Annotated in this window: 56 protein-coding genes (2 of these 56 only partly in view); 20 read left to right on the top strand and 36 right to left on the bottom strand. The window is 64.4% G+C overall.

Going from position 1 to position 55,678, the window contains the following annotated elements; genetic code table 11:
* Positions 1–1,092, bottom strand: the 5' portion of a protein-coding gene (cyoB, locus tag C5F53_RS01035; RefSeq protein WP_105260342.1) for a cytochrome o ubiquinol oxidase subunit I. 912 nt of this gene lie to the left of the window's left edge; only the first 1,092 of its 2,004 coding nucleotides appear in the window; it begins with the start codon at positions 1,090–1,092; the stop codon falls past the left edge of the window.
* Positions 1,093–1,100: 8 nt separating this feature from the next.
* Entirely contained in the window at positions 1,101–2,156 is a 1,056-nt protein-coding gene (gene cyoA, locus C5F53_RS01030; RefSeq protein ID WP_105259487.1) for a ubiquinol oxidase subunit II, read from the bottom strand.
* A 320-nt stretch (positions 2,157–2,476) separates the two neighbouring features.
* On the opposite strand from cyoA, the gene C5F53_RS01025 reads away from it, so the two are divergent.
* Positions 2,477–3,811, top strand: a complete 1,335-nt coding sequence (locus C5F53_RS01025; protein WP_105259486.1) for an MFS transporter — start codon at positions 2,477–2,479, stop codon at positions 3,809–3,811.
* Between the two features lie 25 nt (positions 3,812–3,836).
* On the opposite strand, the gene C5F53_RS01020 is transcribed toward C5F53_RS01025, so the two are convergent.
* The 4 genes from C5F53_RS01020 to C5F53_RS01005 all read right to left on the bottom strand — a co-directional run bounded on the left by C5F53_RS01020 (position 3,837) and on the right by C5F53_RS01005 (position 8,197).
* On the bottom strand, positions 3,837–4,646 hold the full coding sequence (locus tag C5F53_RS01020) for a DUF4198 domain-containing protein (protein WP_161499860.1): 810 nt from the start codon (positions 4,644–4,646) through the stop codon (positions 3,837–3,839).
* A 78-nt stretch (positions 4,647–4,724) separates the two neighbouring features.
* Complete coding sequence (locus C5F53_RS01015) at positions 4,725–5,303, bottom strand: DUF2271 domain-containing protein (RefSeq protein WP_236635165.1); 579 nt, start codon at positions 5,301–5,303, stop codon at positions 4,725–4,727.
* Entirely contained in the window at positions 5,300–5,839 is a 540-nt protein-coding gene (locus C5F53_RS01010; protein ID WP_236635164.1) for an EF-hand domain-containing protein, read from the bottom strand. The genes C5F53_RS01015 and C5F53_RS01010 overlap by 4 nt, the downstream gene beginning before the upstream one ends.
* A 39-nt stretch (positions 5,840–5,878) precedes the next feature.
* The gene (locus C5F53_RS01005) at positions 5,879–8,197 is read right to left on the bottom strand and encodes a TonB-dependent hemoglobin/transferrin/lactoferrin family receptor (RefSeq protein ID WP_236635163.1); all 2,319 of its coding nucleotides are present in this window, start codon (positions 8,195–8,197) and stop codon (positions 5,879–5,881) included.
* 612 nt (positions 8,198–8,809) lie between these two features.
* Between C5F53_RS01005 and C5F53_RS01000 the strand changes: the two genes are divergently transcribed.
* The 7 genes from C5F53_RS01000 (at position 8,810) to C5F53_RS00970 (ending at position 18,038) form a co-directional block, all read left to right on the top strand.
* A complete protein-coding gene (locus C5F53_RS01000; RefSeq protein ID WP_236635162.1) occupies positions 8,810–10,168 on the top strand; it encodes an SWIM zinc finger family protein in 1,359 nt (452 codons plus the stop codon).
* Positions 10,165–11,784, top strand: coding sequence for a DUF5691 domain-containing protein (locus C5F53_RS00995; protein ID WP_105259482.1), 1,620 nt, complete (start codon positions 10,165–10,167; stop codon positions 11,782–11,784). Before C5F53_RS01000 ends, C5F53_RS00995 begins: the two co-directional genes overlap by 4 nt.
* Complete coding sequence (locus C5F53_RS00990) at positions 11,781–12,860, top strand: AAA family ATPase (protein WP_105259481.1); 1,080 nt, start codon at positions 11,781–11,783, stop codon at positions 12,858–12,860. The genes C5F53_RS00995 and C5F53_RS00990 overlap by 4 nt, the downstream gene beginning before the upstream one ends.
* Positions 12,861–12,882: 22 nt before the next feature.
* The gene (locus C5F53_RS00985; RefSeq protein ID WP_105259480.1) at positions 12,883–15,216 is read left to right on the top strand and encodes a DUF5682 family protein; all 2,334 of its coding nucleotides are present in this window, start codon (positions 12,883–12,885) and stop codon (positions 15,214–15,216) included.
* Entirely contained in the window at positions 15,213–16,424 is a 1,212-nt protein-coding gene (locus tag C5F53_RS00980) for a VWA domain-containing protein (protein ID WP_105259479.1), read from the top strand. Before C5F53_RS00985 ends, C5F53_RS00980 begins: the two co-directional genes overlap by 4 nt.
* A gap of 196 nt (positions 16,425–16,620) precedes the next feature.
* Positions 16,621–17,205 (top strand): PadR family transcriptional regulator, encoded by a 585-nt coding sequence (locus C5F53_RS00975; protein WP_236635161.1) that lies wholly within the window; start codon positions 16,621–16,623, stop codon positions 17,203–17,205.
* Positions 17,205–18,038: a siderophore-interacting protein gene (locus tag C5F53_RS00970; protein WP_105259477.1), complete on the top strand. Its 834-nt coding sequence runs from the start codon at positions 17,205–17,207 to the stop codon at positions 18,036–18,038. The genes C5F53_RS00975 and C5F53_RS00970 overlap by 1 nt, the downstream gene beginning before the upstream one ends.
* On the opposite strand, the gene C5F53_RS00965 is transcribed toward C5F53_RS00970, so the two are convergent.
* The 20 genes from C5F53_RS00965 to C5F53_RS00870 all read right to left on the bottom strand — a co-directional run bounded on the left by C5F53_RS00965 (position 18,035) and on the right by C5F53_RS00870 (position 36,415).
* Positions 18,035–18,748, bottom strand: coding sequence for a YceI family protein (locus C5F53_RS00965; protein ID WP_146097261.1), 714 nt, complete (start codon positions 18,746–18,748; stop codon positions 18,035–18,037). The genes C5F53_RS00970 and C5F53_RS00965 overlap by 4 nt on opposite strands.
* Positions 18,749–18,753: 5 nt before the next feature.
* Complete coding sequence (locus tag C5F53_RS00960) at positions 18,754–19,761, bottom strand: zinc-binding alcohol dehydrogenase family protein (RefSeq protein ID WP_105259475.1); 1,008 nt, start codon at positions 19,759–19,761, stop codon at positions 18,754–18,756.
* A 16-nt stretch (positions 19,762–19,777) separates the two neighbouring features.
* Positions 19,778–20,737 (bottom strand): sugar kinase, encoded by a 960-nt coding sequence (locus C5F53_RS00955; RefSeq protein WP_105259474.1) that lies wholly within the window; start codon positions 20,735–20,737, stop codon positions 19,778–19,780.
* Positions 20,734–22,242: a mannitol dehydrogenase family protein gene (locus C5F53_RS00950; RefSeq protein ID WP_236635160.1), complete on the bottom strand. Its 1,509-nt coding sequence runs from the start codon at positions 22,240–22,242 to the stop codon at positions 20,734–20,736. Before C5F53_RS00950 ends, C5F53_RS00955 begins: the two co-directional genes overlap by 4 nt.
* Positions 22,243–22,250: 8 nt before the next feature.
* Entirely contained in the window at positions 22,251–23,462 is a 1,212-nt protein-coding gene (gene manD / locus C5F53_RS00945; RefSeq protein ID WP_010459738.1) for a D-mannonate dehydratase ManD, read from the bottom strand.
* A gap of 18 nt (positions 23,463–23,480) precedes the next feature.
* A complete protein-coding gene (locus C5F53_RS00940; RefSeq protein WP_105259472.1) occupies positions 23,481–25,004 on the bottom strand; it encodes a UxaA family hydrolase in 1,524 nt (507 codons plus the stop codon).
* Entirely contained in the window at positions 25,001–26,407 is a 1,407-nt protein-coding gene (locus C5F53_RS00935) for a TRAP transporter large permease (protein ID WP_105259471.1), read from the bottom strand. The genes C5F53_RS00940 and C5F53_RS00935 overlap by 4 nt, the downstream gene beginning before the upstream one ends.
* A 14-nt stretch (positions 26,408–26,421) precedes the next feature.
* Positions 26,422–27,033 carry a TRAP transporter small permease gene (locus C5F53_RS00930; protein WP_105259470.1) on the bottom strand — a complete coding sequence of 204 codons (612 nt, stop codon included), beginning with the start codon at positions 27,031–27,033 and terminating at the stop codon, positions 26,422–26,424.
* 11 nt (positions 27,034–27,044) lie between these two features.
* Positions 27,045–28,013 carry a sialic acid TRAP transporter substrate-binding protein SiaP gene (locus tag C5F53_RS00925; protein ID WP_105259469.1) on the bottom strand — a complete coding sequence of 323 codons (969 nt, stop codon included), beginning with the start codon at positions 28,011–28,013 and terminating at the stop codon, positions 27,045–27,047.
* Positions 28,014–28,066: 53 nt separating this feature from the next.
* Complete coding sequence (locus C5F53_RS00920) at positions 28,067–29,080, bottom strand: L-idonate 5-dehydrogenase (protein WP_105259468.1); 1,014 nt, start codon at positions 29,078–29,080, stop codon at positions 28,067–28,069.
* 17 nt (positions 29,081–29,097) lie between these two features.
* The gene (locus C5F53_RS00915; protein WP_201740765.1) at positions 29,098–29,796 is read right to left on the bottom strand and encodes a FadR/GntR family transcriptional regulator; all 699 of its coding nucleotides are present in this window, start codon (positions 29,794–29,796) and stop codon (positions 29,098–29,100) included.
* 192 nt (positions 29,797–29,988) lie between these two features.
* The gene (locus C5F53_RS00910; protein ID WP_105259467.1) at positions 29,989–30,954 is read right to left on the bottom strand and encodes a PDR/VanB family oxidoreductase; all 966 of its coding nucleotides are present in this window, start codon (positions 30,952–30,954) and stop codon (positions 29,989–29,991) included.
* Positions 30,951–31,991, bottom strand: a complete 1,041-nt coding sequence (locus C5F53_RS00905) for an aromatic ring-hydroxylating dioxygenase subunit alpha (RefSeq protein WP_105259466.1) — start codon at positions 31,989–31,991, stop codon at positions 30,951–30,953. Before C5F53_RS00905 ends, C5F53_RS00910 begins: the two co-directional genes overlap by 4 nt.
* 145 nt (positions 31,992–32,136) lie before the next feature.
* Positions 32,137–32,625: a MarR family winged helix-turn-helix transcriptional regulator gene (locus tag C5F53_RS00900; RefSeq protein WP_105259465.1), complete on the bottom strand. Its 489-nt coding sequence runs from the start codon at positions 32,623–32,625 to the stop codon at positions 32,137–32,139.
* Positions 32,626–32,640: 15 nt separating this feature from the next.
* Complete coding sequence (locus C5F53_RS00895) at positions 32,641–32,946, bottom strand: plasmid stabilization protein (RefSeq protein ID WP_105259464.1); 306 nt, start codon at positions 32,944–32,946, stop codon at positions 32,641–32,643.
* The gene (locus C5F53_RS00890) at positions 32,946–33,200 is read right to left on the bottom strand and encodes a prevent-host-death protein (protein ID WP_105259463.1); all 255 of its coding nucleotides are present in this window, start codon (positions 33,198–33,200) and stop codon (positions 32,946–32,948) included. Before C5F53_RS00890 ends, C5F53_RS00895 begins: the two co-directional genes overlap by 1 nt.
* Positions 33,201–33,391: 191 nt before the next feature.
* Positions 33,392–33,688 (bottom strand): type II toxin-antitoxin system RelE/ParE family toxin, encoded by a 297-nt coding sequence (locus C5F53_RS00885; protein ID WP_105259462.1) that lies wholly within the window; start codon positions 33,686–33,688, stop codon positions 33,392–33,394.
* On the bottom strand, positions 33,685–34,125 hold the full coding sequence (locus C5F53_RS00880; protein WP_105259461.1) for a hypothetical protein: 441 nt from the start codon (positions 34,123–34,125) through the stop codon (positions 33,685–33,687). The genes C5F53_RS00885 and C5F53_RS00880 overlap by 4 nt, the downstream gene beginning before the upstream one ends.
* A gap of 195 nt (positions 34,126–34,320) precedes the next feature.
* Complete coding sequence (locus tag C5F53_RS00875) at positions 34,321–35,313, bottom strand: IS30 family transposase (RefSeq protein ID WP_105259460.1); 993 nt, start codon at positions 35,311–35,313, stop codon at positions 34,321–34,323.
* 145 nt (positions 35,314–35,458) lie between these two features.
* The gene (locus C5F53_RS00870; RefSeq protein ID WP_105259459.1) at positions 35,459–36,415 is read right to left on the bottom strand and encodes a diguanylate cyclase; all 957 of its coding nucleotides are present in this window, start codon (positions 36,413–36,415) and stop codon (positions 35,459–35,461) included.
* A gap of 162 nt (positions 36,416–36,577) precedes the next feature.
* Here C5F53_RS00870 and pyk point away from each other — a divergent pair, with 162 nt between their 5' ends.
* The 9 genes from pyk (at position 36,578) to C5F53_RS00825 (ending at position 45,832) form a co-directional block, all read left to right on the top strand.
* The gene (gene pyk / locus C5F53_RS00865; protein ID WP_105259458.1) at positions 36,578–38,011 is read left to right on the top strand and encodes a pyruvate kinase; all 1,434 of its coding nucleotides are present in this window, start codon (positions 36,578–36,580) and stop codon (positions 38,009–38,011) included.
* A gap of 174 nt (positions 38,012–38,185) precedes the next feature.
* Positions 38,186–39,265, top strand: a complete 1,080-nt coding sequence (gene fba, locus C5F53_RS00860; RefSeq protein ID WP_105259457.1) for a class II fructose-bisphosphate aldolase — start codon at positions 38,186–38,188, stop codon at positions 39,263–39,265.
* A gap of 92 nt (positions 39,266–39,357) precedes the next feature.
* Positions 39,358–40,263, top strand: a complete 906-nt coding sequence (locus C5F53_RS00855) for a phosphoribosylaminoimidazolesuccinocarboxamide synthase (protein ID WP_105259456.1) — start codon at positions 39,358–39,360, stop codon at positions 40,261–40,263.
* 25 nt (positions 40,264–40,288) lie between these two features.
* Positions 40,289–41,671, top strand: a complete 1,383-nt coding sequence (gene bioA / locus C5F53_RS00850; protein WP_105259455.1) for an adenosylmethionine--8-amino-7-oxononanoate transaminase — start codon at positions 40,289–40,291, stop codon at positions 41,669–41,671.
* Positions 41,637–42,857 carry an 8-amino-7-oxononanoate synthase gene (gene bioF, locus C5F53_RS00845; protein ID WP_105259454.1) on the top strand — a complete coding sequence of 407 codons (1,221 nt, stop codon included), beginning with the start codon at positions 41,637–41,639 and terminating at the stop codon, positions 42,855–42,857. Before bioA ends, bioF begins: the two co-directional genes overlap by 35 nt.
* On the top strand, positions 42,850–43,542 hold the full coding sequence (gene bioD, locus C5F53_RS00840) for a dethiobiotin synthase (protein WP_105259453.1): 693 nt from the start codon (positions 42,850–42,852) through the stop codon (positions 43,540–43,542). The genes bioF and bioD overlap by 8 nt, the downstream gene beginning before the upstream one ends.
* Positions 43,539–44,762, top strand: a complete 1,224-nt coding sequence (locus C5F53_RS00835) for a cytochrome P450 (protein WP_105259452.1) — start codon at positions 43,539–43,541, stop codon at positions 44,760–44,762. Before bioD ends, C5F53_RS00835 begins: the two co-directional genes overlap by 4 nt.
* A gap of 57 nt (positions 44,763–44,819) precedes the next feature.
* Positions 44,820–45,401 (top strand): DJ-1/PfpI family protein, encoded by a 582-nt coding sequence (locus tag C5F53_RS00830; protein WP_105259451.1) that lies wholly within the window; start codon positions 44,820–44,822, stop codon positions 45,399–45,401.
* 53 nt (positions 45,402–45,454) lie between these two features.
* Positions 45,455–45,832 carry a ribbon-helix-helix domain-containing protein gene (locus tag C5F53_RS00825; RefSeq protein ID WP_105259450.1) on the top strand — a complete coding sequence of 126 codons (378 nt, stop codon included), beginning with the start codon at positions 45,455–45,457 and terminating at the stop codon, positions 45,830–45,832.
* Positions 45,833–45,859: 27 nt separating this feature from the next.
* On the opposite strand, the gene C5F53_RS00820 is transcribed toward C5F53_RS00825, so the two are convergent.
* From C5F53_RS00820 to trxA, 8 genes are all read right to left on the bottom strand, one after another.
* Positions 45,860–46,168, bottom strand: a complete 309-nt coding sequence (locus tag C5F53_RS00820; protein ID WP_105259449.1) for a copper-binding protein — start codon at positions 46,166–46,168, stop codon at positions 45,860–45,862.
* Between the two features lie 9 nt (positions 46,169–46,177).
* Complete coding sequence (locus tag C5F53_RS00815; RefSeq protein WP_105259448.1) at positions 46,178–46,642, bottom strand: DUF411 domain-containing protein; 465 nt, start codon at positions 46,640–46,642, stop codon at positions 46,178–46,180.
* On the bottom strand, positions 46,639–47,115 hold the full coding sequence (locus C5F53_RS00810) for a plastocyanin/azurin family copper-binding protein (RefSeq protein WP_105259447.1): 477 nt from the start codon (positions 47,113–47,115) through the stop codon (positions 46,639–46,641). The genes C5F53_RS00815 and C5F53_RS00810 overlap by 4 nt, the downstream gene beginning before the upstream one ends.
* A 17-nt stretch (positions 47,116–47,132) precedes the next feature.
* Positions 47,133–48,530 (bottom strand): multicopper oxidase family protein, encoded by a 1,398-nt coding sequence (locus tag C5F53_RS00805; protein ID WP_105260338.1) that lies wholly within the window; start codon positions 48,528–48,530, stop codon positions 47,133–47,135.
* A 24-nt stretch (positions 48,531–48,554) separates the two neighbouring features.
* Entirely contained in the window at positions 48,555–49,715 is a 1,161-nt protein-coding gene (locus C5F53_RS00800) for a TolC family protein (protein WP_105259446.1), read from the bottom strand.
* A complete protein-coding gene (locus C5F53_RS00795; RefSeq protein WP_146097260.1) occupies positions 49,712–50,056 on the bottom strand; it encodes a hypothetical protein in 345 nt (114 codons plus the stop codon). Before C5F53_RS00795 ends, C5F53_RS00800 begins: the two co-directional genes overlap by 4 nt.
* 115 nt (positions 50,057–50,171) lie before the next feature.
* Positions 50,172–50,540 (bottom strand): hypothetical protein, encoded by a 369-nt coding sequence (locus C5F53_RS00790; RefSeq protein WP_105259444.1) that lies wholly within the window; start codon positions 50,538–50,540, stop codon positions 50,172–50,174.
* A gap of 48 nt (positions 50,541–50,588) precedes the next feature.
* Positions 50,589–51,545 carry a thioredoxin gene (gene trxA / locus C5F53_RS00785; protein WP_105259443.1) on the bottom strand — a complete coding sequence of 319 codons (957 nt, stop codon included), beginning with the start codon at positions 51,543–51,545 and terminating at the stop codon, positions 50,589–50,591.
* A 101-nt stretch (positions 51,546–51,646) separates the two neighbouring features.
* On the opposite strand from trxA, the gene purE reads away from it, so the two are divergent.
* Genes purE through C5F53_RS00770 form a run of 3 tightly spaced genes read left to right on the top strand, consistent with a single transcriptional unit; the run spans position 51,647 to position 54,417 of the window.
* Positions 51,647–52,150, top strand: coding sequence for a 5-(carboxyamino)imidazole ribonucleotide mutase (gene purE, locus C5F53_RS00780; RefSeq protein ID WP_105259442.1), 504 nt, complete (start codon positions 51,647–51,649; stop codon positions 52,148–52,150).
* The gene (locus C5F53_RS00775; protein WP_236635159.1) at positions 52,151–53,344 is read left to right on the top strand and encodes a 5-(carboxyamino)imidazole ribonucleotide synthase; all 1,194 of its coding nucleotides are present in this window, start codon (positions 52,151–52,153) and stop codon (positions 53,342–53,344) included.
* Positions 53,345–53,355: 11 nt separating this feature from the next.
* Positions 53,356–54,417: an L-threonylcarbamoyladenylate synthase gene (locus C5F53_RS00770; RefSeq protein ID WP_105259441.1), complete on the top strand. Its 1,062-nt coding sequence runs from the start codon at positions 53,356–53,358 to the stop codon at positions 54,415–54,417.
* Between the two features lie 44 nt (positions 54,418–54,461).
* Here the strand turns inward: C5F53_RS00770 and C5F53_RS00765 are convergent, their stop codons facing one another.
* Together C5F53_RS00765 and C5F53_RS00760 are read right to left on the bottom strand one after the other, a co-directional pair.
* Positions 54,462–55,496: an ABC transporter substrate-binding protein gene (locus C5F53_RS00765; RefSeq protein ID WP_105259440.1), complete on the bottom strand. Its 1,035-nt coding sequence runs from the start codon at positions 55,494–55,496 to the stop codon at positions 54,462–54,464.
* Positions 55,493–55,678, bottom strand: the 3' portion of a protein-coding gene (locus C5F53_RS00760) for an SLC13 family permease (protein ID WP_146097259.1). It continues 1,698 nt past the right edge of the window; only the last 186 of its 1,884 coding nucleotides appear in the window; its start codon lies off the right edge, out of view — the gene reads right to left on this strand; it ends in the stop codon at positions 55,493–55,495. Before C5F53_RS00760 ends, C5F53_RS00765 begins: the two co-directional genes overlap by 4 nt.

Genomic DNA, 55,678 nt, shown 5'->3' with positions numbered 1-55,678 from the left:
GATCATCGTCGTGATACCGAAGAAGGTGTTCACGCTCGCGCCCGAACCCATCGTGAAGAAGTGGTGCAACCAGACCAGGTACGACAGGATGGTGATGACCACCGTGGCGTAGACCATGGAGGTGTAGCCAAACAAGCGTTTCTTGCAGAAGGTGGCCACCACCTCGGAGAAGATGCCGAAGCAGGGCAGGATCAGGATGTAGACCTCGGGGTGACCCCAGATCCAGATCAGGTTCACATAGAGCATGGGGTTGCCACCCAGCTCGTTGGTGAAGAAATTGGTGCCTACGTAGCGGTCCAGCGACATCAGCACCAGCGCTGCGGTCAGCACGGGGAAGGAGGCCACGATGAGTGCGTTGGTGCACAGCGCGGTCCAGGTGAACACGGGCATCTTCATCAGGCTCATGCCCGGCGCGCGCATCTTGATGATGGTGACGATCAGGTTAATGCCCGAGAGCGTGGTGCCCACCCCCGCAATCTGCAGGGCCCAGATGTAGTAGTCCAGCCCGGTGCTGGGGCTCTGCGCGCCCAGGTTAGACAACGCCAACCAGCCGGAGGTCGAGAACTCACCCAGGAACAGCGAAACCATCACCAGCACTGCGCCGGCGGTGGTCATCCAAAAGCTGAAGTTATTGAGGAAGGGGAAGGACACATCGCGTGCGCCAATCTGCAGTGGCACGAGGTAGTTCATGAGCCCCGTGACCAGCGGCATGGCCACGAAGAAGATCATGATCACGCCGTGGGCGGTGAAGATCTGGTCGTAGTGGTGCGGCGGCAGATAGCCCATGTTGTCGCCAAAGGCCATGGCCTGTTGCAGGCGCATCATCACGGCGTCTGCAAAGCCGCGCAGCAGCATGAGGATGCCCAGAATCATGTACATGATGCCGATCTTTTTGTGGTCGATGCTGCAAATCCAGTCACGCCACAGCGGGCCCCAAAGGCGGAATTTGGTGATGGCAGCTACCACACCAAGGCCGCCCAGCACCACGGCAATAAAGGTCCACAGCACGATGGGCTCGTGCGCCATGGGGACGGCGTCCCAGTTCAGCCGGCCCAGGGCCCAGTGGGAGGGGGAGACAGTTTCAGAAGACATGGAAGTGCTCATTGGCGAATGCTGGCGCGCGGCGTGGCGCGAATGTCGAGCGCGGCCACCACTTGGGTCGCGTTCTGCGGGGTGCAGATGTCCTGCGGCAGGTTCAGGCCGGCGGAGCGCACATAGGCCTCACCCCCTTGGGCGTCGATGGCCATCATGTGGTGCATGCACATCTTGCCGTCTTCCACGCAGCGGTTGAGCACCTTGTCGTACAGGTCTTCTTCCACACTGGCAAAGCGCTGCACCGGATCCCGTTCGCTGGGTTTCGCCAGATTTTGGTAGGTGTTGCGGTCCAGCGGTTTGCCTTCGGTTTTGGCTTTTTTCACCCACTGGGCAAAGTCGTCTTCGCTCAGGCCGTGGAACTTGAAGGTCATGCCCGAAAAGCCTGCGCCGCTGTAGTGTGAGGACATGCCGTGGAACACGCCGGGACGGTTGATGACCGCATTCAGCTCGGTTTGCATGCCCGGCATGGCGTAAATCATGCCGGCCAGGTCGGGCACGTAAAAGGCGTTCATCGTCGACGTGGCCGTCAGCTTGAACAGGATGGGGCGGTCCACCGGGGCAGCCAGCTCGTTCACCGTGGCAATACCTTGCTCGGGGTAGAAAAACAGCCATTTCCAGTCCATGGCCACCACGTACACCTCCAGCGGTTTGCTATCGGCGGGCAGGGCACGCTGGGCGTCAATGCGGTCCAGTGGGCGGTAGGGGTCCAGCTTGTGGGTGCCGATCCAGGTCAACGCGCCCAGCGCAATGATGATGAGCAGCGGCACCGTCCAGATCACCAGTTCCAGCGAGGTGGAGTGGTGCCACTCGGGGTCGTAATCCGCTTCGGTGGCCTCGGGGTTGCCCTGGCGGTACTTCCAGGCAAAAAAGAGGGTGAGGGCGATGACCGGCACGATGATGATCAACATCAGCAAGGTGGCGGTGATCACCATCTGGCCCTGCTGGGCAGCAATATCGCCGGCCGGGTTGAGCACGACGGCCTTGCTGCAGCCGGTCAGACCGGCAGTCAGGGCGGTCGCCGCCAGCCAGGCGGGTCTGCGGAGTTCCATGGTTTTTGGCATGCTAGGGGCGCACTGGAATGCGCTTAGGTGTAAACGCGGTTGACTTGATGGGTGCAATGTAGCTGGACTAGCAAATTTGTCGATTGGACATTTTGTCCAAGATCAATGGCGTGGCGGGTTGTGCTGGCTGTGCCGGCCTGTTGACATCGCTAGGGTCCGTGCGCCGGCCGTTTTATGCCGCGATGTGAAAAATCAATCCAAAAACTCTGCCCATCAGGGTTTTCCTGTGCCCACCGAGGGCAAAAAAGAGGGCGGCGCGGGTGTACAAAGAAGCCATGGTCATTCCGTGGCCGCTTATTCAGTATTCAGGAGTGTTTGATATGGTTGGCCAAGGTTCTGCAGCACTGCCTGCGCCCGGCATGGAGAGTTTGGTGTCGCTGGCGCGGGCCCACACCGATGAGGACGTAACGCCCGGTGAAATTGCCGTGGGCGTGATCATCGGGCGCTCCTCCGAGTATTTCGACTTTTTTGTATTCGGCATCGCCTGTGTGCTGGTGTTCCCCTCCCTGTTGTTTCCCTATTTGTCCCGGTTGGACGGAACCTTGATGGCGTTTGCCATCTTCTCTCTGGCCTTTGTGGCCCGGCCCATTGGCACGGCGCTGTCCATGGCGGTGCAACGGCGCTGGGGGCGGGGCACCAAGTTGACGCTGGCCTTGTTTCTGCTGGGCGTGAGCACGGCAGGTATCGCCTTTTTGCCCAGTTATGCGTCGGTCGGAAACATCGCCATCGTGGCTTTGGTGTTGTTGCGTATCGGCCAGGGGTTGGCGCTGGGCGGATCTTGGGATGGCCTGCCCTCATTGCTGGCTATGAGTGCGCCCGAAGACCGGCGCGGCTGGTTTGCCATGATTGGGCAACTGGGTGCGCCGGTGGGCTTTGTGTTGGCCGCCAGCCTGTTTGCCTACCTGTTGGCGAGCCTCAGCACCACGGAGTTTCTGAACTGGGGCTGGCGTTACCCGTTCTTTGTGGCCTTTGCCATCAATGTGGTGGCCTTGTTCGCACGCCTGCGCCTAGTGGTGGGCCAGTCGTATACCGAGCTCTTGCAACAGCGTGAGTTGCAGCCCGTGCCCGTGAGCCAGGTCATGCGCGACGAAGGCCACAACGTGTTGTTGGGCGCCTTTGCGGCCTTGGCCAGCTTCGCGTTGTTCCATCTGGCAACGGTGTTCCCGCTGTCCTGGATTGCCATGTATTCCACGCAGTCTCTTACCGAGGTGCTGCAGGTCCAGATCATCGGGGCGGTGTTGGCGGCAGTGGCCATTCTGCTGTCAGGCTGGCTGGCCGACCGGGTGGGCCGCCGCCGCTTGTTGGGCGCCATGGCTGTGCTGATTGGCGTGTTCAGCTTCGCTACACCTTGGCTGCTGGGGGCTGGGGTGCTGGGCAACAATGTGTTTTTGTTGTTGGGCTTTGTGCTGCTGGGCCTGTCTTATGGGCAAGCATCGGGTACCGTAACCGCCAACTTCTCCGCCCATTACCGTTACACCGGGGCCGCCTTGTCGGCCGATCTGGCTTGGCTGTTGGGGGCCGGGTTTGCGCCTTTGGTGGCCCTGGGGCTGTCTGCCAAATTTGGCTTGGGCGCCGTGTCGCTGTACCTGCTGTCGGGTGTGGTGTGTACGCTGGCGGCCTTGCGCGTCAATCGCTTGATTGAGCGCAAGGATTAACCCTCTGCGCTTGGGCTCGGCGCAATCACTCCACCACAGCAAAGGTCAGGGTGTAGCTGTAGCTGCGCCAGGCGGTTTCTGCACCGGCGGGTGATTCGGTGCGGTGCCGTATCAGGGCCAGATACGTGCCAGTGTCCGGCAAAGTAAACGCAATCTTGCCCTGCGCATCAGATCGCGCCGTCAGCACTGGTTTGGCATTCATCCCTTCCAGAGAGCCGCGGTAGAAATCCACGTTCACATCCGCCAAGGCCTTGCCTTCAAATAGCAATTCGGCCTTGGCAGCCTGCTTCGCGACAATCTCGTGGGGCAATGTCTGCAAGGTGAGCTCTACGCCTTTGCCGTTGGCAGCCAGCGCGGTGCGGTTGGCCTTGCCACGTGTCACGTAGACATCGGCTGTGGTGACACTTTGCACATCCACCACCTTCACATGCGATGGTGCTGGCTCCCGCTCATCGACGAATTTCCAGACGCCATCCGGCTGCTGCCACATGCGGGCTTTGCGCCCCAGGCGCTCACCACTGGTAATGCGGTAGACACCGGGCTCCCGCGTAGCTACTTCAAAGGTAGCCAGGTCTTTGAGGTACTGGATTTGTGTGATGGGCTGGCGTTCCCCGCTGGGGGTAATGACGGCATAGGCATCGGACTTCATGGCGATGTCTGGCACAAAGAGCGCATCCGTGAACGAGGCAATGATCGACACGTGGTTGCGGGTGTTGAGGTCGAAAACGTTGGGCAAGAGGTAAGGCATATGCGCTTGCGCACCTGCAGACAGAAGCAAAAGGGTGGAACCCAGCAGGCCAGAGCCAGAGCGGAGCATTGCGGTAAACAGGTTCATGAAATCCTCACAAAAAAGAAAAAAATTGGGTGGCATCACCCCTGGGTTGATTGCGTGTGTGCGGAGGGAAACCATCGTTCAAGGCAGAACCCGCACGACCAGATCACCCAACTCCACGCTGCCCTGGGCTTGGGTTTGGGTTTGCAATCTATCGCGCACGGATGCCCCATGCCAATGGAACGGCGCACGGACCAGCTCACGCCCGCCTTGCTCGCGGGCTACCTCCACGGCCACGTTGTAGTCACCAGCGGGCAGCTTGGCCAGGTTGGCTTGGGTGGTTTCGTAGCGCAGCAGATGCTTGCCCGCCACGCGCGTGGCGCCGCTGACACCGTCTGCTGGCAGCTCCATGCTCTCGCCCGCCTTACGCCACCAGGTGCGCAAATTGCGTAGCCACATCTTGCCCAGGTCGTTGCGCAGACGCTGGTCGTACCAGACGGCCAGCGTAGTCGCGACCGATTGGTCCTGCGCGTTCTCTATCCAGACTGCCAGGTAGGGGCGGTAGTACGTCGCACCGCTCTGTGCGCCCGGAAGGGTCAACTCCACCGTCAACGAGGCGGCAGAGCCCGGCGCACTGTGGGCAAGTGCCAACACGCTGGTGGCTATCACATGCCCCCAGCCGCGCACGCGTGGCACTGGGGCCGGGAGCTGCATTGTCATGGGGCCGCATTGCCACCGCTGGCACGGGGCTCTGCGGGTGGGTCGTTGCGGGAAACCACACCGTCGCCATTGGTGTCTGCTGACTTGAAAGTCTTGTCCGCCACTGCCAAGTCTTCTTCGCGGGACAGCTTGCTGTCACGATCACGGTCCAGGATGGCAAAACGCACATGGGCCTGCTTGATGCTGCCTTCATAGGCTTTGTCAGGCTGGCGCCCTTCGCTGAAGTACTGTTGTTTCAGGCGCTGTTCAAACTCCGCCACGTACTCGGCTTCGTTCAAGACGCCATCGCGGTTGGTGTCACCTGCCTCAAAACGCTGTTTGCGGATGGCGTCGTACTCGGCCCGTGGCACCACGCCGTCGCGGTTGCCATCGTAGCTTCCCAAGAAAGCCGATTGGCCGTGGCCACCAGCGGGTTGTGCGGGCGCCGCCGCAGTGCTTGGGGATTGTGGTGCTGCGCAGGCCCCCAGCAGAAGTGCAACACCGGTGAGTGCCAGGGTGGTCCGCAGGCTGCGGTGTTGAGGGAGGGTAATGTTCACGTGGTTCTCCTATAAAAAATGCGTGTTGATGAAACGGTGTCAGAACGTAGCAACCAGCGACACGGCGTAGCTGCGTCCGGTGTTGGTAAGCAGTTCCAGGTCGCGTTGGTCCGCTGCGACGGAGGGCTGCAGGTTGCGCGCACTGGCGTAGTCCCAGTAGCGCCTGTCGGTCAGGTTGCTGACACCGGCATTCATGCGCCAAGTTTTGTTAATTTGCCAGTAGCCGCTCAGGTCGAAGACCGCGTAGCCCGGCACATTGAAGAGCATGGTTGCGGTATTCAGGCTGCCGCCGCTGCTATAGGCTTCGCGGTTGGTGGCGACCGCCTGCTTGGCGGCCACGAAGGTGCCTGTCAGGTTCAGGCCCCAGGCCTTTTGTGGCGCGTCAAAGCCCACGCCGATCACGGCCTTGGCGGGCGGCACGCTGTCGAGATCGACGTCCGTATCACCAAGGTAGTAGGACTTGGACGTACCCTTGCTCACGCCCAGGGCCCAGGTGCTGTAGAGCCCCTGCAGGCCCGGTGACCAGACGCCGTGCTCCAAGCGGGTGCTGATGTCAAAGCCGTAGATGCTGGCTTCGTCGCGGTTCTCGGCCTGGTAAATGATGCTGAGGTTGCTGGGCACGTTGGTGAACATGGACGGGTTAGCTGCCCGTGTGTAGCGCGTGTAGGCAATGAAGTCTTTGTACTTGGTGTAGAAGACCGAGGTGTTGAGCTTGACCCCTTTGGTCGGGGAGCCTTTCAGTCCAATGTCGACGGTGTCGCTGGTCTCAGCCTTGAGATCCCGGTTGCCAATCAGCGCGTACTGGGTGGCGCTGTAGCTGGCATTCATGTTCCAGGAGCCGAAAACTTCACCTGCGGATGCCGCACGTCCGCCGCGTTTGTACTGTGCATAGGCGCTGAACTCGGGTGTCAGGTCATACACCAGGCTTAAGCTGGGGCTGGCAATGGTGTTCACCGAGGGGCTGCCGTAGATGCGTGTGGCATCGGCCAGGGTCAGTGCGCCCGACACGAAGTCCTGCAGGTTGCGCGACTGGGTTTCCACGCGGTCCAGGCGCAGCGCCGGTGTGAAGGCCAAACGTTTGCCGCCGGCGCTGAAGGTAATCTCGTCTTGCACGAAGACACCCTGGCGGTAAGTGGTGGTGTCTGGCTGGGGCTTCATGTAACCTGAGACCGTCCAGGGGCGTTCGGACTCTTCGATCGAGGCGTTCAGGCCCGCGCTCAGCTTGTGGCTGCCAATCCGCTTGTCAGCCGTGGTCGACAGTCCCCAGCCCTGGGTTTGGGTACCCGACACATTGCGCACAGTAGATCCATTTGACAAGGTGGTGGTGTCGGTCACATCGTTGGTGGACGTGTCTTGCAGGTACAGCCGCGTGTCGACGCGGTCTGCAAACGCGTTGCTGGGCGTCCATTGGTGGCTGAGCTGGAGTGTGTTGCGCCCGGTGCTGCTGTCCTGGGCGGAGCGCTCGGTGATGGCCGTTTTGGCCGTGTTCCAACCATCGAACTGGGACTGGTTCTTGCGCCGGTACATGTCGGCCGACAGCGACAGGTGGTTTTCCGCATCCACCTGAACACCGCCCTTGAGTAGCAGCGCGTTAGAGTTCCAGTCGTTGGGAGCGCTTTCCACGGTGCTGCTGTTGTTGCTGCTGGCGTGGCCATCCCTGCGGGAGTAGGCGATCAGGCCGTCGTACTGTCCTGCGCGGCCTGCCGCCGTGATGCTTTCGTTCCACGAACGGTCCGCTGAGTCATAGCCCGTCTTGCCGCTGAAGTAGGACGATGTGTCGCCCGTGAGGTAGAGCTCGGGAGACTTGCTGCGGAAACCCACCGCACCACCAATGCCACCTGCATTGCGGCGTGCTGCGGTGGTGCCGGAGTCGATTTCGGCCGAGCCGTACATTTCCGGATCCATGAAATCGCGGCCGACCCCAAACGTATTGACCCCCACGCGGCTTACATACGGCCGTGTGGTAGCGCTGGGCATTTCCACGCCGTCAATGTCCATGCCAATGCGGTTGCCCTCCACCCCGCGGATGTTGTATCCCGTGGTGCCACTGCGGTCGAAGCTGCTTTTGTTGCGGCTTGCACCGGTGGCCACGCCAGGGGCAGAAACCAGGGGCTGGTAACGCACGACATCCTCCAGGCTGTTCGCCCGCTCCAGCTGATCACCGTCTACGGTGGTGTTGGCGCCGGGCTTGCGGTGTGAAGCTTCGCTTTCGGCGGTGACTTCCACTTGCTGCAGCGAGCGCACGGCATTGGCCTGTACTGGCTCTTCGCTTGTCTGTGCCCACGCCATGGTCGGCAGCGCACCCATCAAGGCCGCCTGAATAGCCGTCACCAACAGGCGCTGCTTGGGCAGTTGCATCAAGCGTGTTTTGCGCGCGCTTGTTTCAGGGCTGTTGCAAAAAAAATCCATCGACGTCACTCCTTGTTATGAACTGGTGGTGCCGCCATACGTGCTGGAAAAAGCCCATCGCTGGGGGCCTGCGTTACTTCCTGGGTACTGCGGCAGCAAAATTGTCTTAATTGATATTAAGAACGATTCGCATTTAGATTGGCGGCGATAGTACACCAGTAAAAATGCCTTTTGTCTTGGCCCTACATTTTTTTTACCGCGCCCTTAGAGGTTGGCGCCTGGCGCCGCGGTAGGCGCTCAGAGTGCCTATTTGTGCAGTGGGGCAGACGTAGAGTGGTACCAAAAGTAGTGGTGAAATAGAGTGATATTTGCTATGAATTTAGTAGCTGTTTGCGCATATTTCAAAAGAACTGGTGGCACTTTTGATGCTAAAAATGCATTCAGTAGCACGGGCACGACTCACGGATTGGCGGAGGTATTGCCGCGCTCTGGGGGCGTTTCATTTGTCGATATATTCGAGTGTCGAGTTCTATGGAATCTGCCTGTGCGACTGTTCGCTCCAACTGCCCATCTTCTCTTGCCCACACCCAGCGCTGCCACCTTGCAATGGGTGGCGGCTGCATGAGCCGTATCCCTCTGACCGCAGACGCGGTGGCGGCCTTGTCGCCCGACGATGCATCGACCAAGGCCGCACGCGGCCTGGTGGCGCCGGCCAAGTGGCCGATGTTGGGGGCCAGTGATGCGGCGGTGTGGGGCGAGTGCCAGGGCAGTGGCAGCAAGCCCTACCAAACGCAGGTGGACGTGTCGGGTGCGGGGCCTACGTTTCGCTGCAGTTGCCCCAGCCGCAAGTTCCCGTGCAAACATGGCCTGGCCTTGCTGTTGTTGCAGGCGCAGACCCCGCAGAGTTTTACCGCCGCTGAGCCTGCCTGGGTCAGTGAATGGTTGGCATCGCGCCAAGAGCGGGCCGAGAAAAAAGAAGCCAAAGCCTCCGCGCCGCCGGTGGTTGCTGACCCCGCTGCCAGCGCCAAGCGCGAGGCCCAGCGTGTGCAGCGCATGGCTGCCGGTGCGCAAGAGCTGGCGCTGTGGCTGGACGACACCAGCCGCAAGGGTTTGGCGGCGGTGTCCGACAGTGATGGGCCTGCGTGGGCCACGGTGGCCGCGCGCATGGTGGATGCACAAGCCCCTGGGCTGGGCCAGCGCGTGATGCAGGCTTTTGCGGTGGTGGGGCAGGGGCGTGATTGGCCCGCACGCCTGCTGGGCCGTTTGGGCAATTTGCAGTTGCTGGTGGACGCCGTGGCGCAGCGCGAGCGCCTGACTCCCGGTCTGCAGACCGATCTGCGGCAGGCACTGGGCTGGCCCATTGAGCGTGACGAGGTGTTGGCCGGCGGTGAACGCGTCAGCGACCATTGGCAGGTGCTGGCCCAGGTGCTGGTGGAGCGCGAGGCGCGCCTCACCGAGCGCCGTGTCTGGTTGCAAGGCGCACGCAGCCAGCGCCGCGCGCTGTTGGTGGATTTTTCGTTTGCCGGTAAAGCGTTTGATCAAGGCTGGAGTGTGGGTGTGCCGCACAGTGGCACGCTGGCCTTTTACCCCAGCGCCGATCCGCTGCGCGCGCTACTGGCCGAGAGCAGCCCTGTGCCGGATGCTGCATCGCTGCCGCAGGCACCACCCAGTGCCGCCGAATGGACCGCACTGGCCATACGCATGGCCGCCAACCCTTGGGCGCAAACCTGGCCGCTGTGGCTGGATGCCGTGCAGTTGCAATACACGGCGGACGCCGAAAACCCGTGGTGGTTATGGGCCGATGCGCGTGCCATACCACTGGCCATCAGCGAGGCCGATGCTTGGCAACTGATGGCCATGGCCGCCGGTGGGCCGATATCTATTTTTGGTGAGTGGACCGGGGAACTGCTACGGCCCTTGACCGCATGGTCCGATGCCGACCGTTGGGCTGCGACTGGCGTGGTGGGAGACAACGTATGAACGACTGGAACGCGTTGTTGCAGGCTGCGTTGGTTGGGACCGAGCGGCCTTGGACCTTGCCTACCCATGCGCAAGAAGGTGAGGGCGACCCCGTGGCGCACATGCTGCGCGAGGCCCATGCGAAAACCGCACCCGATGCACCCGGCCTACTGTTGCGCCTGGCCGGTGCCAAGGCCGTGTGCCAGCGCGCGGGTTGGACGGCTCCCGCTACGGAACTTGCACCCATCGCCCCAGCAGTTCCCGAGTCACGCACGTTGGCCAAAGCGGCCTGGAGCCAGTTGTTGTCCCAGGCTGTGAACTTGGGGCCACAGCGCCTGCAACACCAGGTCCTGTTTTCCATGGACGCCGCGGGTCTGCGCGCGCCGCCCGCGTTGCTACCAGCCTTGTTACACGCCGGGCGCCAGAGCGTTGCATTGCGCACCCACCTGTTGCCCGTGTTGGGTGAGCGTGGCCGTTGGCTGGCCCAGCAGAACCCCGAATGGGCCTATGCCTGTGGCGCGCAAGAGCAAGCGGACACCCAGACGCATTGGGCGCACGGCAGCCTGGAGCAGCGCTGCGCCGTGTTGCGCACCGAGCGCACCAGCGCACCCACAGCGGCCCGCGAACGTTTGCAGGCGGATTGGGAAAGCCTCGCCGCCAAAGACCGCGCCGCGCTGATTGCCACGCTGCAGGTGGGCCTGTGTGCCGATGACGAAGCCTTCCTGACCCTGCAACTCAAAGACCGCGCGATAGACGTACGCCGCACCGCCGCCGATTTGTTGGCGGCCTTGCCCAGCAGCGCCTACAGCCAGCGCATGGTGGCGCGTATGCAAGCCTTGGTGTTGAGTGAACAGGCGGAGCCCGGATTGGTCGGGCGTTTGTTGGGGCGCGTCTTGTCTAGCGCCGAGCCCCGCTGGACCGTACGGGCACCCAACCAAGCCGAGACCGATTGGAAGGCCGACCAGTTGGAGCCCGAGCGCCCAAAGTACGAACCTCTGGGCGAGCGTGCCTGGTGGCTGTTCCAGCTGACCAGCCGCACACCATTGGCTTGGTGGACAAACCACACCGGCCTCACCCCCGCAGAAGTGCTGGCCCTGGCCAAGGCCAGTGATTGGAATGACGCGCTCTTACGCGGCTGGCACCACGCCATGCTGTGGCAACCGGACGCCGCGTGGGCGCAAGCCCTGCTGGACAGCGCACCCTCAGCGCGATGGGATGGCCGCTCGTCCCTGCTGGCGTTGTTGGCACCGCAGCAGCGCGAGCAATACCACTTGTCGCAATTGGCCGCGTCCACCAACCTGCATGACGTGGCCGTGTCGTGCCTGGACGGTTGTGCGCCGCACGCCCACCTGGGCCAGGCCGTGTCCGAGCGGCTGGCGCAACTGCTGCGCCAGCACATAGACCAGGGCGCGCTGGTCAATGACTACAGCCTGCGCAACCAATTGCCCGACCTCGCCTGTGCGCTGCACCCGCAGGCGCTGCCCAAGCTGGCGAACCTGCCCCGCAGCGCCGAAGAGACCACATCCTTGTCCGAAGCCCTGACCCTGCTGGAGCAGGTGCTCCACAGCCGCCAGCAATTGATCCCATTGACTGAATCCACGATTGAAGCAACCTCTACGGAAGCCCCCACACCATGAGCCAAGTCCTACGCCAACACGCCGAACAACAATTTGCCGAAGAGCTGGCCAATCTGCAACAAGTCGACAAGCGCCAGCGCCCCACCAACTGGAAGCTGTCGCCCTGGGCGGTGGTGACCTATCTAATGGGTGGCAAGCTCGACAACGGTTTTGAGGTCACACCCAAATACATCGGCAACCAGCGCCTGATGGAGATCGCCGTCTCTACGCTCGCCACCGACCGCGCGTTGCTGTTGTATGGCGTGCCGGGCACCGCCAAGTCGTGGGTGTCCGAACATCTGGCCGCCGCCGTCAGTGGGGACTCCACCATGCTGATCCAGGGCACGGCCGGCACCAGCGAAGAGCAGTTGCGCTACGGCTGGAACTACGCCGAGCTGCTGGCCAACGGCCCGTCCGACAAGGCCCTGGTGCCCAGCCCGCTGGTCAACGCCATGCGCCTGGGCAAGATTGCCCGCATCGAGGAGCTGACCCGCATCCCCGCCGATGTGCAAGACGCGCTGATCACCGTGTTGTCCGAGAAAACCATGCCCATCCCCGAGCTGGGCAGCGAGGTGCAGGCCACGCGCGGCTTCTCGGTGATAGCCACTGCCAACAACCGCGACAAAGGCGTCAACGAGTTGTCCAGCGCGCTCAAGCGCCGCTTCAACACCGTGGTGCTGCCCGTGCCCGATACCGAAGACGAAGAGGTGCGCATCGTCGCCAAACGCGTGGCCGAGCTGGGCCGTGCGCTGGAGCTGCCCGCCGAGCCACCGGCGTTGAAAGAAATCCGCCGCGTGGTACAAATCTTCCGCGAGCTGCGCAATGGATTGACGGCCGATGGCAAGACCCGCATCAAGTCGCCCACCTCCACACTGTCTACTGCGGAGGCCATCTCCGTCATCAACAGCGGCATGGCGCTGGCTGGGCATTTTGGTGATGGTGTGCTGCATGCGCACGACATTGCGTCGGGCCTGCTGGGCGCCATCGTCAAAGACCCGGTGCAAGACCAGGTGGTCTGGAAGGAATACCTGGAGACCGTGGTGAAAGAGCGTAGCGATTGGAAAGAGCTGTACCGCGCCTGTCGCGAGCAGTTGTGAGCACCCCGCACTACATTGCGTGATGGCAGATTCCACTGTTCACTACTTCGGCATCCGCCACCACGGCCCGGGTTGCGCCCGCAGCCTGCGCGCCGCGTTGGCCTCCTTGCAGCCCGATTGCCTGCTGATAGAAGGCCCGCCCGATGCCGACGCCTTGTTGCCCTTTGTGACCCATGCTGGCCTGTGCCCGCCGGTGGCCCTGCTGGTGCACAGCCCGGATGACACGCATGCCTCGGCCTTCTACCCCTTTGCAGAATTCTCCCCCGAGTGGCAGGCGCTGCAACACGGGGTGTCGCGTGGCATTCCCACCCGCTTTATCGACTTGCCGCAAGCGGTGCGTCTGGCACAAGACAAGCTGTACCGTGAGAAAGAAGATGCTATTGAAAAGATAGCTGTCGGCGCAGATGTGACGGGGGCTGATGCCGAAAAAGGCTTGGAATCTGCTATGGAGGCTGTGTTCCCGCAGCACCACGACCCCATGGACGCGCTGGCCCATGCCGCCGGTTTTGCCGATGGCGAAAGCTGGTGGAACCACATCGTCGAAGAGCGCGGCGACAGCGAAGACCTGTTCGCGGCCATCCATGAAGCCATGGCCGCCCTGCGCGAAGAGTGGCCGGACGACGCGCGTGGCCCGCGCGCCGCCGAACGCGAAATGCAGCGCGAAGCCCATATGCGCCAGTGCATCCGCGAGGCCGTGGGCCAAGGCCATGCACGCATCGCCGTGGTCTGCGGCGCCTGGCACGTGCCCGCCTTGCAGGCCAAACACACGGCCAAGGCCGATGCGGCTTTGCTCAAGGGCCTGCCCAAAATCAAGGTCAGCGCCACCTGGGTGCCCTGGACCTACCGCCACCTGACCTGGGCCAGCGGTTATGGCGCCGGTGTCGATTCCCCAGGTTGGTACGACTACCTGTGGCAACGCAGCCAGGGCGGCGGTGATGTCGGGACTTCGCCTGCCGTGGCCTCGCGCGCCAGCGGCTGGCTGGCCCGTGTGGCCCGGTTGCTGCGTGAGCACCAATTGGATTGTTCATCGGCCCACATCATCGAAGCCTCGCGCTTGTCCGACACGCTGGCCGCACTGCGTGGCCGTGCCGAGCCTGGCTTGGAAGAGTTGAACGAGGCCGTGCGCACCGTGATCTGCATGGGTGCGTCCGCACCGCTGGAGCTGATCCACCGCGCGCTCACGGTCAGCGACCGCATGGGCCAGGTGCCGCCCGAAGTGCCCGCCGTGCCGCTGCAACGCGATATTGAGCAGGCGCAAAAAAGCCTGCGCCTGAAACCCGAAGCGCTGGAGCGCACGCTCGACCTGGACCTGCGCAATACCAACGACCTGGCCCGCAGTCACCTGCTGCACCGCCTGCGGCTGCTGGGCATACGCTGGGGCGAACTGGCCCGCAGCGACCGCGCCAACCGCGGCACCTTCCGCGAAACCTGGCGCCTGCAATGGCAGCCCGAGTTTGCGCTGCGCATCATCGAGGCCACGCATTTTGGCCCCACGGTGGAACTGGCGGCCAATGCCTGCGTGGCCGAGCAGTGCGCCAGCCTGACCCGGCTGGACGCCTTGGCCGAGTTGGTGGACACGGTATTGCTGGCCGATCTGGACACCGCCGTGCAGGCCGTCAGCCACGCCTTGCAGACCCAGGCCGCCATCACCGGCGATGCCGTGCAACTTATCAGCGCCGTGCCGCCACTGGCTCGCGTGTTCCGCTACGGCAGCGTGCGCCAGATGGACGGCGATTTGCTGGCAAAAATTCTGGACGGTCTGATCACCCGCGGTGCCATCGGCCTGCCGCTGGCCTGCCACAGCCTGGACGACAGCGCCGCCGAGACGCTGCGCGACACCCTGCTGCCCGCACACGACGCCGTGGGCCTGCGCGACAGTGCAGAGCCCTCGCAAGCCTGGCAACAGGCGCTGCACCAAATCGCCGTGGGCGACGCCTGCCACGCGCTGCTGCGCGGGCTGTGCTGCCGTTTGCTGCTGGATGCTGGCCACATAGACCAGGCCCAAGCCGCCGTGCAGCTGTCGCGCAATCTGTCTGCCGGGGCCTTGCCATTGGAAGCCGCGCAGTGGCTGGATGGCTTTTTGAATCGCAACGCCATGGTGCTGCTGCACGATGCCGCCGTGTGGAGCCTGGTGGACGCCTGGTTGGCCGAACTGGCGGACGCGCATTTTCTGCAAGTGGTGCCGCTGCTGCGCCGCAGCTTTGCCAACTTTTCGCAATCGGAACGGCGCGAGCTTGGTGGGCGTGCGGCGCATGGCGTCAAGGCGGTGCCAGTGGTTGCGGTCAGCGATGGCGATGCGGTGCGCGCTGCGCTACCGGTGCCCACCTTGCGTTTGTTGTTAGGGCTTCCCGCATGACTGCACCTACTGATTCCGATCCCACCCCGGCCGAGCCCATAGAGCTCACCGACCGCCTGCAACGCTGGCGCCTGGTGCTGGGTGGCGAGGCCGATACCAGCTGCGGCGCGGCCGGTGGCACCCTGCGCGAGATGGACCAGGCGTTGGCCGCCTTGTACGAACCCGAAGGCGCCAACGGCCTGGGCAAACGCAAGGGCGGGCGTGGCAACTCGTCGCCCAGCGTGGCGCGCTGGTTGGGTGATATCCGCAAATACTTTCCCAGCTCGGTAGTGCAAATCATGCAGCACGACGCCATGCAGCGCCTCAACCTGCGCGAGATGCTGCTGCAACCCGAAATGCTGGAAACCGCCCATGCCGATGTGCACCTGGTGGCCAACCTGGTGGCGCTGTCAGGCGTGATCCCCGACGCCACCAAGGACACTGCCCGTCAGGTGGTGCGCAAAGTGGTCGACCAGTTGCTGGAGCGCCTGCAAGAGCCCATGCGCAGCGCGGTCAGCGGGGCGCTGAACCGCAGCCAGCGCAACCGCCGCCCGCGCCATGCCGAGATCGACTGGAACCGCACCATACGTGCCAACCTGCAACACTGGCAGCCCAGTCTCCGCACCATCGTTCCGCAAACGCTGGTGGGCTACGGCCGCAAGGCGCGCCGCCCCCAGCGCGAGGTGATTTTGTGCATAGACCAAAGCGGCTCCATGGCCGCGTCGGTGGTCTACTCCAGCATCTTTGGCGCGGTCATGGCCAGCCTGCCGGCGGTGGCGACCAAGCTGGTCGTGTTTGACACCGTGGTGGTGGACATGACCGAAAAGCTGGACGACCCGGTGGACCTGCTGTTTGGCGTGCAACTGGGCGGCGGCACCGACATCAATGGTGCGGTCGGCTACTGCCAAAGCCTCATCCAGGAGCCACGCAATACGATTCTGGTGCTGATCTCCGACCTGTTTGAGGGCGGTGTCGAAGCCGGCCTGCTGCGCCGCGCGCAAGAACTGGTGGAGGCCGGTGTGCAGTTCATCACGCTGCTGGCCCTGAGCGACGAAGGTGCGCCGTCGTACGACCGCGAGTTGGCCGCCAAATTGGCTGCTTTGGGCGTGCCTAGCTTTGCCTGTACACCCGATGCCTTCCCCGGCCTGATGGCAGCCGCCATCCGGCGCGACGATGTAGGCGCGTGGGCGGCGGGGCAGGGGATCAAGACGAGTCGGCCGCCGGGGTAGGTGGGTATGGTTTGCCCAGCGCCGACACGGTGCCTTTGTCAGTGTTGACATCGCGCTGCATCGGGCGGCGCGTGACACACAAAAGTTGTCAGGGCGAGGCAAGAGGCTGGCGTAAACGGTATGTAAAGTGTCAGTCTGGACTTTATTTAGATTGCATTTAGATATATCATAATTGCATCTAAATAAGGAAAAATACATGCGAAGCCATCATCAACACTTCGGTTACCACATGCGCTCTGGCGAGCACGGCGATGCCATGGGCGGCGGGCGCGGGGGGCGGCATGGCGATGAGATGCAGGGCCGCCGCGGCGGCGGCCGCATCTTCAGCCACGGCGGTCTGCGCTTTGTGCTGCTGCAGCTCATCAGCGACAAACCCAGCCACGGCTACGAACTCATCAAACTCATCGAAGACCGCCTGGGCGGCAGCTACAGCCCCAGCCCGGGCACGGTCTACCCCACGCTGACCCTGCTGGAAGAGCAGGGTTACCTGCAAAGCGAAACGGCTGATGTGGGCGGACGTAAACGCTACGCCATCACTGACGCGGGTAAAGCCTTTCTGGAAGAGAACCGCACCCTGGTGGATGCCATGCTGGCCCGCCTGAACGGCGGCGTGGACGGTGCCGGGGCCCGTGGCGGGCGGCCACCCCAGGTGATGCGCGCCATCGAGAACCTGAAGCTGGCCATGCGCATGCGCCTCTCGCGAGAAGCGTTGACGGTTGAGCAGGCCAATGCCTTTGCCGCGGTGCTGGACCACGCGGCCCAAGAGCTGGAGAAAATCTGATGCCAACCTTGCCTGAAACCCCTTCCACCACCGAGTCCAGGCCTGAACTGGTTGCCCAGCGTGTGCGCCACCCCTTGCGCTTTCGCCAGTTGCAGGTCAGCCAAGTCGAGCGTCTCACGCCCCACCTGGTACGAATCACCTTGGCGGGTGATGACCTTGACGGTTTTGTGAGCCTGGGCTTTGATGACCACGTCAAACTCTTCTTTCCCGACCCGGTGACGGGGGCGTTGGCCTTGCCCACCGTCGGGCCCGAAGGCCCCGTGTGGCCCGAGGGCACACGCCCCACCATGCGTGATTACACGCCGCACCACTTTGACCCGGTGGCCCACACATTGCAGATTGACTTTGCGCTGCACCAGCCCGGCGGCCCGGCCACCGAATGGGCGGCGCAGGCGCAGGTGGGCCAGACGCTGGGCGTGGGTGGCCCGCGCGGCTCACTCATCGTGCCCACAGGGTTTGACTGGCATTTGCTGGTCGGTGATGACACCGCCTTGCCTGCCATCGCCCGCCGATTGGTCGAGCTGCCCGCAGGCGCGCGTGCCGAGGTGCTGATTGAAGTGGAGGGCCCGGACGACCAGATTGCGTTGCCCAGCGCCGCCGCGCTGCGCGTGCAGTGGGTGCACCGCCGTGGCGCGGGCGCGTTGCCCTTGCTCGATGCACTGCGCCGCACCGCCATGCCAGCGGGTGTGTTCCATTCCTGGATTGCTTGCGAGTCCACCCAAGCCAAGGCTTTGCGTGCCTACCTGACCACCGAGTGCCAAGCTAACCCCCAGTGGATCCGCGCCTCCAGTTACTGGCGCCGCGGCAGCGCGGATGCGCACGAGTCGCTCTAATCCGTCCGCGCCAGCAAATCAAACTTGATGGTGACGGCATCCACCACCAGCAGCGCCCCCATGGCAATGCTGAGCGGGGTGATGCCGAAGTCGCTTTGTTTGATCTCGAACTTGCCGATGACTCGCAGGCACCCATCGGTGGTCTGCAGCGTTACCGGCACGGTGAGCTGCCGAGTCTGGTCCCGGATACGCAGCGCAGCGATGATCACGGGCGCCTTGGCGTCGCCCTGCACCCGCACCGAGGTGATGCGGATTTCCGGGTAACGCGCGCTGTCCAGCAAGGTGTCGCGCAGCATATTGGCCTTGGTGCCTTGCTTGGCGTCTTCGCTCACGTTGAGGGGGAAGTCCTCGCCCTCGGCGGCGCGGGTGTCGTTGTCGTCCATCACCAGATCGTTCACCGGCACGGTGATGTCGAAGCCCGAACTCTCCAGGCTGGCCCCTTGCCAGACGCTGCCGCGCAGGTTCTGCGAACTCACCACATGGTTGTGACCCAGCCGGGCCATGGGGCCGCCGCGGTAGACCAGAATGTGCAGGGTGGAGGCCGCAGGGTCCAGCCGGTAGTGCGTTGCGGAGGGGGATACCGGTGCAACTTGCACCGCTGCGGGCGGCGCTACCGGTTCACCGGGGGTAGGCCCCGTGGGCGCAGCCGTGCACCCCACCAGCATGGCGATGCACGCCAGCAGCGTGCTATGCCGCCAGGAGCGCTTCACGCCGCTCAGCACTCCACAATCGCCTTGATCACACCCGCCTTGGGGTCCAGCAGGTCCTGAAACTTGGTGGGTACTTCGGCCAGGGTCAGGCGGTGGGTGTTCAGTGACTGTGGAATCTGCCCGGCACGCATGGCGTTCAGCACGGTTTCAAAATCTTCGGCGGTGGCATTACGGCTGCCCATCAGTGTCATTTCGCGTTTGTGGAATTCGGGGTCGGAGAAGGTGATGTTCGCACCCACCACCGAGATCAGAACATACGTACCACCATGCGCCACGAATTTGAAGCCGCGCTCCATCGCCTTGGGGTTGCCAGTGGCGTCAAACACCACGTCATAAAACTCGTTGTTGGTCAGTGCCGCCAGTTGCGCTTCGTCGGTGTCACCCAGTGCAACGCCGGTGCTGACGCCCAGGGACTGGGTGCAAAAGTCCATCCGGTCCTGGCGCCCATCCAGCGCGGTGACGGTGGCACCGCGCAGCTGCGCAAAAATCATGGCCGCCATGCCGATGGGGCCCGCGCCCACCACCAGCACCCGCTGGCCGGCCTGCACGCCGCTGCGGCGCACCGCGTGCGCTCCAATGGACAGAAACTCCACCATGGCGGCCTGGTCCAGCGACACGCCCTCGGCCTTGTGCACAAACTGCTGGGGCACGCACAGGTACTCGGTGAATGCGCCATCGGTGTGCACGCCCAGTACCTGGATGCGGGTGCAGCAATTGGTTTTGCCCGCGCGGCAGGCAATGCAGGTGCCGCATGAGAGGTAGGGCATCACATACACCGTGTCGCCAGATTGCAGGGCACTGCCTGCAGGTGCGGTTTCCACCACGCCGGAGAGCTCATGCCCCATCACGCGCGGGTAGCTCAGGTAGGGCTGGTTGCCGGTGAAGATATGCAGGTCGGTGCCGCACACGCCCACGCGCTTGACGCGCAGCAGCACGTCGTCGGCAGCACGCTCCGGCAGGGGGCGGTCGTGGGCACGTAGGGTGCCGGGGGTTTCGCAAACAACGGTCAGCATGACGGATTCCTTAGGTTCATTCCAAATTCTGTGCGCGGAGTTCAGCGCGGGTCGGCAGGCCTTCCATGTCGCCGACCACCTGCAGCGCGCGCGAGGCAATCCAGTTGGCGCGGCGCAAGGCCTGCGACCAACCCAGCCCTTCGAGCTGTGCACTGATGATGCCCACGGCAAACGCGTCACCAGCGCCCACGGTGTCCACCACCACCGGTACGGGTACGCCGGGCACCAGGCCCTGCTCGTCAGCGGCCGTGCGGAAGTAGGCGCCTTCAGCGCCTTGTTTGATGACCACGGCCTTGGCGCCCCGGTCCAGGTACCAGGCGGCAATGTCGGCCGGGGTGGTTTGGCCGGTCAGCAGCCGGCCTTCTTCAATGCCCGGCAGCACCCAGTCCGCGTGGCGGGCCAGGTCGTTGAGGGTGTTGCGCATGGTGGCCACATCGGGCCACAGGCTGGGGCGCAGGTTGGGGTCAAACGACACGCTGCGGCCCGCGGCACGCAAGGTCAACATGGCGTGGGCTACCAGCTCGCGGGCGGCGGGCGACAGGGCAGGTGTGATGCCGGTGGTGTGCACATGGCGTGCGCGCAGCGCGTAGTCGGTTTTCAGGTGCGCCACGCTGAGCTGGCTGGCGGCAGAACCGCGGCGGTAGTACTCGATGGCGGGGTCACTGCCATCCACACTGCGTGACTTGAGCATGAAGCCGGTGGAGCGCTGTGGGTCGGTCTCGACCTGCGAGGTGTCTACACCCTCAGCCTCTATTGTTTTGCGCACATAGCTGCCAAACGAATCTGCCCCGAGGCGGCTCACCCAGCCCACCTTGAAGCCTAGGCGCGCCAAGCCAATGGCCACGTTGGTGTCGGCCCCGGCAATCCGTTTGCTGAAGCTCTGCACCTCGGCCAGCGGGCCGGGCTCTTGTGCCACCAAGAGCGCCATGGTCTCGCCCATGGACAAGACGTCGAGTGTGTCTGGAATGTCGCTCACGCGGTCAGCTCCCCGCGGTTGACCGCTTCCAAGGTGGCCGAAACCCCATGCGCTTGAAGCGATTGGAGCAATGGCAGCAGCGCGGTGGTGAGCGCAGCGTTCCCTGCCAAGTCACCAAACACCGGGGCATACGCCAACATGGCATGCACGGTTTGCGTATTCACACCCTGCGCCAGCGATTGTTGGTGCAGCGCGGTGAGCGCCGCCGCGTGCGGGTCATCAATCCGGTAACTCTGGCCCAGCGCGTCCACGCCACGTAGGTAGTGCATCCACGCGGCCAGACCCAGGGCCATGCGTGTGATCGGGAGACCTCGCGCCAGGCGGTCGCGCAGTGTGCCCAGCAGGCGCTGCGGTAGCTTTTGTGAGCCGTCCATGGCGATCTGATGCGTGCGGTGGGCCAGCGCTGGGTTGGCGTAGCGGGCCAGCAGGTTGTGGCGGTAGGCCGCCACGTCCAGGCCCGGCAGTGCAGGCAGCGTGGGTTCAATCTCGTCGCGCATCAGCGCTTCGATGTGCATGCGCAACGCGGGCTGCCCAATCGCTTTGTCCACCGTTTGCCAGCCCGCCATGGCGCCCAGGTAGGCCAGGCTGGAGTGGGTGCCGTTCACCATGCGCAGCTTGAGTTTTTCAAAGGGCTCGGCGTCCGGCACAAAGCGTGCGCCGCCCAGTGTCCAGTCGGGGCGGTCGGCAGCAAATTCGTCTTCAATCGCCCAATCAAAAAACGGCTCACCTAGCACGGGCCAGGCATCAACGCTGCCCAGCGCCGCGCTCACGGCGGCACGATCGCCATCGGTGGTTTTGGGCACGATGCGGTCCACCATGGAGCATGGAAAACGGCACTGGCCCTCTATCCATATGCGCAGCGTGCTATCAATTTCTTCAGCAAACCTCAGTACTGCGGCACGCAGCACGCGCCCATTGGCCGGCAGGTTGTCCAGCGACATCAGCGTGAGCGGACTGTGGCCGCGGGCGTGGCGCAGCTGCAGGCCGTAGACCAGCATGCCGATGGCGGAGCGGGCGACAAGCGGGTGGGCCAGGTCGTGCACGATGTCCGGGTGGTCCAGGCGCAGCGCACCGGTGGCAGGGTCGTGGCAGTAGCCTTTTTCGGTCACGGTCAGGCTCACGATGCGGGTGTCGGGGGCAGCAATGGCGTTCAGCACCGCTTGCGGATTTTCGGGTGCGACCAGCAGGCTGCGTACGGCGCCTATGACTTGCAGGCGCTGGCGCGGCTGGCCTTGCGCATCTGCATCACGAATCGCCAGCGTGTACAGGCCATCCTGCGGCGCGAGGGCATCGCGGGTATCGGCTTGGCGCAGCGACACACCCACCATGCCCCAGCGCAAGTCGCCCGCGCCAATTGCAGCCTCGGTGGCCGCTGCCATGTGGGCGCGCATGAAAGCGCCAATCCCGAGGTGGACGATGCCGGTTTTCAGCGCTTGGCGGTCATAGGCCGGGCGGGCCACGGCGGCGTGCAGGGCGCCTACCGTGCTGTTGTTCAAACGTTGCATATCCACCATCACCAGTTGGTCAACGTGCCGTCATGTTGCAGGCGGTTGACCGGCAGGTAGGCGCGTTTGTAGGGGTACTTGGCGGCCAGTGCTTCGTCAATCGTTACGCCATGGCCGGGTGCCTCGCCGGGGTGCATGTAGCCGTCTTTAAAGCTGTAGGCGTGGGGGAACACGGCATCCGTCTCATCCGTGTGGCGCATGTATTCCTGGATGCCGAAGTTGGGCACCCACAGGTCGAAGTTGAGCGCAGCGCCCATGCAGACGGGCGACAAGTCGGTGGCCCCGTGCGAACCGGTGCGCACTTGGTAGAGCGCTGCCAAATCTGCAATGCGGCGCAGGTGGGTGATGCCGCCCGCGTGGACCACGGTGGTACGGATGTAGTCGATCAGCTGGTTTTCGATCAGGTCCTTGCAGTCCCAGATGGTGTTGAAGATTTCGCCCACGGCCAGCGGCGTGGTGGTGTGCTGGCGAATGAGCCGGAAGGCCTCCTGGTTCTCGGCCGGGGTGGCATCTTCCATCCAGAACAGGCGGTAGGGCTCCAGGTCTTTGCCCAAGCGGCCGGCTTCGATCGGGGTGAGGCGGTGGTGCACGTCGTGCAGCAGGTGGATGTCCGGCCCCACGGCAGCGCGCACTTTGTCAAACAACTCGGGCGTGTGGCGAAGGTACTTCTCGGTGGACCAGTCGTGCTCGCTGGGCAGGTCGGCATCGGCAGGTTCGTAAAACATGGTGCCGCGGCCCACGCCATACACCTTCTCCAGGCCAGGCACACCGCTCTGTGCGCGGATGGCCTTGTAGCCCATCTCCTTGTAGCGCAGCACCTCTTCCACCGTCTGGGTGATGTCTTTGCCATTGGCATGGCCGTAGACCATCACGCCGGTGCGGCTCTTGCCACCCAGCAATTGGTACAGCGGCATGTTGGCCGCCTTGGCCTTGATGTCCCACAGTGCGGTGTCCACACCGGCAATAGCGCTCATGGTGACCGGGCCACGGCGCCAGTAAGCGCCTTTGTACAGGTACTGCCAGATGTCTTCGATCTGCTGCGGGTCGCGGCCTATCAGGCAGGGGATGACGTGTTCGGTCAGGTAGCTGGCCACGGCCAGTTCGCGGCCATTGAGCGTGGCGTCGCCAATGCCGGTCAGGCCTTCGTCGGTTTCAATCTTGAGGGTGACAAAGTTGCGGCTGGGCGCGCAGATGATGACTTTGGCGGAGGTGATTTTCATGGTGGTAGATAAATGGGTTTACATCACGGCGCCTAGCGCCCAGGGTACAAATTCGTTTTGGCCGTAGCCGTGCAGCTCGCTCTTGGTCTTGCGGCCAGAGGCGGCAGCCAGCATCTCCTGGAAGATGCGCTCGCCCAACTGCTCCACGCTCTCGCTACCGTCGATGACGGTGCCGCAGTTGATGTCCATGTCTTCCTCTTGCTTGGCCCACAGCGCGTTGTTGGTGGCCAGCTTGAGCGAAGGTGAGGGCGCGCAGCCGTAGGCAGAACCGCGGCCGGTGGTAAAACAAATGAGGTTGGCGCCACCCGCCACCTGGCCGGTGGCCGACACCGGGTCGTAGCCCGGGGTGTCCATGTAGACAAAACCTCGTGCCGTGATGGGTTGGGCGTATTCGTACACATCCACCATGGGCGTGGTGCCGCCTTTGGCGATCGCACCCAATGATTTCTCCAGGATGGTGGTGAGGCCCCCCGCCTTGTTGCCCGCAGACGGGTTGTTGTCCATCTCGGCATGGTGGCGGGCGCAGTAGTCGGTCCACCACTGCAGGCGGGCCTCCAGCTTATCGGCCACGGCTTGCGACACGGCACGCTGCAGCAGCAAATGTTCGCCGCCATAAATTTCCGGCGTCTCGGACAGCACCGCAGTGCCACCGTGGCGCACCACCAGGTCCACCGCCGCACCCAGTGCGGGGTTGGCGCTGATGCCGGAGTAGCCGTCCGAGCCGCCGCATTGCAGCCCGACGATGAGATGGCTGGCCGGTACGGGTTCACGCTGCACGGCATTGGCCTCGGGCAGCAACTGCCTCACCACCTCAATGCCACGCGCCACGCTCTTGGCCGTGCCACCCGTGTCCTGGATGCTGAAGGTCACCAGCTTGGCTCCTTCGCGCAAGCCTTCTTGCGCCAGCAGGCCCTGGATCTGGTTGGTCTCACAACCGAGACCCACCACAATCACGGCGGCAAAGTTGGCGTGGCGGGCATACCCCGCCAGCGTGCGGCGCAGCACCTGCAGGCCTTCGCCCTCGCTGTCGGTGGCGCAGCCGGCACCATGAGTCAGTGCCACGATGCCGTCTACCTGGGGGAAGGCCGCCAAAGCCTCGGGGTGGATGTCGCGGCGGAAGTGGTCGGCAATGGCGCGCGCCACGGTGGCCGAGCAGTTCACGCTGGTCAGCACGCCAATGTAGTTGCGCGTGGCCACCCGTCCGTCCGCTCGCTTGATGCCGTCAAACGTGGCCGGTGTGTCCACATAGGCCACGGGCCGCACATCGCCGCCCACGGTGTGGCCGCGGTCAAAGCGGCTGAAGGCCAGGTTGTGGGTGTGTACATGCTGGCCAGGTGCGATGGCCTGCGTGGCCGTGCCAATGATCTGGTTGTAACGCCGTACCGGTTCGCCCGGTGCGATGGCACGTACTGCAACTTTGTGGCCAGGCGGAATCAGGCCTGACACGGTGATGTCTTCGGACGCGATACGTGTGCCGCCCAGCAACTGCTGCCGGGCGATGACCACATCGTCGGCCGGATGGATACGAATCACCGGGTTCATTTGATCAGGCCCATCTGCTGTGGCAGCCACAGCGTGAGTGCCGGGATGTAGGTGATGGCCACCAGCGCCAGCATCAGCGGAATCAGCCAGGGCAGGATGGCCATGGTGGTGCGCTCCACCGAGAGCTTGGAAATGCGCGCCAGCACAAACAGCACCATGCCCAGCGGCGGATGCAGCAGCCCCACCATCAGGTTCAGCGTCATGATGAGGCCGAAGTGGACCGGGTCGATGCCCAGCTTGAGCACGATGGGCAGCAAGATGGGCACCAGGATGGTGATGGCGGCAATGGTGTCGATGAAGCAGCCCACAAACAGGATCAGCAGGTTGGCCAGCAGCAGAAACACCCACTTGTTGTCGGTGATGGACAGAATCCAGTCCGCCAGGGCCTGTGCCGCTTGGGTGGTGGTGAGCAGCCAGGCAAAGATGGACGCAGCCGTGACGATGAACAGCACCGAGGCGGTGGTTTCAATCGTCTCAAACGTGGCCTGCGCCAGCGTGCGGATGCTCATGGAACGGTAGCGCACCAGGCCCAGAAACAGCGCCCAGATGACGGCCGCTACGGCAGCTTCGGTGGGCGTGAACCAGCCCATGGTCATGCCACCAATCAGGATCACTGGCGCCATGAGGGCCAGCACGGCCGAGAAGTTGAAGCGCCAGTCCAGTAGCAGCAGCGCCACAAAGGCACTGCCCGCCGCCAGGTTGACCGAGGCCCCGGCTTTCACCGCCAGCCACACCGCCATGGGGAAGGCCAGCACCACCAGAATCTCCAGCGTGGCACCGCCCAGGCGACCCCAGTGGAAAGCGACGTCGCCGCCCCAGCCATTGCGGCGGGCAAAGTAGGCCACGGTCACCATCATCAATCCGGTCATGAACAGGCCGGGCAAGATGCCAGCCACAAACAGGGCGCCGATGGAGACGTTGGCCATCATGCCGTAGATCACAAAGGGCAGGGAGGGCGGAAAGATGGGGCCCAGCGTGGCCGAGGCCGCGGTCACGCCCACGGCAAACTCGGTGCTGTAACCATGCTCTTTCATCGCCTTGATCTCGATCGAGCCCAAGCCTGCGGCATCGGCAATGGCCGTGCCGGACATGCCCGAAAACACCACGGAGCCGACGATGTTGACCTGGCCCAGGCCGCCTTTCATCCAGCCCACCAGGGCCACGGCAAAGTTGTAGATGCGGCCGGTGATGCCGGCCACGTTCATCAGGTTGCCCGCCAAAATGAAGAAGGGCACGGCCAGCAGCGGGAAGGACTCGATGCCCGCAATCATGCGCTGCGCCAGCACAATATCGGGCACGCTGCCCGAGACCAGGATGTAGATGAGCGAGCCACCCGCCATGGCCACTGCCACGGGCAGGCCACACAGCATCAGCCCCAAAAAGGAAACAATCAGGATCAACATGGTGCAGGGTCCGTTCAGTCGGTGGAACCGTCAAAGAAGCCGGGGTTTTGCAAGGCAGAGAAGCCGCGTCGCCAGTTCTCTACCGCTACCTGCACTGCGCGCACGGCCATCAGGGCAAAGCCGGCAAATGCGAGCCAGTACACATGGCTCTTGTTCCAGTTGATGGTGGTCATGGGTTCGTTGTCCACTGCCAGCGCGTAGCGGGCAATCAGCCAGGCGCCGTAGCCGTAGAAGGCGATGGCTGCCACATCCACCAGGGTGGACAAGGCGCGCCCGGCAGGCGTGGGCAGGTAGCGGTAGACCAGGTTGACCTGGATATGCCGCACCCGCCGCACACACATGGACGCTCCAATGAACACCACCGGCATCAGGCAGTACACGGCCAGTTCTTCGGTCCAGGCGTACGAGTCGTTGAGCACGTAACGGCTGAAGAACTGCAGAAACACCAGGCCGGTCATGGCCCAGAAGAATCCGAAACACACCCAGTCTTCCACGCCGTAGACCGAGAGGTCGACCGTGTGCTGGTCGGCCTCCGCGAAGCTGGAGACCAAGGCCTCCGCGCTGGTCTCGGTCGGGTGAGACTCGGCTGCGCCGCCTGAGAGGGGCAGGGAGCTATGGAGCGTCATGTCGTGTCGCCTTACTTGATCGCCTGGATGCGGTCCCAGTCGGACTTCTGGTAGCCGTACTGCTCAAAGGGCACGTTCTTCAGCACGGTGTCGCGGAACTCGCCGGTGTTCACCTCGGTCACGCTCACGCCTTTGCTGCGGAACACGGCGGCCAGCTCGCTCTCGCGGGCGGCCACTTCACGTGAAGCCTTGGCAGCGGCTTCCAGCGCCACGTCGCCAAAGATCTTCTTGTCGGCGTCCGACAGCTTTTTCCACAGACCACCTGCCACCACCGTATTCAGGTGGTCCACGATGTGGCCGGTCAGCACGATGTGTTTTTGCACTTCGTAGAACTTCTTGGCCTCGATGGTGGGCAGCGGGTTTTCTTGGGCTTCCACGGTGCCGTTCTGCAGCGCCAGGTAGACCTCGGCAAACGCGATGGGCGAGGTGTTGGCACCGCAGGCACGTGGCATGGCCAGGTAGGCGGGCACATCCGGCACGCGCATCTTCAGGCCTTTGAGGTCGGCGCACTTGGCAATCGGCTTGTTGCTAGTGGTGTGGCGGGTGCCGTAGTAGGTGGTGGCAATGATTTCGTTGCCGCTCTTCTGCTCGTAGCCGGCTGTCAGCTCTTTGTAGATGTCGCTCTTGGTGTAGGCCAGCAGGTGGTCGACGTTGCGGAAGGTGTAGGGGTAGTAGGTCACACCGATGCGGGGGAAGGCCTTGGCCGCAAAGCTGGAGCCCGAGATGATGATGTCCACCGTGCCCAGGCTCAGGCCCTGGTTGATGTCGTTCTCTTTGCCGAGCTGTGACGCGGGGTACACGTCGATCTGGTAACGGCCACCGGTGCGCTTTTTGATTTCTTCAGCCGCCCAGACGGATGCGGTGTGGAAGGGCTCGCCCGGCTCGTAGACGTGGGCCCATTTGAGCTTGGTCTGCGCGAAGGCAGGGGCGGCGACCACCAGGCTTGCAGCCAGGGCCAGGGTAATGCGTGTCAATGTCATGCTCTTTGTCTCCTCTTGTTGTGAATATTGCGCAGCCGGGTCGTCACCGGGGTTTAACCGGGGACGAGCTGCACCTTGGTACTGCGGCCTCTGTCCAAAGCCAGATCGAAGGCCGCTTTCGATTGGCTGATCGGCAACTGGGCGCTGATGAGCGGGCGCACGTCGGCCCGCCGGCTGCGAATGGCCTGCACGGCCCAGTCAAATTCAATGTCGGCGCGGAAGGCGCCCACGTAGTCCAGCTCGCGCGACATGATGTCGTTGGCGGGAAACGGAATTTCGGGCGGCAGCGTGCCCACCTGCACCACGCGCCCGCCGCGGCGCACCGCGGCCAGGCAGCTCGCCAGCGCGGCGGGGTGGCCGGCGGCTTCCAGCGCCACATCCACGCGGCCTTTCCAGGCCGTGGCATCGGGCAGGGCTTCGTCGGCGCCCACGGTCAGCGCCATCTCGCGGGCCCGCTCGCTGGGGTCGCAGGCAATCACGCGGCCGGCACCGGCCAGGCGCGCGGCAATGACGGACATGCAGCCAATCGTGCCCGCGCCGGTGACCAGCACCGTGGCGCCCAATACTTCGCCTGCGCGGCGCACCGCATGCAGGCCCACCGACAGGGGCTCCGCACAGGCAATCTCGCCCAGGCTCACGTCCTCGTCAATGGCGGTGAGCTGGGCTTCGTGCATGACAAAGTGCTCGCGGAAGAAGCCGGGGATGTGCGGGAAGATGGCCGCGCTGCCCAGGAACACCATCTTCTCGCACAGGTTGCTGCGCCCGGCACGGCAGGCGGGGCACAGGCCGCAGGGGTGGGCGGGGTTGACGGCCACTTTTTGTCCGACGTGCACCTTGGTTACGCCGTCACCTACGGCATCCACCACGCCCGAGGCCTCGTGCCCCGGCACAAAGGGCGCGCGGATGGCGAAGATGCCGGCACGGCCGTGCTGGTAGTAGTGCAGGTCTGACCCGCAAATGCCACCGGCGCCCAGGCGCAGGCGCACCTCGCCGGGGCCGGGCTCCTGGGGGCTGAGGTGTTCCACGCTGAGGTTCAGCGGGCCGTTCAGGGTGCAGGCAAGGCTCATGGTGGTGTCCGTTGGATTCACGCGTCGGCGGGGGTGGTCAGGCTGGCGGAGAAGCGACCGTGCGAGCGGTCCAAATGGCCGCTCATGGCGGCGCGGGCCATGTCGGGGTCTTGGGCGGCAATCGCGTCGACCACGGCGCGGTGTTCATCAACGGCTTGTTGCCAGGTGGCTTCGCGTTCAAAGTGGCCGCCCAAGGCTTGGAACATCGGGCCATTGCGTTCGTCAAACAGCTGAGTGACCACGGCTTGCAAAGCGCTGTTGTCGCTGGCCTGGGCAATGCGGAGATGAAAGGCCCGGTCGCCGCGGATGGGCAGGGTGTGCGCGGCAATGTCGGCTTCCATGTCACGCAGGGTTTCCAGCAGGTCGGGTACCAAGGTGGGGTCGGTGCTGCGGGCGGCCAGGGCGGCCAGCTCACATTCGATGAGTTGGCGGGCGCGGATGATTTCCAGCGGGCCATGCGCGTTGTCCAGTAGGCGCACGCTCTCGCGGCCTATGACCACAATGCCCGAGCCCATGCGCACCTCGATCAGGCCTTCCACTTCCAGCGCTATCAGCGCTTCCCGCACCGACGGGCGGGACACGCCCATCTTGGCCGCCAGGTCGCGTTCGGCGGGCAGCTTGCTGCCCACGGCAAATTCACCGCTCTGGATAAGCTGGCGCAGCTGGTCGGCAATCTGGCGGTACAGCCGGCGGGGCTCTATGGGTTGGAAAGGCATGCAGGAAATTTGGCTAAAAGGTAAATTGGTAAGACCAGTTGGCCGAATTGTGGGCTGATTTGGCTTCTTTGGGGTCTAGGGTTTTCCCGACAAGGCAGCTTGCGGGCGTAAAAAAACCGCCTCAAGGGCGGTTTTTGCTATTCATTTAGGAGCTGCTTGCGCAATGGATACGGGGGCTAGGTGCCAATTTGGCTATAAATCCAGCACTAAGCGCGGGCTCTTGGCGCGGGAACAGCAGGGCAGGAACTGGTCATTGGCCGCTTGCTCGTCGGGCTCCAGGTACTGGTCGCGGTGGTCGGGCGTGCCGGCCTTCACGCGGGTGAGGCAGGTGCCGCACACGCCTTGTTCACACGACATGGGAATGTCCAGGCCCGCAGCGTGCAGCGCGGCCAGTGCGGTCTGGTCGGCCAGCACCTTGATGACCTTGCCGCTGCTGGCAATCTCCAGCTCAAAGCTGCCGTCGTTCGTGTGGTCCACCGGGGCGGCGGCAAAGTACTCGCGGTGCAGGCGCTCCTCGGGCCAGCCGGCGGCGCGGCCGGCGTTCAGCACCGCGTCCATAAAACCTTGTGGGCCACAGACATAGAGGTGCGTGCCCGCCGGTGCTTGCTGCAGTGTGGCGGCAATGTCCAACTTTTGCGCGGTGTCACCATCGTCAAAGTGGTGCTGCACCTGGCTGGCAAAGGGGGCGGTGGCCAGACGTTCGACAAAAGCCGTGCGCGCCCGGCTGCGGTTGCAGTGGTGTAGCGTGAAAGACTGGCCGGTGCCGGCCAGGTGTTCGGCCATGGCCAGCATGGGCGTGATGCCAATACCACCGGCCAGCAGCAAGTGGTGCGGTGCCTGGGCTTCCAGGGGAAACAGGTTGCGCGGTACGCTGATGGTCAGCACGCTGCCCTCATTCACCAGATCGTGCACGGCGGCCGAGCCGCCGCGGGATGCTGCATCGCGCAGCACACCAATCACATAACACTGGGTCTCGCCCGGCGTGTTGCACAGCGAGTATTGGCGCTGCAGGCCATTGGGCAGGTGCACATCAATGTGGGAACCGGCCGTGAAGGCGGGCAGGGCGCCACCGTCCGAGGCCACCAGCTCCAGGCTGCAAATGTCCTCAGCCTCGCTGCGTTTGTGCGCCACGCGCACTTGCAAGGTGGCGGTGCTCATGCTGTGACCGCGTTTTCGGCTTCGATGACGCGGTCAATCACTTTGCGTGACTGCACGCCGCCTGTGTCGATGTTCAGCATCAGCAGCTTGCGCCGGGGGTTGGCCAGCAGGTTCTTTTGCTGGCGCTCCAGCATCTCCTGGTCTTCGCCAAAAATCTTGCCCTGGCCTTCGCGGATCTGGGCGGTCAGCTCGGCGTCCTGGGGTTTGAACTTGCGCGCCATGCCCCAGAAGTAGTGGATGCTGGTGTCCGTTTCGGGGGTGATGAAGTCCACCACCCAGCTTGCGGCCTTGAATTCGTCCGGCGCTTGGTAGCCGCCGTGGCCCTGCAGCGCCACACCCACCTCGATCATGATGTGGCTGGGGGGGGTGAAGTGGCAGATCTGCCAGCGGTCCACCGGCTGGTCGTCGGGCAGGCCGTTCATGCGCAGCGCCATCTTCCAGAAGGGCGGCGCCTCAATGCCTTCCATGAAACGCTCGGTGATCACATGGTCACCATCCACGCGCGTCTGGCAGGGCACCTCGTCAATTTCCTTCTGGCCGATGCTGGTGCTGTGCACATAGGTCTCGTGCGTCAGGTCCATCAGGTTGTCGATCATCAGGCGGTAGTCGCAGGCAATGTCGTACAGGCCGCCACCGTAGCCAAACTGCGGGTTGCCCAGCCACTCAAACTGGGGTACCAGGGCCACATCGGCCTTGGCGGCATCGCCCGGCCAGACCCAGACAAAACCGTGTTCCTCGTGGATGGGAAAACTGCGGATGGCCGGAAAGCCGCGTGTGCGCTGGCAGGGCATGGACACGGTCTTGCCATCGCAGCCCATGGCCAGGCCGTGGTAGCCGCAGACCAGGGTGTCACCCTCCACCTTGCCCAGCGAGAGCGGGGCACCGCGGTGCGGGCAAAAGTCCTCCACCGCCGCCACTTGGCCCGCGCTGTTGCGGAACAGGGCCATGGGGTGGTTGCAGATGCGGCGGCCCAGGGGGCGGTCCGATGGGATTTCTTCGCTGCGGGCGGCAACGTACCAGGTGTTGATGGGAAACATGGCCAGGCTCCTCGGGTTGAAATTCTTCATTCAGTATGCTGAATGTGAAGAATCATAGACTCAAGTCAATTCCAAGGCTAGGGGGTGGGGATGAGGGTTTTCCCTCGAAATGGGACGAATCCGATGACTGGTCGGGGGCCTTGGGCTATGCGCTGTCGGATAGTTGACCCGGCATATCGGCCTGGTCTTCAGGGGCTGGCGTGTTCAGGTGCACAAACTTGCGCAGCAGGCGCAAAAACTCCTCGCGCTCTGCCGGCTCTAGGGCGTCCAGCAACTGTGCGTACATGGGTTCCACGCGCGGCAACATCTCCGCCAGCACCGCCTCGCCCTCGGGCGTGAGGCGCAGCGCACGCTGGCGGCGCGGCAGTAGCTCCCGCACGATCCAGCCCTTGGCGTCCAGCCGCGCGGCAATGTCGGCGGTGGTCGATGTGTCCAGCGCCACCCGGTCGGCCAGCGTCACCTGGTCCATGCCCGGGGCATCTTGCAGCGCGCGCAACACGGCGTATTGCACTGGCGTGATCTGCTTGCCATGCGTCTTGGCAAACGTGCCCACCGCCAACTGGTGTGCCCGCCGGATCAGGTGGCCGGGTTCGGCTTGCAGGGGGATGGGGGAGTTAGTGGTGGGTGTCTTCATGGCAACTTCAAAACCTCAATACACCGCATCGTGGTCACCCACGTTCACCGGGATGATCTGGCCGTCTTGTATCAACAGTTCCAGTGTGATGCGGTACGACAGGTTAATGGACACGGAGTGCAGCCCTTCAAGCTTGCCGCGCAGGGCGTGCAGGCGCAAGGAGGGGTGGGTCGGGTTCAGCTCCAGCACCTGCAGCGTTTTCAGGTATTGCTGGCGCAGCTCGGGATGGCGCTTCAAAAAGCGGGCGGCTTTTCGGTTGTATTGCTCGGTAAAAACCAACACATAGGGCGCGCCGCTGGGTGGCGTAGCTGGGCCGGCCATTACATCGCGTCCAGCCGCGCCAAGTGGGCCTCGGGCGACTCTTGCACTGCGCGGCCTGCTGCCAAGTCGGCGCGGGTTTGTGCCAATGCCGCGTCCAGCTCGCATTCGCGCAGGTAGTGGTAGTGCGAGAGGTTCATCACCACAAACTTGTCTTTGCCGCGCACCTGTACCACCACCTCGGTGGACGTGCTGAGGGCGAACTCAATGGCAGAGACGCCCTTGGTTTTGAGGTCGTTGGCGCTGATGGGGGACATGGTGTGCTCCAGGGTGGGCTTTAAATAGTGCGCTGAATCATACGGTTTCAAGTGCGCTTTTGAAAGCGATGGGGTTTGCGGGTGTTTATCTGCTACTGATAAATGCCTGTTTGATAGGCAGTTGTTAGTCTGCAGTGCAGGATGGTGCTATCGATTTGGTAGCTGCTCCCGCATATCCCACAAGGGCTAGATTACGGAAACTGCCTTGCCACATGAACCACTGCGCGCACCGTCACGGTACAACGGTCGGGGTCTTGGTCAAAGTAAACCAGGTAGTTCGCGTGGGCGACCAACTCGTACGCACCTGCAACCCGCTCGCTCGCACGGCGTGGAAAGTTGGGGTCGCTCAGGTGGTCAACCTGGCTGTCAATCAACAGCCATAGGTCCACTGCTGCGATGGGGTTGTCCTTGGCCACCCAAGCCTCAATCGCATCCAGATCGTCCCGGTATTCGGGGCGGCGGATGACCTGCCAAGTGGCGCAGCTCATTGTGGCTGCAAGGCTTTGCGCTGTGCCAACTTGGCTTCGCGTATGGCTTGCCACTCGGCATCCGCCATTGCGGGGCGTGGGTCATCGCGGCTGGACTTCACTTTGGCGTTGACCCAGCGGTCGTACTCCGCAGCGCGGGTCAGCGCCTGCGCCCTGTCGGGCCGCACCCGTTTTTGCAGGGCGGCTTGCTCGGGCTGCCATTCGTCCAATCGGTCCAGCACGATGCGCTGCACCCCCAATTTGTGCAGCAGCTTCATGGCGCTATCGGTCGTGCCAAACAGGCGCGGCGCGGAACCACGTGCCTGCACCAACGTGGCCTCTCCCGTGCGGGTGACCAATTTCACGGCGAACCGCGAACCGCTCGGCACCAAACCGACCGATTCGATCGCGCCATGCGCAAATGCTGCCTGGAATTGGGTTTGGGTCAGGGTCTGCATAGGTGTATGAATAACGTTAATACAACGCATTTTATACATTGGCTAAACAGCCTGTGTACCCATTCGGTTGGCCCGTTTGCCTTTGTTGTACGGTGCAAGTGACCGCACGGGCTCCAGCAGGCTCATGGTATTTGCTATCTATTTGATAGCTGCTTGCGAATATTCCATGAGGGATAGAGGCCAATTTCTTGATTTCTAGTTCGAATCGCGACATTGGTTGCGCAGTTCCGAGAGTACCTCAGCAGGGGTCTTGAAGCCCAAGCATGCACGCGGTCTGGAGTTAAGCAGGCGTTCAATGCGCGCAATCGAGCGTTGTGTCTGCAGGCTCAGCGGCTCGCCCTTTGGGATGAACTGGCGTATCAGTCCTATCGTGTTTTCGTTGGTGCCGCGCTGGTTGGGGCGCTGCGCATCACACACGTACAGACGCGCGTGTTCAACCACTGTGTGCAACTTGGCGAATTCACTGCCTCGGTCGGTGGTGATGCTGAGCACCGGCCAGCGCGCATCACCCAGCAGGTGTTGATGCACGGCAGCCGCAGCCGTCTCTGGCAGCCCGTCATCCAGCAAGACCAGCCGGGTGTAGCGGCTGCTTCGCTCTACGCACACCAACAAACGGGCCTTGTAGCCCCCGCGCATGCCCACCATGGTGTCAATCTCCCAATGCCCCACCTCCAGGCGCTGGCGCACGTGGGCCGGGCGTTGCGCGATGGGCTGCACCGAGCGGGCCCAGCCAAACACGCTGCGAGGGCCTGTCTTGCACCGACGGTTGGGGTGTGCACGCCGCAAAGGTCGATCATCCCGTTGAGGCCACACCCGGGCAGCCCACGCATAAATGGCCTGCATGCTGGGCACCCCAGAGCTGCTGCAGGAAGGCGTGAGCGATGCTGTGAACTCTGCGCGCCCTGCAATCTGCTGAGGCGACCAGTACGACTTCGTCATCGCGTTACGCACCTGAGTCCATACTGCCGGGGTATGGCGTGGGGCATTGGCTGCACAGCGCAGGGCGCAGCCAATGCGATGACTCTGGGCGCGTTGGGCGTTGTAGGAGCCTTCGCATCGGTCCAGTTCACGGTAGATGGTGCTGCGATGACGCCCCAGGCGTCGGGCAATCTGGCATTTACTCAAATCCTGTTCAAGCCAGGCTTGAATCTGGTAGCGTTCACTTGGGCTGAGGTGGTTGTGGGTCATTGGCAAACCTGTCGGTGTAGGAACCAAAAGGCTAACCAATTCACTCCATCCTCAGCCCTTCGTCATGCGCTCATGAGGTGTCGCAATTCGATTTGGAAATCAAGTTTTCGGCACTAAAGCCGAAGGTGCCTTTGCTGTTTCTGGGCTAGAGCGGCGCCGGCGCGGTGTCCAGGCTGGCGTAGCGCACCTGACCACGCCCGCCGTATTTGGCGTGCTGCAGTTGTGCGCTCGCCAGGTCCAGCAGGTCGCTCGCTTGGCCGCTGTGGGGGCTTACGCGGGTCCCCAGGCCCACACTGACCGAGACCACCCCACCGCCATGCGGCAGTCCAAGCTGGCGCACGCGGCGCTCCATCTCCAGCGCCAGGGCCAGGGCGTCGGCATGCGAGGTGTCGGGCAGCAGGCAGGCAAATTCTTCACCGCCAAAGCGCGCCACCACATCGGCGGGCCGGCGCAGCACGGCCTTGAGCGTGACCGCAATCAGCCGCAGGCAGTCGTCGCCGGCCTGGTGGCCATGGCGCTCGTTGTAGGCGCCAAAGTGGTCCACATCCACCAGCACTAGGGACAGCGACAGGCCGCTGCGCGCAGCACGCGCCCACTCGGTGGCCAGCTGCTGGTCAAAGTAACGCCGGTTGAAGACGCCGGACAGGCCGTCCAGCAGCACCAGTTTTTTGAGCAGGTCGGACTGGAACTTGAGCGTCAGATGGGTGTGCACACGGGCGCGCACCACGGCCGGGTTCACGGGTTTGGAGATGAAGTCCACCGCGCCCAAACCCAGGCCATGGGTTTCCTGGCCGGCATCGGGCCGCGCGGTGACGAGGATGATGGGAATGTGCGAGGTGGCCTCTTGCGCTTTGAGCTGGCGGCACACGGCAAAACCGTCCATACCGGGCATCAGCACGTCCAGCAGCACCAGGTCGGGCGGGTTGCTCTGGCACACGGCCAACGCCTGTTCGCCTGACGTGGCCATGAAGACCTGGTAGTCCCCGGCAAAGGCTTGCACCAGCAGCTGTATGTTGTCCGGCTGGTCGTCCACCACCAAGAGCTTGGGCTTGCCGTGTGTGCTGTCCAGCAGCGCAGCGGTGTGGGTGGCGGGGGCGTTCATGGGGGCGGCGAGGAACGTGGAAAGGGCGGGCAGTCATTCAACCACAGCCCCTCGGTTTGCGCCCTCCGGGCTAACCCCGCCTGTGTGTTTCTTGTGCCTGCCATGTAACCAAGGTACAAACAAGCGTGTGAAAATAGGTAACTCACTCTAGGAGACCGTTTCATGCCCAGTCGCGCCACCAAAATCGTTGCCACCCTCGGACCCGCCTCCAGCGATCCCGCATTGCTGGAACAAATGATCCGTGCCGGCGTCAACGTGGTGCGGCTGAACTTCAGCCACGGCAAGGCCCAAGACCACATCGACCGCGCCCGCCTGGTGCGCGAAGCCGCGCAACGCGCCGGCCGCGAAGTGGCCATCATGGCCGACCTGCAAGGCCCCAAAATCCGCGTCGGCAAGTTTGCCGAAGGCAAGGTGTTCCTGGAGCCCGGCCAAAAATTCATTCTGGACGCTGCCCGCGTGGAGTTGGGCGACATCGACGCCGTGGGCCTGGACTACAAGGCGCTGCCTTCCGAAGTGAGTGCGGGCGATGTGCTCTTGCTGAACGACGGCCTGATCGTCATCACCGTGGACGCGGTGAAAGGCGAGCAGGTGCACACCACCGTCAAGCTGGGTGGCGAGTTGTCCAACAACAAAGGCATCAACAAGCAGGGCGGCGGCCTGACCGCCCCCGCGCTGACTGGCAAGGACATGGAAGACATCCGCACCGCGATGAGCTTCCAGGCTGACTACGTGGCCGTGAGCTTTCCCAAGAACGCCACCGACATGGAAATGGCGCGCCAGCTGTGCAACGTGGCCGCGGCCGAATACAACCACAAGCCCGGCCTGATCGCCAAGATTGAACGGGCCGAAGCGATCCCGAAGCTGCTGGAAATTTTGCTGGCCTCCGACGGCATCATGGTGGCCCGGGGCGACTTGGCAGTGGAAGTGGGTAACGCCGCCGTACCTGCGCTGCAAAAGCACATGATCAAGCTGGCCCGCGAGCATGACAAGGTCGTGATCACCGCCACGCAGATGATGGAATCCATGATCACCAACCCCGTGCCCACGCGCGCCGAGGTGAGCGACGTGGCCAACGCCGTGCTCGACGGCACCGACGCCGTGATGTTGTCGGCCGAGACCGCTGCTGGCAAATACCCGCTCGAAACCGTCATCGAAATGGCCAAGATCTGCCTGGCCGCCGAGGGCAGCGAGCACGTCAAGCTGGACGCCGATTTCACCGGCAAGACCTTCACCCGCATCGACCAGTCCATCGCCATGGGTGCGCTGTTTACCGCCCACCACCTGGGTGCCAAGGCCATCGTGGCCATGACCGACAGCGGCAGTACCGCGCTGTGGATGAGCCGCCACCTGATCCATGTGCCCATTTACGCGCTGACCCCCAAGGTCACCACCCAACGCAAGATGACGCTGTACCGCAATGTGCGCCCGCTCTTGATGGGCTCCAGCTCTGACCGCGACACCGCATTGCTGGACGCTGAGAAACACCTGAAGAGCCGCGGCATTGTGCAAAAGGGCGAGATCTACGCCATCACCTGCGGCGAGCCCATGGGCGCGCCCGGTGGCACCAACATGCTGAAGATCTGCGCGGTGAACTAGCAAGCCCCACGCTTGCTCTGCGTGTGGCAAGCGACACATCAAGAGACCTTCGGGTCCCTTTTTTACACCGGGCTTGCGGGTAAACCCTCGGCGGTTAGAATCCCCTATCGGTAAAAAGTTACCAAGCGGTTACCAAAACCGCGGCGACGGGTTTTTAACTTCCTGGGGACATCCATGGCACTCGTTTCGATGCGCGAGCTTCTCGACCACGCGGCAACGCATAACTATGCGATTCCGGCGTTCAACGTCAACAACCTGGAGCAAGTCCAGGCCATCATGGAGGCCGCCAAAGAGACCGGAGCCCCCGTGATCATGCAGGCCAGCGCCGGCGCCCGCAAATACGCAGGCGAGCACTTCCTGCGGCACCTGATCCAGGCCGCCGTGGAAAGCTACCCCAGCATCCCCGTCGTCATGCACCAGGACCATGGCCAAAGCCCCGCGGTCTGCCAGGGCGCGATTGACCTGGGCTTTAGCTCGGTGATGATGGACGGCAGCCTCGAAGCCGACGGCAAGACGATTGCCAGCTATGAATACAACGTCGAAGTCACCCGCAAGGTGGTGGACATGGCCCACAAGCTGGGCGTGACGGTGGAAGGCGAACTGGGCTGCCTGGGCTCGCTGGAAACCATGCAGGGCGACAAGGAAGACGGCCACGGCACCGATGCCGTCATGACCCGCGAACAGCTGCTGACCGACCCCGAAGAGGCGGCCGACTTTGTGAAGCGCACGCAACTGGACGCCCTGGCGATTGCCATTGGCACCAGCCACGGCGCCTACAAGTTCACGCGCCAGCCTACGGGCGACATCCTGGCGATCGAGCGCATCAAGGAAATCCATGCCCGCATCCCCAACACCCACTTGGTGATGCACGGCTCCAGTGCGGTGCCGCAAGAGCTGCTCGCTGCGATCAACCAGTACGGCGGCAAGATGGCCCAGACCTGGGGCGTGCCGGTCGAGGAAGTGCAGCGCGCCATCCCCTTTGGCGTGCGCAAGGTCAACATTGATACCGACATCCGCATGGCCATGACGGCTGCGGTGCGCAAGTTCCTGTTCGAGAACCCTGACAAGTTCGACGCCCGCGAGTGGCTCAAGCCCGCCCGCGAAGCCGCCAAACAGCTGTGCAAGCAGCGCTACATCGAGTTCGGCTGCGAAGGCCGTGCCGCCAGCATCAAGGGCCACAGCCTGCAAGTGGTGGCTGGCCAGTACGCCCGGGGCGAATTGGCCCAGGTCGTGCAGGACCTCGCGACCGCCTGAGGACCTCTGCACCGGTCGCCGGTGCGAACTTGCGATAATCCAAGGCTTCGCCCTCCATCCTGGGGCGAAGCCTTTTTACTTTGTTGGACGCCATGACTTCAGCTTTGCACACCTCCGCCCTGTCCCTTCCCCTGCTTGCCCGTGGCAAGGTGCGTGACAACTACGCCGTGGGCGAGGACCGCATCCTCATGGTGGCCAGCGACCGTTTGAGCGCCTTTGATGTGATCATGGGCGAACCGATTCCCGGCAAGGGCGCGCTGCTCACGCAGATGGCGCTGTTCTGGTTCGAGAAGCTGGGCCCCAACGGCACCAACATCTGCCCCAACCACCTGACCGGTGACGCCCCTGAGAGCGTGGTGCTGCCCTCCGAAGTGGCGCAGGTCACCGGGCGTTCCATGCTGGTCAAGCGCCTGAAGCCCCTGCCGGTAGAGGCTGTGGTGCGTGGCTACCTGGCCGGCAGCGGCTGGAAGGAATACCAGGAGAACGGCGCCGTGTGCGGCGTCAAGCTACCCGCCGGCCTGCAGAACGCCAGCAAGCTGCCCGCGCCCATTTACACCCCCGCCGCCAAAGCCGCTGTGGGGGATCATGACGAGAACATCACCTTCGAACAAACTGTGGAAATGATTGGCCTGGACCTGGCCACACAAATCCGCGATATCAGCATCCGCATCTACCAGGCCGCGGCCGAGATTGCGCTGACCAAGGGCATCATCATTGCCGACACCAAGTTCGAGTTTGGCCTGGACAAAGATGGCACGCTGACCTTGATGGACGAAGTGCTGACGCCTGACTCCAGCCGCTTCTGGCCGCAGGAGAGTTATGCCGAGGGCACCAACCCGCCCAGCTACGACAAGCAGTTTGTGCGCGACTGGCTGGAGCAGGCCCTGGTGGACGGCAAGCCCTGGGACAAGACCCCGCCCGCTCCACGTGTGCCCAACGAGGTGATCACCAAAACCGCGGCCAAGTACCAGGAAGCCCTCACGCGCCTGACGGCCTGAGGCAGCTACGTTCGGGCCCCACCGCATGTCTGCCTCTTTGGTGGCGCGCAGCCTCGCCAGTATTTGGCACCCCTGCACCCAGATGCAGCGCGCCGCCCAGGTGCCGCCCCTGGCCATCGTGCGCGGGCAGGGGCCCTGGCTGGTGGACGAGGCTGGCCAGCGCTACTTCGACACCCTCAGCTCCTGGTGGGTCAACCTGTTTGGCCACGCCGATGCACGCATCAACGCCGCGCTGAAAGACCAGCTCGACCGGCTGCCGCACGTGATGCTGGCGGGCTGCACCCATGCGCCGGCGGTGGAGCTGGCCGAGCGGCTGTCGGCACGCACCCAGGGCGTGCTGGGCCATTGCTTCTTTGCCAGCGACGGCGCCTCGGCGGTGGAGATTGCGCTCAAGATGGCCTTCCACCACTGGCGCAACCGTGGCCTGCCCGACAAGCGCAGCTTTGTCTGCCTGCGCCAGGGTTACCACGGCGAAACGCTGGGTGCGTTGGCGGTCACCGATGTGCAAATCTTCCGCGATGCCTACGACCCGTTGCTGATGCGTTCGCACCAGGTCATGTCGCCCGATGCCCGCCAGGCCTTGCCAGGGGAGTCGGCGGCCGATGTGGCCCAGCGGGCGGCGGCCGAATTGCAGGCCCTGCTAGAAGCCCACCATGGCGAGATTGCCGCCCTCATCCTGGAGCCCCTGGTGCAGGGCGCGGCCGGCATGGCCATGTACGACCCGGTCTACCTGCAGATGGCGCGTGCCCTGTGCGACCAGTACCAGGTGCTGCTGATTGCCGACGAGATTGCCGTGGGCTGTGGCCGCACGGGGACCTTCTTCGCCACCGAGCAGGCGGCCGATGCGCAGGGGCAGGTGCCCTGGCCCGACCTGCTGTGCCTGTCCAAGGGTATCAGCGGCGGTTACCTGCCGCTGTCGCTGGTGCTGGTGCGTGACCGCGTGTACGAGGCCTTTCTGGACGAGGACGTGGCGCGCGGCTTTTTGCACTCCCACTCCTACACCGGCAATGCACTGGCCTGCCGCGCAGCGCTGGCCGTGCTGGATAGGTTTGACCAGGACGACGTGCTGGCGCACAACCGCCAGCAAGCCGCGGTCCTCAGCGCCGCCCTGGCCCCCTTGCAGGCAGATCCGCGCATCGAGCACTTCCGCCACCTCGGCATGATTTGGGCGTTTGACGTGCGTGAGTCCGTCGCGGGCGCGCGTTTTGCCGAGCGCTTTCACCTGGCGGGCCGGGCGCGCGAACTGCTGATCCGCCCGATTGGCCGCACCGTCTACCTGCTGCCGCCCTATGTGCTGGACGCAACCCTGTCGCCCTGGCTGGCGCAGCAGCTGCTGGCCACGCTGGACGATGTGCTGAACCAAGCCCCCCACGATGCTGATCAACCACCTGAACCGCCAACTGCGTGAGCGCGCGGCCCAGGCCCTGACGCGCCAGCGTCGCACGGCACTCACGCCCTGCGCCCCGCAGCAGCAGGTGGCCTTGGACGGCCAGCCGGCGCGCGAGCTGCTGGCCTTTTGCAGCAACGACTACCTGGGCCTGGCCAACCACCCCGCGCTGGTGGCGGCCTTGGCGGAGGGCGCGCAGCGCTATGGGGCCGGCAGCGGGGCCTCGCACCTGGTCAGCGGCCATTCCCAAGCCCATGCGGCGCTGGAGTCCACCCTGGCTACGTGGATGGCCCCCCAGATTCCGAATGCCCAGGCCCTGTACTTTTGCACCGGCTACATGGCCAACCTGGCCCTGCTCACCGCGCTGGCGGGCGAGGGCGCCGCCATTTTTGCGGACAAGCTCAACCATGCTTCGCTGGTCGATGGGGCGCTGCTCTCCAAAGCCCCGTTGCAGCGCTATGCGCACCGCAACCTCACGGTGCTGGAGCGCCAGCTCCGCCAAAGCGATGCGGCCATCAAACTCATCGTCACCGACGCCGTCTTCAGCATGGACGGGGACCTGGCCGACCTGCCCGCTCTGCTGGCGCTGGCCGAGCGTTATGACGCTTGGCTGGTGGTGGACGACGCACACGGCTTTGGGGTGCTGGGCCCGCAGGGCCAGGGCAGCCTGGCGCATTTCGGTTTGCGCAGTGAGCGCCTGATCTGTATGGGCACGCTGGGCAAGGCCGCGGGTGTGGGTGGCGCCTTTGTGGCCGCACACCCCACCATCATCGACTGGCTGGTGCAAACCGCGCGCCCCTACATCTACACCACGGCCGCGCCGCCCGCCATCGCCCACGCTTTGAGCGCGAGCCTGGCCCTGATCGCGGGGGACGAGGGCGCGCAGCGCCGGGCGCAGCTGCAGCAGCGCATCGTGCAGTTGCGCAGTGAGTTGTCAAAAATGATAGCTGCTCGCGCAGATTTGGCGTGGGCTTTGGCCGATTCGAGCACTGCAGTTCAGCCCCTCATCGTGGGCGACAACGCAGCTGCACTGGCCCTGTCGGCCGCACTGGAGGCCCAGGGCTTGTGGGTGCCTGCCATCCGCCCGCCCACGGTGCCGGTGGGCACGGCGCGTCTGCGCATCACCCTGAGTGCTGCACACACCGAGGCCGACGTGCAGCGCCTGGTGGCCGCGCTGGCTGCCGCAGCGGAGGAGCTGCATGGTTAATGTGTTTGTGACCGGCACCGACACCGAGGTCGGCAAGACCCACATCAGCGCAGCCTTGTTGCACTGGGCAGGTCAGCAGGGCTGGCGCAGCGCGGGCTTCAAGCCGGTGGCCGCGGGGCTGGACGCGGATGGCCGCAACGAGGATGTGCAGCGCCTGCGTGCGGCCAGCTCCTTGCCCCTCACGGAGGCCGAGGTGGGGCCACTGCAGTTCCAGGCCGCTTGCGCGCCGCACATTGCCGCCGCCTTGGAGGGGCGCAACATCGACATGGATGGCCTGGTGCAGCAGGCGCGTGCGCTGGCAGCCCGGGCCGATGTGCTGGTGGTCGAAGGTGTGGGTGGGTTTTGTGTACCGCTGGGTCCGCAGGGCGACACGGCAGACCTGGCCCTGGCGCTGGCTTACCCGGTGGTGCTGGTGGTGGGCCTGCGCCTGGGTTGCATCAGCCACGCCCTGCTGACGGCCGAGGCCATTCGCGCACGCGGCCTGCGCTTGGCGGGCTGGGTGGCCAATACGGTGGACCCGCAGATGTCGCAGCTGCAGGCCAATCTGGACACCCTGCGCAACGAGTTGCAGCGCCGCCACCAGGCGCCCTGCCTGGGCGTGGTGCCGCGCCTGGCGGACACCCATCCGGCGGCCACCGCGGCCTACCTCGATGGCACGGCCCTGCACCAGGTGCTGGCCCCATGAGCGCCCGCCCCGCCGCGCTGGCGCCCATGGTGGATGCCGCCTTCCTGGCCAACCCCTACCCGGCCTACCAGGCCCTGCGCGAAGCCGGCCCCATCCACTGGAGCACCGAATTTTTTGGCGGCGCCTGGTTGCTCACCCGCCATGCCGATGTGGAACAGGTGCTGCGCGACCCACGCTTCTCGGCCCAGCGCACTGGCGGCTGGGTGACGGACCGCGAGCAGCAGCGTGGCGAGCTGGCCGGCTTTCAGCAGCTGTTCGCGCGGGCCATGTTGTTTCTGGACGCGCCTGACCACGGCCGCATCCGCAAGGTGCTGAACGCGGGCTTCAAACCCGCCGTGTTGCAGGCCCTGGCCCCCTTCATCGAAGACACGGTGGCCGAACTGCTGGACGCGGTGCAGGGCGCGCCGTCATTTGATGTGATGCAGGCCCTGGCCCGGCCCCTGCCCACCCGCGTCATTGGCCGCATGATGGGCATTGAGGACGCGGCAAATGCGGACTTCGCGGTCTGGTCCGACGACCTGGCCAGCTTCATCGGTGCGCCGCTGGCCACCCATGCCCAAGCGCGCCGCGCCCAGGCCAGCCTGCTGGCCATGGGCCGTTATTTTGAAGGCCTGCTGGCCCGCCGCCTCGCCCAGCCGGGCGACGACCTGGTGAGCCGCCTGCTACAGGCCGAAGCGGCTGGCGAGATCCGGAACCACGCCGAACTCTTGGCCCAGTGCGCCATGCTGCTGTTCGCCGGCCACGAGACCACGCGCAACCTGCTGGGCAATGGCCTGCAGGCCCTGCTGAGCCACCCAGACCAGTGGCAGCGCCTGCAGCAGGAGCCCGTACTGCTGCCAGGTGCCGTGCGTGAGCTGCTGCGCTTTGACAGCCCGGTGCAGTACACGGGCCGCCGGGTCACCACCACGCTGGTGCTGCACGGCCAGACCCTGCAGCGCGGCGACCTGGTGGTGCCGCTCATTGGCGCGGCCAACCGCGATCCGGCGCGCCACCCGCAGCCCGACCGGCTGGACATTGCAGGGCGCGATGGTGGCTCGGTCTCCTTTGGCTCGGGCCCCCATGTGTGCATAGGCGCCATGCTTACGCGCATGGAGGCGGAAATCACTTTTCGCCAGCTGCTGCAGCGCCTGCCCGGCCTGCGCCTGGCCGATACGCAGCCCCAGTGGGCGCACAACCCGGCCTACCGCGGCCTGCACCATTTGCATGTAGTAACCGGCTAACACCCACCGCCGCGCGGCGCTGCCAACAATGGGCTCCCCTACAACGAGGAGACTGACATGGCGGGCAAAAAAATCCTGATGATTTGCGGTGACTACTGCGAAGACTACGAAACCATGGTGCCTTTCCAGGCGCTGCTGGCGGTGGGCCACACGGTGCATGCCGTGTGCCCCGACAAGAAGGCGGGCGACAGCATCAAGACCGCCATCCACGACTTCGAGGGCGCGCAGACCTACAGCGAGAAACCGGGCCACAACTTCGCGCTGAACGCGACCTTTGCCGAGGTGAAGCCCGAGGCCTACGACGCGCTGCTGATCCCCGGCGGCCGCGGCCCCGAGTACCTGCGCACCTACCCTGCGGTGGTGGCTGCTGTGAAGCACTTTTTCGACGCCAACAAACCGGTGGCTGCCGTGTGCCATGGCGCCCAGTTGCTGGCCGGTGCCGGCGTGCTGAAGGGCCGCACTTGCTCGGCTTACCCGGCATGCCGGGTGGAGGTGGAGATGGCGGGCGGCACTTATGCCGACATCGCCATCGACGCCGCCTATACCGATGGCAACCTGGTGTCCGCCCCCGCCTGGCCTGCACACCCAGCCTGGATTGCGCAGTTTCTGGCGCTGCTGGGTACGCGTATCTCCCATTGACGGCGCCGGGGGCGGCCCGCAGCATGCAGGGCAGCCCCTTGAGGAGACAGCCCATGTGCCAAGTGTTCATCAGCGCCAACCCCACGCTTTATGAGAGCCGCGCCCGCTCGGTGCGGCTGCACGGCGTGGCCACCAGCATCAAGCTGGAAAATCTGTTCTGGCAGGTGCTGGGCGAGATCGCCACGCGCGACGGCATGGGCGTGCCCCAGCTCTGTACCAAGCTCTACGACGAGCTGGTGGCCGAGCGTGGCGAGGTGGACAACTTTGCGTCCTTTTTGCGCGTGTGTTGTGGCCGCTACATGGCGCTGCAGCTCAGTGGCGGCATCCCGCAGGACGCCAGCATCCCGATTGCCAGCCTTAACGCCCAGCGTGTGTTGGCCACCGAGCGCCAGGCCGTGTTACACGCCGGTCTGTACGTGCGCGCCGCCTGAGATTGGCTGCACGTCCGTGCCACACGCTCACGGCGCAGCTTCGACGGCTGTGAGGATGTAGGCGCCGTCTTTCAACTCCGCGCTGAAACGCACCTTGTCGCCCGACTTGGCCTTCTCCAGCAGGGCCGGATCGCGCACCTGGAACACCATGGTCATGGGTGGCATGTCCAGGTTCTTGATCTCACCGTGTTTGATGGTGATCTTGCTAGCGGCCTTGTCGACCTTGCGGATTTCGCCGCTGCTCATGTCGCTGGCTTGTGCCAAAGCGCTGCTGATGCCAAGGGTACTGAGAAGCACGGTGGCCAGCAGCGTGCGGGTGGTGTGTGAGCGGTTCATGGGGTGTCCTCAGCGGTAACTTTGGTAGATCGACGTCGCGCCGCCCTTGGCGACCAGCAATACGTCATACGGGTCTTTGCGGCCCTGGTAGATAGCGCCGTCCATGCCGGGCGACCCTACCGGCATGCCCGGCACGGCCAGACCCAATGCCTGGGGTTTGTCGCGCAGCAGGCGCTGGATATCTTTGGCAGGCACATGCCCTTCGATGGCGTAGCCGGCCACCAGTGCGGTGTGGCAGGAGCCTAGCGCCTCGGGAATACCCAGGCGCTTGCGGGTATCGGCATTGCCGCTGTCCTGCACCGTCACCCGGAAACCGGCCCGCTCCAGGTGGACCACCCAGTCTTTGCAGCAGCCGCAGTTGGGGTCTTTCCAGACCTGGATGCGGGTGCGCTCTTTGGCGGCCCAAACGGGCAGGGCGATGCTGGCCAGCCCTGCCGTCAGCAACCTGCGGCGTGAGGGTGTGGGGGCGCTCATGGTTTGTTACCCACGGCCACAGTGCCTTTCATGCCCGCCTCATAATGGCCGGGGTGCAGGCAGGCAAAGTGCACAGTGCCTGCTTTGGTGAACTGCCAGATCACCTCGCCGGTTTTGCCGGGGGCCAGGCTCACCAGGTTGGGTTCGTCGTGTTCCATCTCGGGGAACTTCAGCATCTGCGCGTAGTGCGCCTTCAGGTCGGCTTCGGTGCCGAGGTTGAATTCGTGCTTCAGCTTCCCTGAGTTGGTGACCACAAAACGGATGGTTTCGCCACGGCGCACGGTCACCGTGCTGGGCGTGAAACGCATGGCATCTGTCATGTCGATGGTGATGGTGCGTGTGGCCTTGGCCGCCACACCGGGTTTGCCAATCGCCTGGGTACCGTGGCCGCCGGCATGGTTTCCTGCGGCAAAAGTGCCTCCAGCCCCCGTCAATATTGCGCAAGTAGCTATGAATTTGATAGTATTTTTCATAAGGTTCTTCCAATGGGTTAGTGGTGTTTGTGGGAGGCAGGTTTGCGCACCTGCACCTCGGTGGCGGGCGCCGCGCCGGCGGTCGGGCTTTCGGCTTTGAAACGCGCAGGGTCTGGCAGAGGGCCGGTCCATTCATAGGCTTGCGTGCCCGCTGGCTGCCTGAACCAGCCCGGGTCTTTGTAATCGCCGGGCTTCTGGTCTTTGCGTACTTTAAGGATGCTGAACATCCCGCCCATCTCCACCCCGCCATACGGTCCCTGGCCCGTCATCATGGGTGCGGTGTTGTCGGGGATGGGCATCTCCATCTCGCCCATGTCGGCCATGCCGCGTTCGCCCATCACCATGTAGTCGGGCACGGCCTTCTGCAGCTTGCCCACCAGGCCGCGGTGGTCCACACCAATCATGGTGGGCACGTTGTGACCCATGGCGTTCATGGTGTGGTGGCTCTTGTGGCAGTGGAAAGCCCAGTCGCCTTCCTCGTCCGCCAGAAACTCCAACTGCCGCATTTGCCCCACCGCAATGTCGGTGGTGATTTCGGGCACCCGTGCCGCCAGCGGCCACGGCCCGCCGTCGCTGCCGGTCACCTGAAACTCATGGCCGTGCAAGTGGATGGGGTGGTTGGTCATGGTGAGGTTGCCCACGCGAATGCGCACCTTGTCGTTGTGGCGCACGTTGAGCGTGTCGATACCGGGGAAGATCCGGCTGTTCCAGCTCCACAGGTTGAAGTCCAGCATGGTCATGGTCTTGGGCGTTTTGCTGCCAGGGTCAATGTCGTAGGCGTTGAGCAGGAAACAGAAGTCGCGGTCGACCTCACTGATCAGCGGATGTTTGGTTTTGGGATGCGTCACCCAAAAGCCCATCATGCCCATGGCCATTTGTGTCATCTCGTCCGCATGCGGGTGGTACATAAAGGTGCCGGGGCGGCGCGCCACAAACTCGTAGACAAACGTTTTGCCCACGCCAATGGCGCGCTGGTTGAGTCCGGAGACGCCGTCCATGCCGTTGGGCAGGCGCTGGCCGTGCCAGTGCACGCTGGTGTGTTCGGGCAGCTTGTTGGTCACAAACACACGCACCCGGTCGCCCTCCACCACCTCGATGGTGGGGCCCGGGCTCTGGCCGTTGTAACCCCACATGTGCGCCTTGAACCCCGGCGCCATTTCGCGCACCACGGGTTCGGCCACCAGGTGGAATTCCTTCACACCGTTGTTCATGCGCCAGGGCAAGGTCCAGCCGTTCAGCGTGACCACCGGGTTGTAGGGGCGGCCAGTGTTGGGCACCAGCGGTGGCTGGGTGCTGGGCGATGCCTGCAGCACCGGCTCGGGTAGCGCGGCCAGGGCCACGCGGCTGACCGAGGCGGCGGCCACTGCGCCCACTGCGGTGGCGGCAGCGCCGTTGAAGAAGTGACGTCGGTTCATGGGGTGTCCTTGGTTGGCGGCCATTCAGTGGCCTCCTGGAGTGGAGGCCGTGCGGGCCTCGCTGGTGTTGGTGCTGGCATCGCCGCCCAGGGTGTCCAGCGGGGCGCCGGCCAGCAGGGCCTGCAGGTTGGCGTGGGCCAGCCAGAAGTCGCGTTGCGCGGCCAGGCTGGCGTTCCGGGTCATCGTCAGCGTCTGGCTGTCCGCCAACACGTCAAACACGCTGGTCAACATGCCGTTGTAGCGCAGCACCAGCTCGTCGTGGATGAACTGGCGCAGCGGCAGCACCTCGGTCTGCAGGTGCTTGGCGATGTCGTAGTGGCTGCGGTAGTTGATGTAGGCCGTGCGCGCCTGGCTGCGCAGCAACACCGCCTGGGCGCGCACGCGGGCGGCATCGCCCATCGCATCCCACAACGCGTCGGCGCTGTCGGGCACGGTGGTTTGCTGCTTGCGTTGCCACTGCAGGGCCGCCACCCGCAGGTCGCTGCGCGCCTGCACGGCACGTACCTCCACATCGGGCAGATCCAGTGCCTGCGTGGGCAAGGCCGGCAGTGTGCTGGGCAGGGTGAACTGCGTGGCCTCGCCCCACAGGCCCAGGGCCACGGTGAGTGTTTCGCGTGCGGCAAAGGCGGCCTGGTCGGCCCGCACCAGCGCCAGCGCGGCCTCGGACAGTGCCGCCTGGCTTTGCGCCTGGGTGAGTTGGCTCACATTGCCGGCCTGCACCATGCGCCGCGTCAGTTCGCCGCTGGCCTCGGCCGTGGCCTTGGCCTCGCGCAGCAGCTGCGCGCTGCGGGCGGCGGCCACGGCATGTACCCAGGCCTTGAAGGCCTGGGCTGATAGCACCGTGATGGCCTGCTGGGCACGCAGCTTGGCCGGGGTGTCCCGGCCCGTCGCGTCGCTGATGGACAGCCCTTCACTGCCCAGCGCGGCCTGCAGTGCGGGGTTGTTCAGCAGGGCGATACGTACGGCCGTATTGGCCGTCAGCGGCGCGGCCAGCAGGCTGGCGAGGGTGCTGCGGTGGTCTGCCGCAGGGTGGGGCAACTGGACGGTGGCGCCCTCGGTGCCGATGAGTTTGCCCGCCACGCTGGTTTGCAGGTCGGTAATGCCCCCGTCGGGTGGGGCGGCCCAGGCCAGGCCGCTGCAGACCAGCAGCGCGGCGGCGCTGAGTGCACGCAGGGGGGCCTTCATGGTGCGGCTCCCTGGGTGGGCGGTGCGGGTGTGCGAGCCTGCTCCTGTTCCCACTTCAGCAGGTCGGCGTGGCCGCGCTTGAACTGGCCCACGGCCGCGTTGGCGGCTTTCCAGTCCAGCACCGTGTTTTCCACGCCTTGGGGCAGGTCGACAAACACCGAACGGTAGGCCACGGCGGGAACCGGGGTGCTGGCCTGGCTGGCCTGCAGGGTGGGGGTGGGGTCCAGGCGCACACTGCCGGGCGCTTGGGCCTGGGCAGCAAGTGTGGTGGCGCCGGCGAGCACGGCCGCAGAGACTAATCGGTACAGCCGCCAACGGGCGTACCAGGGGGAGATAGGCATAAGAATGTCCTGACAAAAGGCGTGAACGGGGTGGGAATACAGCGCCCAGCAGCACACCGCTGCGGCGCCACCGCGGGCACAGGCTCCAAGTCCAGACGGACTTAGGGCCTGAAGGTCAGGAAATGGGGGGTTTGTGCCCCAGCGCGAGAACGGCGCTGGTGAACTGCGCGCTGGCGGCGCGCGGCAGCCCATGCGGCAAGGCCTGCGTTGCGGACTGCAGCGCAGGCACCACGAGGGCGACCGTGAAGCAGGCCTGGCAAGAGGCGCAGGTTGCGCAGGGGTCTGCGGTATGGCTGGTCTGCGGGGCGGTGGCGGGTTCCGCCTGCATCTCGTGGCAATTGCTGTGCGCTGGGGGGGGGCTGGCTGCTGCCACCATGTCGGCTGCGCGTGTTTGCGCCGCCATCTGAATCGCCATGGCATCCCCCGCCCAGGCGCGCAAGGGCACCAGGGCAATCAGGATCAGCAGGAGCACGAGGCGGCGCATGTTGTCTTGGTGGGGGGGGCGGGGCGAATAGTTCCCGAAAACGCCGAATCAGTTCAGCGCCATGCTGAGCTTGCGCCGGTAGGCGGACACCAGCTGGGCTTGCGGGTCGGTCTCGGCCACCACCTTGCCCACCACCTCAATGCCACCCGCGGCCTTGCCGGCGTCGGCAGGGTGGGCCTTGGGTTTGGGCGGGGTCAGCAGCTCCAGAATCGCCACAAAGGTTTTGCGCGGCACCGCGTCGCCCCAGGCCTTGTCGCGCATGATGATTTCCAGCAGTTCGTCCATGGCGCCGGTCCAGTCGCCGCCCACCATGAGCACACGGGCCTTGGCCAGGCGGGTGTCGAAGTCACGTTTGTTGGTGGCGATCACTTCGTCAAACTGCGCGGGTGTCCACAGGCCGCGGTCGTCGGTCACCACAAACTTGATGGCGTCCAGAAACTGGCCCAGCGCCTCAAAACGCAGCTGGCGTGGAATCTCGGTCAGTTTGGGCGCCAGCGCGGCCTCGGCATCCTCCAGCAAGTCGTTCTCGATCAGCAGCTTCACGTAGTCGTAACGCGCGTCGTCGTTGCCGGGGTCCACGGCCAGCGCCTCCAGCAGCTTGTTCAGTGCGGCCTGCGGGTCGCCCGCAGCCGCCAGGGTCTGGGCGTCTTCGGTGTCTGCCTCGGCTTCCAGCACGGCCTCGGAGGGCACATGTTTGTCCAGAAACTCCTTGATCTTGCTCTCGGGAATGGCACCCATGAAGCCATCGGCCGGCTTGCCATTGATCATGAGCACGCAGGTGGGGATGCTGCGGATGCCAAAGGCCTGGGCCAGCTGTTGCTCCTGGTCGGAGTCGATCTTGACCAGCTTGAAGCGGCCGGCGTACTCTTCTTCCACTTTTTCGAGTAGCGGGCCAATCACCTTGCAGGGGCCGCACCAGGGCGCCCAGAAGTCCACCAGCACCGGGATCTGGTGGGAGGCGGCGACGACTTCGGCCTCAAAGTTTTCGATGGTGACGTTGATCATTTGGAGTAGCTCGGGGTGAAAAAGTAAAATTCAATTCTGGCCACGTGCGCAAACCCTGCGCCGCCAGTCCACCTGGCGCTCCGCAAGGCGCTTTCAGCACTATGAAAACCATTCAAATCGGCGTTGTCATGGGGTCCAGTTCCGACTGGGACACCATGCAACACGCAGTCCAGATTCTCCAACAGTTTGGCATCCGCTTCGAAGCCCGGGTGGTTTCTGCCCACCGCATGCCCGACGACATGTTTGCCTACGCCGAAACGGCCGTGGCGCGCGGCCTGAAGGCCATCATCGCCGGTGCCGGCGGTGCGGCCCACCTGCCAGGCATGTTGGCGGCCAAAACCACGCTGCCGGTGCTGGGCGTGCCGGTGCAAAGCAAGGCGCTGTCGGGTGTGGATTCGCTGCACAGCATTGTGCAAATGCCCAAGGGCATCCCGGTCGCCACCTTCGCCATTGGCCCGGCTGGGGCTGCCAATGCGGCCCTGTTTGCGGTGGCCCTGCTGGCTAACGAGAACCCGGACCTGCGCATGGAGCTGGACGCCTTCCGCATCGACCAAACCGAGGCCGCCCGCAAGATGGTGCTGCCGATTACCGGAAGCGCGGTTTAAATGGTTTCTGAGCATGCAGCAGCCGGTTTGGGTGGGGCCAAGGAAATGACGCTGGGCGTCATGGGCGGCGGGCAGCTGGGGCGCATGTTTGCCCACGCGGCCCAGCAAATGGGCTTTTTCACCGCGGTGCTGGACCCGGACACCAACAGCCCGGCCGGCCGCATCAGCCACCACCACATCCAGACCGCCTACACCGACCCCGCGGGCCTGGCCCGGCTGGCCGAGGTGTCGGCCGCCATCACCACCGAATTCGAAAACGTGCCGGCCCAGGCCCTGAACCAGCTGGCGCAGAGTCGACCGGTGGCGCCCAGTGGCGCTGCCGTGGCCATTGCGCAGGACCGCGCAGCCGAGAAGGCGCACTTTGTGCAATGCGGTGTGCCCTGCGCACCGTATGCGGTGATCGAGACGGCAGAACAACTCGCCGCCGTCGATGCGAACCTGCTGCCCGGCATCCTCAAGACCGCCCGCATGGGCTACGACGGCAAGGGCCAGGTGCGCGTCAAAACGCCCGCTGAGCTGGCCGCCGCCTGGGCGGATCTGCAGGGCGTGCCCTGCGTGCTGGAGAAGATGCTGCCGCTGGCGCTGGAGTGCTCCGTCATCGTCGCGCGTGGTGCCGATGGTCGCTGTGTGAACCTGCCGGTGCAGCGCAATCTGCACCGTGAGGGCATTTTGGCCGTCACCGAGGTTTATGAAGGAAATCTGCCGCTAGCCCTCGTAGATCGTGCGGTAGCTGCTGCAAAATCCATAGCAAATGGTGTGCAGTATGTGGGCGTGTTGTGTGTGGAGTTCTTTGTGCTGGACGAGACCAACCCGGCGGCTGCTGGCTTGGGTGGCCTGGTGGTGAACGAGATGGCACCGCGCCCGCACAACAGCGGCCACTACAGCATGGACGCCTGCGATGTCTCGCAGTTCGACCTGCAAGTGCGCACGCTGGCGGGCCTGCCGCTGGTGCAGCCGCGCCAGCACAGCCCGTCCATCATGCTGAACCTGCTGGGCGACATCTGGCCCGACGGCGGTGTGCCCGACTGGGCCGCCGTGCTGGCCCTGCCTGGCACCCATTTGCACCTGTACGGCAAGCTGGATGCGAAGAAGGGCCGCAAGATGGGCCACCTCAACATCACCGGCGCCACCGAGGAAGGCGTGCGCGCCACCGCGCTGGAAGCCGCGCGCATCCTCGGCATTGCCGCGTTCTGAGCCGCCCGCCCATGATTGTGTCCGCCTACCAGTTCGCCGATGGTGTGGAGCTTGCTCCTGATTCCATAGCTGCTTGCGCAGAGGTGGTAAGGGCTGGAGGCTTGATTGGCTTGCCAACCGAGACCGTGTACGGCCTCGGTGCCGATGCCTCGGACCCGGCGGCCGTGGGCAAAATCTTCACCGCCAAGGGCCGCCCGGCCGACCACCCGCTGATCGTGCATGTGGCGGCATTTGACGGCGGCATGGGCGGTGTGGCGCACTACTGCGCACGGGTGCCGGCCTTTGCGCAGCAGCTCATGTCGGCCTTCTGGCCCGGCCCGCTCACGCTGATCCTGCCGCGCCGTGACGGCGTGGGCGCGGCTGCGGCGGGCGGGCAGGACAGCATTGGCCTGCGCTGCCCCGCGCACGCGGTGGCGCAGGCGCTGCTGGCGGCGCTGCGCAAACCCACCGACGGTGGGCGCGAGGTGTGGGGCATTGCCGCGCCCAGCGCCAACAAGTTTGGCCGCGTGAGCCCGACCACGGCGGCCCATGTGCTGAGCGAGTTTGGCGACGACTTGTTGATCCTAGACGGCGGCCCGTGTGAAGTGGGCATCGAGTCCACCATCATCGACTGCACCCGCGGCGCCCCCGTGTTGCTGCGCCCCGGTTCCATCACCGCGGCCCAGGTGGCCGATGCCTGCGGCCGCCAACTGCTATCGAAAGAGGCGCTGGAGGCGCAGAACCAGCCTGGGCCACGGGCCTCTGGGACGTTGGAATCGCACTACGCGCCCAGCGCCACGGTGCGCCTGATGGACGCCAAGGCGCTGCAGGCGGCACTGGACCTGCTGAGCGGCGCCAGCCCGGCGGATGCGCGTCCCGCCATTGCGCTGTACCACCGCAGCCCGCTGCATGTGCGTTCGCCTCTGGTGGCGGCCCACCGCATGCCCAACCACGCCCAGCCGGCGGCGCACGAGCTGTTTGCCAAGCTGCGCGAGATGGACGCCCAGGGCGTCAAACTGATCTGGGTGGAAACCCCGCCCGAGGCGCTGGAGTGGGATGGCGTGCGCGACCGCCTGAGCCGCGCTGCGGCCTGAAGAAATAAGGCCCCCACGCTCCGCCGCTGCGCGGGTCGCTGGCCTCAGGGCAGGTGTTTGTCCCCGGTGCGGGCGGCAGCCTCGTAAATGCGGGGCAGCGTAAAACCATGGGTTTGCATGAGTGAGGCGTTCATGGTGACGATGAAGTGCTGGGCCTCGGTGATCGGGATCTGCGCCGCAGGTGTGCCCCGCACCGCAATGTCCAGCGCCCGTCGGGCGGCTTCTTCGCCTTGTTCGTAGGGCGAGGTGCCCACCGCCAGCATGCCCCCGTCTTCGGTGAAAAAACCATTGCCCGAAATGACGGGCACACCGGCGTTGGCGTCGGTCCAAGTCACCACCTCGCGGGGGCTCACCAAGCTGGGGTCCTGGGCGGAGCGGCGCAGGCTGCGGTAACCGGTCAGCAGCAGCACATCGGCCGATGGGGCCAGGCTGCGCACCTGGGCCTGCCATTCGGGCCAGGTGCGGACCTGTGTGGTGGACTGCAGCACCACCGGTCCCCAGGCAAAACCGCGAATTTGTTGGAGGTCGCCCTCCACGCTGTGCGAGGCGTCGCCCAGGTAGGCCAGGCGCAGCGGGCGTTGCAGCGCCTTCAGGCCCTGGGCCTGGCCCAGCGCCTCCTGGATGGCGGCCAGTGGCAGGCGCTCCAGAATGCCGGTGGCGTTGGTCGCCTTGTCGTAGCCGTAGTCCGAGGCCTCGTTGTTCACGCCGGCAAACACAATGCTGATGCCGGGCTGGTTCACCAGGTAACGTGCGGCGTAACTTTGGGCGTCGTCGTCCAGCGCAATCACCACATCGGGCCGCATCTCCGCAATCACATTGCGTGCGGCAATGCCGGCGGCCTGTTTGTAAGCTGCCGTCGGGTGGCGTTTGGTGTCCATGTAGTGCCAGCGCAGCTGGTAGCGGTAGCTGTTGCGCAGCACGCGGTTGAGCCCCACGTTGACATCGCGCGACCAGGCGTACTCGGGGTCGTAGCTGTGCAGCACCAGAATGCGCGGTTTGCTGATGTTGAGCCAGCCCAGGTAGGCCACGGCCAGCACCACAAACAGGCCCATCACCCAGGTTTCGGCCTTGATTTTCATAACAGGCCCAGCGATTGCCAGAACGGCAACGAGGCGTAGACCGCTGCCGGGCGCGCCAGGTTCATCACGGCGTTAAAGCGTAAAAACGAGGGCTCGTCATAGATCTGGCGCGCCTGGTTTACCGCGCGCAGCTGCAGGTAATACGAACACTGGTAAGGGAAAAACCAGGTCTCGGCAAACAG

Origin of the sequence: Rhodoferax sp. TS-BS-61-7 (assembly GCF_002943465.1) — a bacterium.
Taxonomy (GTDB): Bacteria; Pseudomonadota; Gammaproteobacteria; order Burkholderiales; family Burkholderiaceae_C; genus Allorhodoferax.
The sequence above is the reverse complement of the archived record's forward strand: the minus strand, read 5'-3'. Positions and strand labels throughout refer to the sequence as shown.

Coding starts and splice junctions, on each gene's coding strand:
- cyoA (WP_105259487.1), bottom strand. CDS start 2,156: ATGCCAAAAACCATGGAACTCCGCAGACCCGCCTGGCTGGCGGCGACC.
- C5F53_RS01025 (WP_105259486.1), top strand. CDS start 2,477: ATGGTTGGCCAAGGTTCTGCAGCACTGCCTGCGCCCGGCATGGAGAGT.
- C5F53_RS01020 (WP_161499860.1), bottom strand. CDS start 4,646: ATGAACCTGTTTACCGCAATGCTCCGCTCTGGCTCTGGCCTGCTGGGT.
- C5F53_RS01015 (WP_236635165.1), bottom strand. CDS start 5,303: ATGACAATGCAGCTCCCGGCCCCAGTGCCACGCGTGCGCGGCTGGGGG.
- C5F53_RS01005 (WP_236635163.1), bottom strand. CDS start 8,197: ATGCAACTGCCCAAGCAGCGCCTGTTGGTGACGGCTATTCAGGCGGCC.
- C5F53_RS01000 (WP_236635162.1), top strand. CDS start 8,810: ATGAGCCGTATCCCTCTGACCGCAGACGCGGTGGCGGCCTTGTCGCCC.
- C5F53_RS00995 (WP_105259482.1), top strand. CDS start 10,165: ATGAACGACTGGAACGCGTTGTTGCAGGCTGCGTTGGTTGGGACCGAG.
- C5F53_RS00990 (WP_105259481.1), top strand. CDS start 11,781: ATGAGCCAAGTCCTACGCCAACACGCCGAACAACAATTTGCCGAAGAG.
- C5F53_RS00985 (WP_105259480.1), top strand. CDS start 12,883: ATGGCAGATTCCACTGTTCACTACTTCGGCATCCGCCACCACGGCCCG.
- C5F53_RS00980 (WP_105259479.1), top strand. CDS start 15,213: ATGACTGCACCTACTGATTCCGATCCCACCCCGGCCGAGCCCATAGAG.
- C5F53_RS00975 (WP_236635161.1), top strand. CDS start 16,621: ATGCGAAGCCATCATCAACACTTCGGTTACCACATGCGCTCTGGCGAG.
- C5F53_RS00970 (WP_105259477.1), top strand. CDS start 17,205: ATGCCAACCTTGCCTGAAACCCCTTCCACCACCGAGTCCAGGCCTGAA.
- C5F53_RS00960 (WP_105259475.1), bottom strand. CDS start 19,761: ATGCTGACCGTTGTTTGCGAAACCCCCGGCACCCTACGTGCCCACGAC.
- C5F53_RS00950 (WP_236635160.1), bottom strand. CDS start 22,242: ATGCAACGTTTGAACAACAGCACGGTAGGCGCCCTGCACGCCGCCGTG.
- manD (WP_010459738.1), bottom strand. CDS start 23,462: ATGAAAATCACCTCCGCCAAAGTCATCATCTGCGCGCCCAGCCGCAAC.
- C5F53_RS00940 (WP_105259472.1), bottom strand. CDS start 25,004: ATGAACCCGGTGATTCGTATCCATCCGGCCGACGATGTGGTCATCGCC.
- C5F53_RS00935 (WP_105259471.1), bottom strand. CDS start 26,407: ATGTTGATCCTGATTGTTTCCTTTTTGGGGCTGATGCTGTGTGGCCTG.
- C5F53_RS00930 (WP_105259470.1), bottom strand. CDS start 27,033: ATGACGCTCCATAGCTCCCTGCCCCTCTCAGGCGGCGCAGCCGAGTCT.
- C5F53_RS00925 (WP_105259469.1), bottom strand. CDS start 28,013: ATGACATTGACACGCATTACCCTGGCCCTGGCTGCAAGCCTGGTGGTC.
- C5F53_RS00920 (WP_105259468.1), bottom strand. CDS start 29,080: ATGAGCCTTGCCTGCACCCTGAACGGCCCGCTGAACCTCAGCGTGGAA.
- C5F53_RS00915 (WP_201740765.1), bottom strand. CDS start 29,796: ATGCCTTTCCAACCCATAGAGCCCCGCCGGCTGTACCGCCAGATTGCC.
- C5F53_RS00910 (WP_105259467.1), bottom strand. CDS start 30,954: ATGAGCACCGCCACCTTGCAAGTGCGCGTGGCGCACAAACGCAGCGAG.
- C5F53_RS00905 (WP_105259466.1), bottom strand. CDS start 31,991: ATGTTTCCCATCAACACCTGGTACGTTGCCGCCCGCAGCGAAGAAATC.
- C5F53_RS00900 (WP_105259465.1), bottom strand. CDS start 32,625: ATGAAGACACCCACCACTAACTCCCCCATCCCCCTGCAAGCCGAACCC.
- C5F53_RS00895 (WP_105259464.1), bottom strand. CDS start 32,946: ATGGCCGGCCCAGCTACGCCACCCAGCGGCGCGCCCTATGTGTTGGTT.
- C5F53_RS00890 (WP_105259463.1), bottom strand. CDS start 33,200: ATGTCCCCCATCAGCGCCAACGACCTCAAAACCAAGGGCGTCTCTGCC.
- C5F53_RS00885 (WP_105259462.1), bottom strand. CDS start 33,688: ATGAGCTGCGCCACTTGGCAGGTCATCCGCCGCCCCGAATACCGGGAC.
- C5F53_RS00880 (WP_105259461.1), bottom strand. CDS start 34,125: ATGCAGACCCTGACCCAAACCCAATTCCAGGCAGCATTTGCGCATGGC.
- C5F53_RS00875 (WP_105259460.1), bottom strand. CDS start 35,313: ATGACCCACAACCACCTCAGCCCAAGTGAACGCTACCAGATTCAAGCC.
- C5F53_RS00870 (WP_105259459.1), bottom strand. CDS start 36,415: ATGAACGCCCCCGCCACCCACACCGCTGCGCTGCTGGACAGCACACAC.
- pyk (WP_105259458.1), top strand. CDS start 36,578: ATGCCCAGTCGCGCCACCAAAATCGTTGCCACCCTCGGACCCGCCTCC.
- fba (WP_105259457.1), top strand. CDS start 38,186: ATGGCACTCGTTTCGATGCGCGAGCTTCTCGACCACGCGGCAACGCAT.
- C5F53_RS00855 (WP_105259456.1), top strand. CDS start 39,358: ATGACTTCAGCTTTGCACACCTCCGCCCTGTCCCTTCCCCTGCTTGCC.
- bioA (WP_105259455.1), top strand. CDS start 40,289: ATGTCTGCCTCTTTGGTGGCGCGCAGCCTCGCCAGTATTTGGCACCCC.
- bioF (WP_105259454.1), top strand. CDS start 41,637: ATGCTGATCAACCACCTGAACCGCCAACTGCGTGAGCGCGCGGCCCAG.
- bioD (WP_105259453.1), top strand. CDS start 42,850: ATGGTTAATGTGTTTGTGACCGGCACCGACACCGAGGTCGGCAAGACC.
- C5F53_RS00835 (WP_105259452.1), top strand. CDS start 43,539: ATGAGCGCCCGCCCCGCCGCGCTGGCGCCCATGGTGGATGCCGCCTTC.
- C5F53_RS00830 (WP_105259451.1), top strand. CDS start 44,820: ATGGCGGGCAAAAAAATCCTGATGATTTGCGGTGACTACTGCGAAGAC.
- C5F53_RS00825 (WP_105259450.1), top strand. CDS start 45,455: ATGTGCCAAGTGTTCATCAGCGCCAACCCCACGCTTTATGAGAGCCGC.
- C5F53_RS00820 (WP_105259449.1), bottom strand. CDS start 46,168: ATGAACCGCTCACACACCACCCGCACGCTGCTGGCCACCGTGCTTCTC.
- C5F53_RS00815 (WP_105259448.1), bottom strand. CDS start 46,642: ATGAGCGCCCCCACACCCTCACGCCGCAGGTTGCTGACGGCAGGGCTG.
- C5F53_RS00810 (WP_105259447.1), bottom strand. CDS start 47,115: ATGAAAAATACTATCAAATTCATAGCTACTTGCGCAATATTGACGGGG.
- C5F53_RS00805 (WP_105260338.1), bottom strand. CDS start 48,530: ATGAACCGACGTCACTTCTTCAACGGCGCTGCCGCCACCGCAGTGGGC.
- C5F53_RS00800 (WP_105259446.1), bottom strand. CDS start 49,715: ATGAAGGCCCCCCTGCGTGCACTCAGCGCCGCCGCGCTGCTGGTCTGC.
- C5F53_RS00795 (WP_146097260.1), bottom strand. CDS start 50,056: ATGCCTATCTCCCCCTGGTACGCCCGTTGGCGGCTGTACCGATTAGTC.
- C5F53_RS00790 (WP_105259444.1), bottom strand. CDS start 50,540: ATGCGCCGCCTCGTGCTCCTGCTGATCCTGATTGCCCTGGTGCCCTTG.
- trxA (WP_105259443.1), bottom strand. CDS start 51,545: ATGATCAACGTCACCATCGAAAACTTTGAGGCCGAAGTCGTCGCCGCC.
- purE (WP_105259442.1), top strand. CDS start 51,647: ATGAAAACCATTCAAATCGGCGTTGTCATGGGGTCCAGTTCCGACTGG.
- C5F53_RS00775 (WP_236635159.1), top strand. CDS start 52,151: ATGGTTTCTGAGCATGCAGCAGCCGGTTTGGGTGGGGCCAAGGAAATG.
- C5F53_RS00770 (WP_105259441.1), top strand. CDS start 53,356: ATGATTGTGTCCGCCTACCAGTTCGCCGATGGTGTGGAGCTTGCTCCT.
- C5F53_RS00765 (WP_105259440.1), bottom strand. CDS start 55,496: ATGAAAATCAAGGCCGAAACCTGGGTGATGGGCCTGTTTGTGGTGCTG.